Here is a 57,340-nt window from a genome sequence, read left to right as displayed (position 1 = left end):
GCGAGATGCTGCGTGACCAGGAAGCCACCCGGCTGCGCCGCGCGCAATTCCTGCATCATCCGCTCCACCGACCAGCGCAACACGCCGTCGTCTTCCTGTCGGCGGATGTGAACGACCGGCGGCAGCATGCTCAGCAATATGTGGGCATGGTCTCCGGCAAGTCCGAAGCGGCTGCTGACGAGCAGAAAGTCGCCGCCACCGTTCACCGTGACCACGCCCCCACGGCGCGCCGGCGAGAAGACCTCCGTCGCCGGGACCGCCGGAACACTCATGTCGCTTGCCATGAGGAATGGCCGGCCGCCGGCCAGCAGAAATGAATCCCCATCCTCGAGCAACACCGGTTCCTCGTCTTCGACGGCCAGCCAGCAACGACCACGGATCACGGAGCCGCATTTGATCGACCTCCGCGGATCGGGAAACTGTATCGCCCAATCCCCCTTCACATCGAAACCGGCCGACATGTGGTTCTTCGGCTTCAACAGGGACAGGACATCAGACAGCGGATCCATCATCATCTCCGGACGATCACAAGAAAAATACGAATTTTAGAACATGGATCGTACCACTGCAATCTCCTATCACCAAACGGAGACATCCCATCCCCCAGGTATCGAAGGAGATTTTCAATGCGGGTCTTTGTTACGGGCGCTTCCGGTTTTGTCGGATCTGCGGTTGTCGGAGAATTGATTGCAGCAGGTCATAAGGTTGCGGGCCTTGCCCGCTCCGAGAAAGCCGCCAAGGCCATCTCGGCCATGGGAGCGGAGGTCATCCGTGGCGATCTGACCGATCTCGCCAGCTTGAAGCACGGCGCGCAGAATGCTGACGGCATCATCCACACCGGTTTTGTCCACGACTTCTCCCGATTCAAGGAGTGCTGCGAAATCGACGTGCGGGCCATCGAGACGATGGGCTCGGTGCTTGCCGGCTCCGAGCGCCTCATGCTGGTGACTTCAGCAACGGGCATCCTGCCGTCAGGAGCGCAGGCGACGGAGAAGACGGTTGCATCTAGCGCAATCCCGCGCATGTCGGAGCAGACAGCCTTTGCGTTGCAGGAATCGGGCGTACGGGCTTCTGCAGTCCGGCTTGCACCATCGGTGCACGGCGTCGGCGATCACGGCTTCGTACCGCTGCTCATCAACCTCGCCCGCGACAAGGGTGCCGCCGCCTACGTTGGCGCAGGCGACAATGTCTGGCCGGGCGTCCATCGACTGGATGCCGCACGCCTTTACCGTCTGGCGCTCGAAAACGGCACGTCCGGCGTCGCCTATCATGCCACAGCCGAACCCGGCGTTCCGTTCCGGAAGATAACCGAGGTCATCGGCCGCCGGCTCGGCCTGCCGGTCGTCTCGAAGTCCGGGCAGGACGCCGTCGATCATTTCGGCTGGTTTGCTCATTTTGCCGAACTCGACAATCCATCCTCGAGCGAATGGACACGCCAGACGCTCGGCTGGCAACCGACCGGACCGGATCTTCTCGCGGACTTGGACCAGCCGGCTTACTTCGAAGGCTAGCGAACGATCGTCAGCGTCTCGGCGGCGCGGGTGACGGCGGTATAAAGCCATCGCTCGCGCGTGTCGCGGAAGGCAAAGCTCTCGTCGAAGAGCACGACATTGTTCCACTGCGAACCCTGCGCCTTGTGAACCGTCAGCGCATAGCCGTAGTCGAACTCGTCATAGCGCTTGCGCGTCGACCAGGGAATTTCCGTCTCGACATCCTCGAAGGCTGCCTTCAGGAGCTTGATCTTCGCCGCGCCGCGATCCATGTCGTCGTCTTCAGGCTTGATCAGCAGGTTGATGCCGGGCTTCACCGTTTCGCGCGATGATGTCATCACCTGCCAGAGCGAGCCGTTGAGCAGGCCCTTGACCTGATCGTTGCGAAGGCAGACGAGCTTGTCGCCGGCCTGCGGATAGGATGCGGTAAAGCCTTTGAGTTCGCGCAGGCGCATGTTGTAGCGGCGCCGCGTGCGGTTCGTGCCGACCAGCACCTGGTCTGCCTCCAGCACCAGATCCTGCGTCACCTCGTTCTTGGAGATCACCTGCGCGGTGCCGTAGTCGCCATACATGATCTCCTTGCCTTCGCGCACCTGCATGGCAAGATGGATGATCGGATTGTCCCGCGCCTGCCGGTGGATATCGGTCAGCAGGTAGTCCGGCTCCTGGTTGGTGAAGAAGCCACCGCCCGAGACCGGCGGCAACTGCCCCGGATCGCCGAGCACCAGGATCGGCGTACCGAAGCTCATCAGGTCCTGGCCGAGCTGCTCGTCGACCATCGAGCATTCGTCAATGATGATCAGCGCCGCCTTGGCAAGCGGGCTCTGGCGGTTGATGGAAAACATCGGCGAGACCGAGGTCTTGCCGGTCTCCTCGTCCTCCACCGTCTCCTCGCCGCGCGGGCGGTAGATCAGCGAATGAATGGTCTTGGCGTTCGAAGCCCCGCGCGAGCGCAGGACCTGAGCCGCCTTGCCGGTGAAGGCGGCAAACAGCACGTCGCCATCGACATGTTCGGCGAAATGCCGGGCTAGCGTCGTCTTGCCGGTGCCGGCATAGCCGAACAGCCGGAACACCGGCTGCCGGCCTTCCTTCAACCAGCGCGATACGGCCTTCAGCGCCTCATCCTGTTGCGGAGCAAATTGCATGGCGCGACTTGGCAGGATTCGGTGGAACAAAGCAAGTCCGGAAGAGCCCACATGCGACCTGCTGCGCACGCCGTCTCCACGAGGTCCCAAGTATCATCAATACTCAGACGATGGCATAGATCTGATAATGACCGTCACCGCGGCCTTAGGCAGACTTCGCGGCCTTGACCATCCATCGAGCCACTGCTGGCCTAAGTCGCTTCGGCGTCAGGCGGATGACAGTACCAAGAAAAGGATTGCCATCATTGCTTTTGGCAAATGCAACAGCTTTTGCTTGACCTGCGAGAGTGCTGCTTTGGCCCCGTACGCTATGGCTGATGCCGCAATACTGATTGCATTGACGCATCTTGCTGCGGATATCATCGCTTCCATACCAGAAGGCCGCGAGATCACCGCGCTTCTTCAACGATTCGCCTCTGAACCCGGAGGAAAAGCATAGCCGCGCGATGCCATAGTGGTTGACCATGATGTTTCGCTCGTAGGTATTGCAGATATGGCTCTCTGTTGCGCCCTGTGATTTCCAGCCCCGGGAGAGGTCCCCAATCCTGGCAAGCGATCGAAAATACATGCTGACTTGCTCCCTCCAAACGGGATTGAGCCCAAGGGAAAAGCGGCTGTCGGCGCGATCAATCTCTTCCAACAGACGAAGCGGATCGATGTCGGACTGCTCGGCAAAAAAAGGATCAACGTCGCCCGTCTGTCCAAAGCTCGGCTGGAGAAAGTTGAGCTTCAAGCTGTCAGCCTTGAGATCGTTCAGCACGAAATCGTAGAAAGCCTCCACTTCCTTGTGATTGGCGCCAAATATCAGGCCCATAACAATGATGCGTGATCTCGCCTGCGGCAAGCGGTCACGCGCGGCGACGAGCAGGCGCACGGCGTTGACAGCCTTATCATGCGCGCCAGAGACGCCCCGCGTTTCGTCATGAAGATCCTTGCGGTGGGAATTCAGGGAGACTGAGATTTCATGGGGGCCCTCAAGAACGAGCCGCTCGGCCATCTGAGCCGATCGCACGCGCGTGCCGTTGATCACCGAAAGGACGGTAAGGCCGCTCTCGCGTCCGTCCCGGCATATGGCGAAATACTCTTCGAGATCGAGCATAGACTCGCCGCCGCAGATCACAATCGTGCCTTTAGGACTTATCTCGGCGAACTCCGACACCAGCTCATGTCTGCGCTCTCGCGACATATACGATGCTCTGTCGTCGTCATCCCGCGTCCAATATTCGCAGTGTGTGCACTTCAAGTTGCACCGCTTGTTCATCTCTATGAACAGAAATCTGGGTGGCTTGACCCTCATGCGCCTTCCCCTCTCTCGTTCTTGTAAGACACCTCTGTCCAAATGTGGCGATAATACAAGGCATCGCGCAGATAGATGAAAGTTGACACGAGTTGCTGACCGATGCGGCGCGTTTCCCGCCAAAGCTTAGCGGTGAATCGGCGATTCGCAACACTTACGGCGATACCGTCGAGGCCGAATTTGTTGTGCCATTCCAGTTCTATTCTTCTGCTACGTTCCAGCTCTATGTCGCTGCGTGACACACCCTCCAGATCGTGCCTCCCCGCAAGATCAGCTGGAATGCAAAGAGCCGGAACACATTGGCGACAATCGACCTCATGGAACAGCGGATACCTCGGGTCCAGAAAAAGATCGTCGACCGGCTGGTCGAAGAAGCGAGGATCATCGAGCAGACGGTGCGCTGCCGACGCGCTGAGTATATATGCGCCAAGCCCCCACTGAAGCGTGTACGGGCGGCGTAAATTCACGCCGCACTCAAAGCGCGTCGTCACCGGCCCCAAACGAACCCGCTGAAAGCGCGTCTCCAAGCGGATAAAATCGCATTCAGGCGGCGACGTCGCGAGTTCGTCGAGAAAGGCCGGTAGGCGCTCCGAAAGAACCACATCGTCTTCAAGGAAAACTCCATGCGTGAGGCCAAGCTGCAGCATTCGCCTCCACGCCTTCCGATGGCTGAGAGCGCATGCGACTTCCGGTTGGGTCAAAGGCGATCTTTCGGCCCACGCCAACTCCAAATCGTCGCCAGCACTAGCAACCTGATCGGACGAGATCGCATTTATGCGCTCGGCAACGAGCCCGACACGCGATAGTTCGGCCTCAATGAAGGCACGACGATCGGGGCGACTGTCCAAGTTTACGAAGAAGATCTTCATTCAGGGAGTTCCCGTTCCAGCTTTCAAAAGACGCCATCGCACGCAGAACCAAGAACTCCCTAGGCGCAACACGACCACCTTAAACAAATCAGTTTGACGCAGTATTCTGCCCACCAGCCAATCTTACGCTCCGCAGCAAACGCAGCAGAGGGCTTATATGGCCATTTACGGGGGAAAATTCTCATTTATCACAGTAAACGCAAGTTTGACGCAAAAACCTAACCCAATAGCGGCGCATAGCATACCGTTAGCAGATATCCCCCAGCAAGATCCGTCGCTAAGCTTGCCAGACGATCGAAATCCATCCCGATGCCTAGATGATCGTAGTGAACACCGCAAGCTCAATGAGAAGCCTTCAGAAATGATTGGCATTCGATGTGGCGAGCTAAAAAGGTCTAAGACGCAGGCGCGTTACGACAGTCCGCCATCCCAGAACGGGATTTTCGTCGAGACAAACGGGCGCCTTAGGAAGTCACGGGCAGCAGCGCCCAATGAGACCACCTGCCTTGCGACCCGCAGCACTTCCCTGAAAGCCTTTGTGCCCCACCCCTGGACGGTAGCAAGCCTCTGGTCTGCGAGCATTCTCTCCTGCCGGGAGCGGCGGTCGGTCTGGATATCGCTGCGCCAGAGACCTTCCTTCTCACGGGTTGAGCCTCCCGGAGCGCATAGCCCGGGAACGACCTGCAGCGTGTCCACCTCATGAAAGATCGGGCTCAGCGGATCGAAGAACGTGTGGTCAATCGGTACATTGAAGAGCCGCCTGTCCTGCAGGAAACGCCTGGCGCATTCGGCTGTCATGATATAGCCGCCCAACCCCAGCTGAAGTGTGAAAAAGCGCCGGAGGTCGACCCCGCAGGATAGTGTGGTGGAGTGACGGCTAAGGCGAACACGCTCGCATCGGGTCTCAACCCGAACAATGTCGAATGCGGTCGTTGAAGCGTCGACCTCCCTCAGGAAGGCAGGCAGCAGCGGCGACAACCGCATGTCGTCCTCGAGAAAAAGGGCCTGTTTCAAGCCTTGGTCCAGCATGGCCTGCCAGGCCTTCTGATGGCTGAGTATGCAACCGATTTCGGCCGGTGCGAGAAGGTCGAAGTTGAATGCTGAGCGATCAAGCCCTCCGCCGGAAGACATGACCAAGCCTGCGGATACGGCGGATATCCGCTCTCCCGTCAATCCGCACTTCGCGAGTTCGCTTTCCACAAAGACCATTCGGTCGGGACGGCTATCAAGATTGATGTAAAAGATATTCATTTCGAAGCGACCTGCACGCAAAACCAAGAAGTGCGTCGCCACTACGTAATGTAAACTCAATCTTATCCATACGCCCATTTTTAACAATCTGAGGTATGCAGGTTTTCCCGGCCGCACCGTCCTGGAGCTTCTATTGCGATGAAAGAACTTGGCGCAGATGAGCTGCAGATGGCACACCCTGTCCTGAAACGGATCGGCTTTTTTAACCAATTCTCCTTACTCTGGAGTCTTCACAAGTTCATTTCAGAAGAAGCCATTTGCATCGGGTGGAGACATGAAGCGACTGAAATTCCGGCGTCCAGGTATACGTGCCACATTGATCGGCACCATTGGCGGTCTGGCGGCCCTGTCGGCCGTCATTTCCTGGGCATCGACCCAGTCCATGGAAACGATCAACACCAACAGCAGCGCGATCACCCAGACCTGGCTGCCGAGCGTCTCGGTTTCCAAGGATCTCGTGATTGCCGCCGGCAAGCTGCGCGAGACGTACGCGGCTCATGTGCTCGCCGCCGACAAGAACGCCAAGGCGGCAGCCGAAAAGAAGGTCGCCGCCGCCAATGCGGAACTGGACGGGCTTCTCAACGCCTACGCGACAAAAGCCAATGACGACAAGACCGCCAAGTCGATCGACCAACTGAAGAACCAGATCGCCTCCTACAACAAGATGGGCAAGACGGTTCTCTACTATTCCGGCGCCGGCCGCGACAAGGAAGCCAAGATGTATCTTGGCACCATGAGCAATATCGGCAACACGATCGAGAAGATCGTCGGCCAGCTGGTCACTGACAGCGAAAACGGCGCCGCAGCCACCGCGACGAAGAACCAGGAGCTGATGCGCAAGGCGGCGGAACTCAACTACATCCTGGCGGCCATTGCCCTTGTCGGCGCACTTCTGGCCGTCATTTTCGTGGTCAAGAGCATTGCGGCTCCGATCCGCCGCATCACCCGCTCCATGCGTGATCTCGCCAATGGCGACACGGCAAGCGAAATTCCCTTCTCCGGACGCTCCGACGAGATCGGTGCCATGGCCGGCGCCGTCGGCGTCTTCCGAGAGGCAGCGATTGCCAACCGGCGTCTTGAGCAGGAAGCGGCGGAAAACCGCGCCAAGGCGGAGGCCGAACGCATCGAAGCCGAGCAGCACGCGGAGGCAGCCGCCGCCGAGCGTCTGAGGATCGCCACGTCCGGCCTTGCCGAGGCGTTGAAACGGCTGGCCGCCGGCGACCTCGCCTTCCAGATCACCGAACCCTTCGCGCCCGAATTCGAGCCGCTGCGCCGTGATTTCAACCAGTCGGTCCAGCAGCTTGGTCGCACGCTTACAGACATCACCCTGTCGATCTCGTCGCTGGAAAACGGCACGCATGAGATCGCCTCGGGCATAGACGACCTCTCGAAGCGCACAGAGCATCAGGCTGCCTCGCTGGAGGAGACCTCCGCCGCGCTCGACGAAATCACCGCAAACGTCAACAACTCCGCCCAGCGGACGGAAGAAGCCCGCGGCATTGCCGCAGAGGCCAACCGGTCGGCGGTCCAGTCGGCGGAAGTCGTCTCCCATGCGGAAGACGCCATGCGCCGCATCGAGGAAGGCTCGCAGCAGATATCCAATATCATCGGCGTCATCGACCAGATCGCCTTCCAGACCAACCTGCTGGCGCTGAATGCCGGTGTTGAAGCCGCGCGCGCCGGCGATGCCGGCAAGGGTTTTGCCGTGGTTGCCCAGGAAGTCCGCGAACTGGCGCAGCGCTCGGCCCAGGCCGCCAAGGAGATCAAGGACCTGATCGGCCGTTCGGCCGGCGACGTCCAGGGCGGGGTCAAGCTCGTCCGCGATGCCGGTCAGGCGCTGACCACGATCGGCGGCTTCATCATCGAGATCAACAGCCATGTCGAGGCGATCGCCGTATCCGCAAAGGAACAGGCGACCGGCATTGTCGAAGTCAACGCCGCAATCAACGCCATGGATCAGGCAACCCAGCAGAACGCAGCGATGGTCGAACAGTCCAACGCCGCCTCGGCATCACTGGCCGGTGACGCCCAGCGCCTGCGCTCTCTCGTCCAGCAGTTCCGGCTGGAGGACGGCGCATCCGCCCAGGCCGGCGCACTCCGCCAAACCGCGGCAAACATGGCCACCCGCAGCGCGCCTCCCGCTCCGGCCAGGGCGCCGGCGCCGCGACCCGTCGCTGCCGCCAGAGGCAATGGGGCAGTGGCGACCGACAGTTGGGAAGAGTTCTAGGAGTTCCGCATAAAACGGCAGAAAGAGCCAAGGGCCGCGCGGAATGCTGCGCGGCCTTTGCCGTTTTTGGCCCAGTCCTATTCCAGCATCGGCCAGAGGCTGATGACCAGCAGCACCGCCATGGTGATGTTGAACCATTTCAACCGTACCGGATCGGCAAGCCACTCCTTGAGAAGCGTGCCGAAGCCCGCCCAGGTCGAGGCGGTGAAGACGCCGACCGCGATGAAGGCAGCACCGACGATGAATACGGGAACGATCGCTGACGCCCCGCCTTCGGCGACGGCATAGGTCGACATCGCGCCCACGGCCATGACCCAGGCCTTGGGGTTGACCCACTGAAAGGCAGCTGCCTGCAGGAAGGTCATAGGCGTGCCGGATACCCTGCCCTCGGCAAGCCGCCGCGTCGTCGCGATCTTCCAGGCGATGAAGAGCAGGTAGGCAGCCCCGGCCGCCTTGAGGATCCAGTAGAGCACCGGCACGGCTTGCAGCAGGGCGCCGAGGCCGAGACCGACAGCGACCAGAAGAGCGAAGAAGCCTGCCTCGATGCCGACAAGATGCGGCAGAGTTCGCCGGAAGCCGAAATTGAGCCCCGAGGCAAACAGCATCATGTTGTTGGGCCCCGGCGTGATGGATGTGGTGAGGGCAAAAAGAAACAGGGCAAGCAAAGTGTCGACGGCCATGGACCTCTCCAGAAACGCCCGGTCGAGGTAATGGAAGTGCGACGCACCTTCCATGCAAACCTTGTCACCGCAACAAGTTTACCCAGATTTGGAAAAGACAGCGAAAAGTACCGGACAGCCCTTGTGTCCGAATGAAACAGTCACGATTTCATGGTAAGCTCCTGTTGAAGTTGGCGCCTTTGAACTGTGACGCGTGAAAGAGGTCCAGATGTCTCGCAAGTATCCGTTGGTGACATTCCCGAACGGCAGATCGGTCCCGGCGCTTGGCCAGGGCACATGGCAGATGGCCGAGGGCAAGGCGCCCAAACCCCAGGAGATCGACAGCCTACGGCATGGGCTCGATTGCGGACTGACGCTGATCGACACGGCGGAAATGTACGCCGACGGCGGTTCCGAGCGGCTGGTCGCCGAAGCGATAGCCGGTCGTCGCAGCCATGCCTTCCTGGTGTCCAAGGTGTATCCGTGGAACGCGAGCGCCCACGGCATTCCGGAAGCCTGCGAGCGCAGCCTCAAGCGCCTGCAGGTCGATTTCATCGATCTCTACCTGCTCCACTGGCGCGGCAGCCATCCGCTCGCCGAAACGGTCGAAGCCTTCGAACTGCTGAAGTCACAGGGCAAGATCGGCGCCTGGGGCGTTTCCAACTTCGACGTCTCCGACATGGAGGAACTGCTGTCGGTACCGGCCGGCGATCAGATCGCCGCCAATCAGGTGCTCTACAATCTCAACAATCGCGGCATCGAATACGACCTCCTGCCCTTCTGCCGCGAGCGGTCGATCCCGGTCATGGCCTATTCGCCGCTCGGTCAGGGCGAATTCCTCGAAGATCCCGACCTGATCCACATGGCGAAAGCCTACCAGGCGACGCCGGCGCAAATCGCCCTCGCCTTCGTCCTGCGCCAGGATGGCGTCATCGCCATTCCCAAGACCGGCCATGCGGCCCGCGTCGACGAGAACATAGAGGCCCTGTCGCTGGAATTGACCGACGCCGACCTGAAGAGCCTGGACTCCGCTTTCCCGCCACCGTGGAAAAAGCAGCCGCTGGCGATGATCTGAGAAAGCCAACGCTCCCCGACATTGACACTGTCAATATACGTTTATATCAACATATATGTTCAAGATGACCACGCAGGGAGGAAACTGCCATGACCTATGTCGACGGATTCGTATTGCCGGTGCCGCGCGCGCGCATGGAGGAATATCGAAAGCTGTCGGAAGAGGCTTCGGTACTCTTCAAGGAATTCGGCGCCATTCGCCATGTCGAATGCTGGGAAGAGGACGTTCCGGACGGCAAGGTGACGGACTTTCGCCGATCCGTCGACCTGCAGCCTGACGAAATCCTCGTCTTCAGCTGGATCGAATACCCGTCGAAAGAAATACGCGACTCCGCCAACCAGAAAATCATGAACGACCCGCGTATGTCGGAGATGTTCGACGAGATGCCCTTCGACGGCCGCCGCATGATCTATGGCGGCTTCGTCCCCTTCCTCGATCGCTGACCGGCGGCCCTCGCCGCTCAATGATATTTCAGACGCTCGCGTCCGAGGATAGCCGGGGCATCCAGCCCCGCGATCCGCTGGCCGAGATCGGTGGAAATATCGCCCGAGAGCTGCAGGTCGAGGTAGCGCGCGCAGCAGACCCGCAGAAACGATGTGAAGTTGCCGAGGTCGTGTCCGGCATCGATCGATTCATGATGCAGCTTGGTGATCAGTTGCACCACGTTCATGCCGTCCCGCCGGCCGATCTCCTCGAGCTTCGACCAGAAGAAATTCTCCAGCCGCACGCTGGTGACCATGCCGTCGATCCTCAGCGACCGCGTGGTGCTTTCCCAGAGAGCCGCATCGGCCTTGATGAAAAGTTCGCACATCTCCTGCCTCCCATGGCCTCCAGCGATTTTAGCACAGACCCGCCTCGCCGTCACAGGCAGAAAGCGGGCGCCGGCTGAGCCCCTCCGCCGAAACGGAGGAGCCCTGTCATGCCTTGCAAAAGTGTCAGGCCGCGTCGGAGAGCGCCCCCGCATCCAGCACGGTCATGAACTGGCGCAGCCATGCCGGATGCGCCGGCCATGCGGGCGCCGTCACCAGCTTGCCGTCGGCCACCGCATCGTCGATGGCAATGTCGGCATAGGTTCCGCCGGCAAGCTCCACCTCGGGCCGGCAGGCCGGATAGGCCGAGCAGGTCCTGCCCTTCAGAACGCCGGCAGCGGCCAGCAACTGTGCGCCATGGCAGATGGCGGCAACCGGCTTGTCCGACTTGAAGAAGTGCTGCACCATCTTGATCACATCGGCATTGAGCCGCAGATATTCCGGCGCGCGGCCGCCCGGTATCACCAGCGCATCGTAGTCCTCGGCGCGGATGCTGGAAAACGTCGCATTGAGCGTGAAGTTGTGACCGCGCTTTTCCGAATAGGTCTGGTCACCCTCGAAGTCATGGATGGAGGTCGCCACCGTCTGGCCGGCATTCTTGCCGGGGCAGACCGCATGCACCTCGTAGCCGCAGGCCAGCAGTGTCTGGAACGGCACCATGGTCTCGTAGTCTTCGGTGAAGTCGCCGGTAATCATCAGAATTTTCGCCTGGGCCATCGTTTTCCTCCCTTGGTCACAACGATGAAGGGAGTGTAGCAAAACGCTGCCCGGCACGGGTATTACGCGGTTACTACATCGCATAAGGCCGCCCGGTCATGGATCCGCAAACGACAAGGAGGGCGGCCTCACTTGCAAGGCCGCCCTCCCAGATCCATTTGACGAATGGCCGAGGCTCAGAATTCCTGCCAGTCGTCGGTCTTCAGCGCCGTGTTGCCTGCGGTTGCGGCCGGACGCGGGCGGCTGACCGCCGGCCGTGCCGGTGCGCTTGCGGCGGGCGTACGCGGCGCCATCGCCTCGTTGCCGCGGCCGGAGGCGTCCGACAGGCGGAAGCGGTTGATCATCTGGCGCAGCATTTCCGCCTCCTGGGCCAGCGTCGCGCTGGCCGCCGTCGATTCCTCGACCATGGAGGCGTTCTGCTGCGTCATCTGGTCCATCTGGTTGACGGCCGAGTTGACCTCGGACAGGCCGGTCGACTGCTCGCGAGCGGAGCTTGCGATCGCCTGCATATGCTCGTTGATCGCGACGATCCGGTCCTGGATGGTCTTCAGCGCCTCGCCGGTTTCACGCACCAGCTTGACGCCGGTCGTCACCTCGTTCGACGAGTTGCGGATGAGGTCCTTGATTTCCTTGGCCGCCTGCGCGGAGCGCTGCGCCAGTTCGCGAACTTCCTGGGCAACGACGGCAAAGCCCTTGCCGGCTTCGCCTGCACGGGCGGCTTCGACGCCGGCATTGAGCGCAAGCAGGTTGGTCTGGAAGGCGATGTCGTCGATCACGCCGATGATGTTGGAGATCTGCCCGGACGACTGCTCGATCCGGTCCATGGCGCCCACCGCATCGGCGACGATCTTGCCGGAATGCGAGGCGCTCTTGTCAGCCTCCTGCGTTGCCGTCCGCGCATCTTCGGCCCGCTGCGAGGCGCTCTTGACGTTGACGGTGATTTCGTCGAGCGCCGCCGCCGTTTCCTCGAGCGAAGCCGCCTGCTGTTCGGTGCGCTTGGAAAGGTCGCTGGCGCTGTGGCTAATCTCGCGCGAACCGCTGTCGATCATTTCCGCAGACCGGGCGACGGAGGACAACGTGTTGTTGAGCTGGTTGACCGCCTCGTTGAAGTTCTTGCGCAGCGGTTCGAAATCGGCTGCAAACGCCTTGTCGATCGACACAGTCAGGTCACCGCCGGCAACCCGGTTCAGAGCCTCGCCGATCGTGTCGACGGCATAGACGCGCTCGGTGACGTCCATGGCATATTTGACCACCTTCACCACACGGCCCTTTTCATCGAAGATCGGGTTGTAGGAAGCGTTGATGACGGCGCGCTTGCCGTTCTTGCCATACCGAACAAATTCCGCGGCCTGGAACTTGCCGGCCCGGAGATTTTCCCAGAAGTGCTTGTAGTCTTCCGAAGCGACATAGGCCTTGTCGACGAACATGCTGTGATGGCGGCCCTTGATCTCGTCGAGCCGGTAGCCGAGCACGTCACAGAAATTCTGGTTGGCGGTGATCACCTCGCCTTCCGGCGTGAAGGCGATGATCGCCTGGACACGGCTGATCGCCTCCATCTGGTTCTGGTAGTCGAGATTGAGCAGGCGCTCCTTGGCGTTTGCCCATTCGACCACGAAACCCTTGACCGTTTCGCCGTCCTTGATTGGTGTCACCAGCAGATCGAAGGCGCGGTTCCCCACATAGATCGTCGCCCTGTGCTGGGACCGGAGCGCAGCCAGCATACCGCGCTGATGGGCCGGGTTCTTGTGAAAGATGTCGATGTTGGCGCCGATCAGCGTCGCCATGTCGAAACGCGGCAGCTCCTTCTTGAGATCGCTTTCGGCCTCTTGCAGCAGGCTACGCACGGCATCATTCATATAGGTAATGTTGAGCTTGGCGTCGGCGATCATCACATTCGCGCTGATCGTGTTGAGCGCGGTCAACTTCGCCTTGTCGGCACTGGCCATTCCAAACATGCGTATCGTCTCCTTGTCTGTGACAATTCCTATGCCGCTGCTCGACACAGATGGGGACAGGCGCTCCGGCCCGAATTGATCGGGACACTTGCGCCTTTCTGAGAAAGACAGCTTGAGTGCAAGAAATATAGGGAAAGCATTTAAGAAAAATTAATTATAAGCGACGCCGAGCAAAACATAATCAAGACCCAAGAAAGAAAGCTCTGTGCGTCAAATATATACTTCAGATTTACAGGACATGGATAGAATTGACAGATGTTAAGTTGCGGAGATGGCACCATGAAGCGATCACGACGACCCGGGGAAGCCCGCATCCTGCCATGATCAGAGACAAGAAGGCCGGCGGCAATCGCTTGCCGCCGGCCTTCACATCACTGTCCGCGATCCGGGCGGTGCCCGATATCACATGCCCTTCGGACCACGGTTCATGGCGGCAACGCCGGTGCGGCAGATCTCGATCAGGCCGAGCGGCTTCATGATCGCGATGAACTGGTCAATCTTGGAGACCTTGCCGGTCAGCTCGAAGATGAAGTGTTCGGTCGTGGCGTCGATCACCTTGGCGTGGAAGGCGTCGGCAAGGCGCAAGGCCTCCAGGCGATCCTCACCCTGCCCCGACACCTTGATCAGCGCCAGTTCACGCTCGATCGGCCGGTCATGGCCAAGTTCACGGGCGCGGACGGAGAGGTCGACGACGCGATGCACCGGCACGATGCGCTCCAGCTGCGCCTTGATCTGTTCCAGGACATGCGGGGTACCGCGCGTGACGATGGTGATGCGCGACAGATGGGCTTCGTGCTCGGTCTCCGACACGGTGAGGCTCTCGATGTTGTAGCCCCGGCCGGAGAAAAGGCCGATGACCCGGGCAAGAACACCCGGTTCGTTGGCGACGAGGACGGAGAGCGTATGGCTCTCGGCGACCTCGGTTTCCTTGGCGATGAAATAGGCCGAACCCGTCGGTTGAAGATGTGCGTTCATGTCTATTGTTCCTTCCTCAGACGAGCTGACGGCCCTTGGCGTCGATTGCATTGGCGACGGCCTCGTCGGTGGCTTCGTCCGGCAGCAGCATTTCGTTGTGCGCCTTGCCCGAGGGGATCATCGGGAAGCAATTGGCTAGATTGGCAACGCGGCAGTCGAAGATCACCGGCTTGTCGCAGTCGATCATCTTCTGGATGGCCGCATCGAGCTCCTTCGGATCGTCGCAGGCAATGCCGACGCCGCCGTAGGCTTCGGCGAGCTTGACGAAGTCGGGCATCGCTTCCGTGTAGGAGTTTGACAGCCGGTTGCCGTGCAGGAGCTGCTGCCACTGGCGCACCATGCCCATGTACTGGTTGTTCAAGATGAAGATCTTGATCGGCGCGTTGTGCTGGATCGCCGCCGACATTTCCTGGATGCACATCTGAACCGATGCGTCACCAGCAATGTCGATGACGAGCGCTTCCGGATGGGCGATCTGGACTCCAAGCGCCGCCGGCAGGCCGTAGCCCATGGTGCCGAGGCCACCGGACGTCATCCAGCGGTTCGGCTGCTCGAAGCCGAAGAACTGCGCCGCCCACATCTGGTGCTGGCCGACTTCGGTCGTGATGTAGACATCGCGATCCTTGGTCATCTCATAGAGCCGCTCGATGGCATATTGCGGCATGATGACGTCGTTGCTCGGCGCATAGGCGAAGGAATTGCGGGCCCGCCAGCGCTGGATCGACGTCCACCAGTCTGCCGTCTGGGCCTTCTCCGGCTTCTTGTCCAACGCCCGCCACAGACGGACCATGTCTTCCAGAACGGTGCCGACATCGCCGAGGATCGGAATGTCGACGCGGACGTTCTTGTTGATCGAGGACGGATCGATATCGATGTGGATCTTCTTCGAGTTCGGCGAGAAGGCATCCAGGCGGCCGGTGATGCGGTCGTCGAAGCGGGCGCCGATGCAGACCATGACGTCGCAATCATGCATCGCCATGTTGGCCTCGTAGGAACCGTGCATACCGAGCATGCCGAGCCAGTTGTCGCCCGATGCCGGATAGCAGCCGAGGCCCATCAGGGTCGAGGTGATCGGGAAATTGGTGAGCGATACCAGCTCGCGCAGCAGCGTCGAGGCTTCCGGCCCGGAATTGACGACACCGCCGCCGGAATAGATGACCGGACGACGGGCCTTCGCCATCAGTTCGATCGCCGCCTCGATCGCCTTGATGTCGCCCTGCTTCTTCGGCTTGTAGCTCGGCTCGGCGACATGCGCCGACGGGGCGACATAGGTGCCGGTCGCGAACTGGACGTCCTTCGGGATGTCGACGACGACCGGACCCGGGCGGCCCGTCTGGGCGATCCGGAAGGCCTCGTGGATCGTCTCGGCGAGCTTGTTGACGTCCTTGACCAGCCAGTTGTGCTTGGTGCAGGGCCGCGTGATGCCGACCGTGTCGCATTCCTGGAAGGCGTCCGAGCCGATCAGCGTCGTCGGCACCTGACCCGTCAGACAGACAAGCGGGATGGAATCCATCAGCGCATCCTGCAGCGGCGTGACCGCATTGGTCGCACCCGGCCCGGATGTGACCAGCATGACGCCGACCTTGCCGGTCGAGCGGGCATAGCCTTCCGCCGCATGGCCGGCACCCTGCTCGTGGCGCACGAGAATGTGCTGAATGTCGTCCTGCTGGAAAATCTCGTCATAGATCGGCAGCACCGCACCGCCGGGATAACCGAAGATGTGCTCGACGCCGTTATCCTTCAAAGCCTGCAGAACGATTTCCGCTCCCGTCATCCTGTTCTCTGTACCCGTCATCAGTTCCGTTCCGTTCGTCTTCTTGCTCGCCGGTAATTCCCGGCCCTGTTAGCCTGTTTGCGGACATAAAAAAAGGCTCCTCTGGGAGCCTGGTTTACCGCGCATGGGTGGCTATCGCCGGATGGTTACACCATCCTGCCCATGCGCCGTCCCACCACGAGAATAACTGCCGAATTTTTCATGGGACGGATTGATAGACACAAACCGCATGGCCGTCAACGCGCCCTGACCAAAAAAACGGCGATGCGCCTGAAAACGGTGCATCCGCCCATCTGTGCCGTAAGTCCCGTCATGTTTCGACACACTTGCCCGCCACCCATGTGCCGGTAATTTACACCCCATGTTAATCCCCCCTTGTTATTGAACAGGTTGGGATTCCTTCGGGAGAGACGTATTGCGTAACGAAGACTTTCAGCCTGCGGCCGAAGACAACGCGCAGGAACGGCGGGATACAATGCATCCCGGCAACCGCTTTCTCGGCCGCGTCGTGGCCTGCAACGGCGCACGCGCGACGATCGCCGCCATCGCCCAGTCCGGCGAAACCGACCTGACAGAACTCTGGTCCGTCGGCCGCCTCATCTCCATTTCCGTCGGTGAAAACCGCGTGGTCGCGCTCGCCTATGCCATGAACACCGAAAGCGGCGCCTGGGCCGAAGGGATCGACAACACCTTCCTGATCGAGGTCGAACTGCTGGGTCAGGTCTACCGGAACCCGGAAGGCAAGGAAGTCTTCACCACCGGCATCTCCCGCTATCCCTATCTCGGCGCGATCGCACACCGCATCCGCGCCGCCGACCTCGTGCGCATCTATGACAGCGGTCACAAGGACGTGTGCACCATCGGACGGCTGACCCAGGACGAAAGCCTCGACGCTGCGATCCACATCCCCTCCATGCTGTCGAAGCATTTCGCCGTCGTCGGCTCGACCGGCGTCGGCAAGTCGACCGCCGTATCCCTCCTCCTCCACAAGGCGATCCAGTCGGACGAGAAGCTGCGCGTGCTGATCCTCGACCCGCACAACGAATTCGCCGCCGCCTTCCCGAAGCACGCGGTGGTCATCGACACCGAAACGCTCGACCTGCCCTTCTGGCTCTTCCGCCTCGAGGAATTCGCCGAGGTCGTCTTCCGCGGCCGTCCGCCGATCCCCGAGGAGATGGACATCCTGCGTGACCTGATGCCCGAGGCCCGCAAGGCCTTCCGCGGCACCGACAACACACTGATGCGCAAGCATACGGAAAAGAACTCGATCACCGCCGACACGCCCGTACCCTACCGCATGGCCGACCTGCTGGCCCTGATCGACGAACGCATCGGCAAGCTGGAAGGCCGCGAGGAAAAGCCGTTCCTGCGCTCGCTCAAGATGCGCATCCTCGGCGCCATCAACGATCCGCGCTACCATTTCATGTTCTCCAACAACACGATCAACGACACGATCCTGGAGACGATCTCACGCATCTTCCGCATTCCAGGCGACGACCGTCCGATCTCGACCTTCCAGCTGGCCGGCATTCCCTCCGAAGTCGTCAATTCGGTCGCCTCAGTGCTCTGCCGCATGGCGTTTGAGCTGGCGCTCTGGTCGAACGGCGCGATCCACATGCTGGTCGTCTGCGAAGAGGCCCACCGCTACGTGCCGTCGGACCCGAGCCTCGGCTTTTTCCCGACCCGCCAGGCGATCTCCCGCATCGCCAAGGAAGGCCGCAAGTACGGCGTGTCGCTCGGCGTCGTCACCCAGCGCCCCGGCGAACTCGACCAGACGATCCTCTCGCAGTGCTCGACGCTGTTTGCCATGCGGCTTTCCAACGACCGCGACCAGGAGATCATCCGCTCGGCCATTCCCAATTCGTCGATCTCGACGACCAACTTCATCTCCTCGATCGGCAACGGCGAAGCCATCGCCTTCGGCGAGGCGATCGCGGTGCCGATGCGCATGCGCTTCGAACGCGTCTCCGACGACCTGCTGCCAAAGGCAAACGGCATCGACGTCAAGAACTCCGAGAGCTCGCCGGACACGATCGACCTGCGCCAGATCGTCAACAAGCTGCGCAACATCACCGGCCCCGATCTCGCCTCCTTCCCGGAAGGTTTCATGCCGCAGCCAGGCGATCGCCCGCAGAGCGACGCCTATTCCGACCGCGACGGCGACGAGCCGGAATCCTATCATCCGGGCATGCTGCCGGGCGACGAGCCGCCGTTTGCCGCCGAACCCGCACCCATCCGCCAGCCGGCACCGCGTCCGTCCTTCGAGCGCCCCGCCTACGAGCGGCCATCCTATGAACGCCCGCTTGCCGAAAGGCAGAACCTGGAACGCACGCCCGCCCTCAATGGTGCCGGCGCCAATGGTCTTGCTCCCCGCGATCCCGCCCTCGCCCGTCCGCAGACCAGCGACCAATCCAGCCTTCGCCGCGAACCCGGCACCACATCGCTCCGCGACAGCATCCTGAAGAAGCCGCTCAGCAGTCTGTACAAGAAGGATTGAGGCGGGCGGATTGCCCGATAGAAGGAACACAGTTGACGGCTGGGCCTTCCGGTCTTATTTGGTTGCATGATGCAACTATATCCTGGATTTCGTCGTGCCCCGGCAGCAAACCATTGATGCCATCCGAACCTCGTCACGCCAGCTCGTCCGCGAGTTGGGCTTTACCGGCAGCACATTTGCCGGCACCGATCTGTCTCCTTCGGCCGTCCACGCCCTCATCGAGATCGAGAAAGGCGGGGTGACCGCCCGCGAGCTTGGAACGCTGTTGCATCTGGAAAAATCAAGCGTCAGCCGGATGCTTCGCAAGCTCATTCAATCGGGCGATGTGGTGGAAGAGACCCGCGAGGACGATGGCCGCGTGAAGCTCTTGTCACTGACCGCGGCCGGGAAGCACCGGGTAGCCGACATTCATGACTTCGCCCGCAAGCAGGTGACGGCAGCGCTTGGAAAGTTGACCGCCGAGCAATCCCGGACCGTCTCGGACGGGCTGCGCCTCTATAGCGCGGCGCTCAACGGAACGCCGGCGGCTCCTGACGTCGTTGTCAAGGCTGGCTACCGGCCGGGCATCATCGCCCGCATCACCGAAGTGCACGCGTCCTACTACGCCAGAACATCGGGCTTCGGACTGGTATTTGAGTCCGTTGTCGCCGGTGGACTTGCGGAGTTCGCATGTCGGCTCGGCAACCCACGAAACGAGATATGGGCAGCAATGCACGGCGATGATGTCGTCGGCTCCATCGCCATCGACGGAGAGGATATCGGTCCCGGCATGGCTCATCTCAGATGGTTCATCGTCGATGATGCGGTGCGCGGCAGCGGCGCTGGCAGGAAGCTTCTGGATACGGCCCTGGCCTTCGTCGACCGGCTGGGCTTTGCAGAAACGCATCTCTGGACCTTCTCCGGCCTGCATGCGGCCCGGCATCTCTACGAAATGCGAGGCTTCAGGCTCGCTGAAGAACGCCCCGGCTCACAATGGGGAAGCGAAGTGCTCGAACAGCGTTTCGTGAGAACCTTGCCCCAGGGCATTTGAGCCAGGTGCCGAAGCCGGCCCGACCGGGACGCTTGCCAAGTGTTAACCACGCTCGCGCAACGGAAGTTCAATGGCAAAGCAACACACCAATTTTTAAGTTCGCCGTGCGAGCGTCCACAGACTGTCCTAGTCCCGTTTGAGGACATGTTCTGTCGAAAATGGGTTTCGGCAGCAAAAAGGGTTCGACTGTTGAAGACGATATTGCGAAAAGTCAGGACATTGATGTCGGTCCCCGCCGGCAATCCGGAGCTTCTGAAGGCGCAATACCAGTCGTTCTCCCGGCAATTGCCGGTGATGTACCTGATCCTGATGACCAGCACCTGGGCGCTGGCCGCGACCCACATGAATATCGCGCCCTACTGGCTGACGATCATCGTTCCGATCATCTTCACCATCGGCACCGCCCTGCGCATAATCCACTGGTGGAAGTCGATCGGCCGCAAACCAACGCCCGAACTGGCGCTCCAGGCGCTGACCCGCACCAACAGGCTTGCCTTCCTGATTGCCGCAGCTTTCGCCGGCTGGTCCTACATGCTGTTGCCCTATGGCGACGCCTACACCCGCTCGCATGTCGCATTCTACATGGCGATCACCGTTATCAGCTGCATCTTCTGTCTGACCCACCTGCGCTCAGCGGCCATCACCGTCACGGTCATCGTCAACGGTTCGTTCGTGGCCTATTTCGCCATGAGCGGCGAGTCGACCTTTGTCGCCATCGCCATCAACATCGCGCTCGTCAGCATCTGCATGCTGTTCATCCTGTTCGTCAATTACGCCAACTTCAACCAGATGGTGCTGTCGCGCCAGAAGAGCGAGGCGCTGAGCAGCGAGAACATGCGCCTCGCCAATATCGACAGCCTCACCAGCCTGCCGAACCGTCGCGCCTTCTTCGCAAGTCTGCAAAACGAATTCGCAGCCGCTTCGGAAGCCGGCACGCGGCTTGGGGTCGGCATCGTCGATCTCGACGGCTTCAAGCCGGTCAACGACGTCTACGGCCATTCGACCGGCGACCGGCTGCTCTTCGAGGTCGGCGCGCGACTGACGGACCTGCAGTCGAATGGCGGCGCCACCTTTTTTCGCATCGGCGGCGACGAGTTCGCCTTCCTCATTCCGTCGGCGGGAGATGACGCCGCGTTGATGGCCTTCGGCGAGCAAATCTGCGCCGGCCTCCAGCGACCCTTCATCCTGCCGGAAGGACGCGTCATGATTTCCGGCTCCGCCGGCATTGCCGTCTATCCGGAAAATGCCGGTACGCGCGACGACCTTTTCACCCGCGCCGACTATGCGCTCTACAACGGAAAGCGCAGCCGGCGCGGCCGCGTCTCGCTGTTTACAGAGGCGCTGGATGCGCAGATCGTGCGCGAAACCCGCATCGAGCAGGCATTGAAGCAGGCCGATCTCGCGGCGGAAATGTCCGTTCTTTTCCAGCCAATCATCGACATCCGCTCGAACCGCACCGCCGCTTTCGAAGCGCTCGCGCGCTGGCAGAGCCCCGTGCTCGGATCGGTTCCACCGATGGAGTTCATCGCCATCGCCGAGCGCACCGGTCTGATCGCACCGCTCACCCGCATCCTGCTGAAGAAGGCGCTGGCGGCAGCCGTCGAATGGCCAGCCGACGTGCGCCTCTCCTTCAATCTCTCACCTCACGATCTCAACACTCGCGAAAGCGCGCTCACCATCCTCGCCATCATCGAGAATTCGAAGATCGATGCTTCGCGCCTCGACCTGGAGATCACCGAGACCGCCTTCACCCATGATTTCGACCAGGTGCTCGATTCCGTCGAAATGCTGCGCGGCATCGGCTGCGGCATCTCGCTCGACGATGTCGGCATCGGCTATTCGAGCTTCACGCGCCTGCACGCGCTGCCGCTGACCAAGATGAAGATCGACCGCAGCTTCGTCACCGACCTTGACCGCAATCCGTCGAGCTACAAGATCGTCAAGTCGCTGCTGGCGCTGAGCCGCGACATGCAGCTCGACTGTGTCATCGAAGGCGTGGAGACCGAAGAGGAGCGGTCGGCGCTGATCCAACTCGGCGCAACGCTCATCCAGGGCTATCTCTATTCCCGTCCGCTGCCGGAAGCCGACGCGGAAACCTTCCTTGCCCGTCCGGTCGCAGAGACGGCCCGCATCGTCTGACAGCCCCCCGGCGGCCGGACCTCAGGTCGTGCCGCGCCGCTCCCAGCTATCATCCATCTGGTTGCGAAACCACGTCATCTGCCGTTTGGCATATTGCCTCGTGGCGGCACTCGCCTGTTCCGCGGCCTGCGCGCGGGTGAGGTCACCGGCCAGCATGGCAGCAAGCTCGCGCACGCCGATCGCCTTCATCACCGGCATCTGCGGCGAAAGATTGAGTGCCATGAGCGCCCTCACCTCGTCGGCTGCGCCCTGCTCCAGCATCGCTTCGAAACGCCTGTTGATGCGCTCATGCAGCACCTTGCGGTCAGGGTCGATGACGATCTTCAGCGCCCGCGCCGGATCGATGATCACGGGACCGGTTCGCCCCTGAAATTCACGGATCGGCCGGCCGGCCGCCTCCAGCACCTCCAGGGCGCGCACGATCCGCTGGCCGTCCTGCGGATTGAGCGTCGCGGCTCCTTCCGCGTCCCGCAGCTGCAGCTCGGCATGAAGGGCCTCCGGCCCCTCAGTTGTAAGCCTGCCACGCCATTGCGCGCGCACCGCTTCCGGGATGTCGGGCATATCGGAGAGCCCGCCGGTCAGCGCCTTGAAATAAAGCCCGGTACCGCCGGCGAAGACCGGCAGTCGCCCCTCCGCCTTCAGCCGCGACAGCAGCGCCTCCGCCTCGCGCAGCCATGCTCCGGTCGAATAGGCAGCACCCGCCGGCACATGGCCGTAAAGACAGTGCTCAACACCCTCCATGTCCGCCGTCGACGGGCGCGCTGTCAGTACCGACAGCGTGTCATAGACCTGCATGCTGTCGGCATTGATCACCACACCGCCGGCTTCGCGCGCCAGCTTCACCGCCAATGCGGACTTGCCGCTGGCGGTCGGCCCGGCTATCAGGATCGCGTCGAATTCACCAATAGGACTCTTGCTCATGGCTCTCGTTGCCACGCTTATCGCCAATCCGTCAAATCCGGTTCTGACGCCAGCCCTCGCCGAGGCGATCGAAAAGGCCGTGCCGGCCGCCGGCCTCTACTGGCTTGCCGACGGAATAGCCTGCGATCTGCCGCTGCGTGACGGTGTCGACGCCGTTGAAGCGGAAGCAGCCCTGCGTGCGGCCATCGGCTCCGAAACGATCGACGTCGCTGTGCAGGACACCGAAACCCGCCGCAAGCGCCTGCTGATTGCCGACATGGATTCGACCATGATCGGCCAGGAATGCATCGACGAACTGGCGGCCGAGGTCGGATTGAAGGAAAAGGTGGCGGCCATCACCGCGCGGGCCATGAACGGCGAGATCGAGTTTGAGCCGGCACTGCGCGAACGCGTGGCGCTGCTGAAAGGGCTTGCGGCAACCGTCGTCGACGAGGTCATCGCCAAGCGCATTACGCTGACCCCCGGCGGCAAGGAACTGGTTGGCACCATGAAGGCCAAGGGCGGCTACACGGCGCTCGTCTCGGGCGGCTTCACCGTCTTCACCAGCCGCATTGCGGCGATGATCGGCTTTGACGAGAACCGCGCCAACCTGCTGATCGAGGAAGGCGGACTGCTGATCGGTGAGGTCGCCGAACCGATCCTCGGCAAGCAGGCGAAGGTCGATGCCCTCGTCGACATCACTGCAAGGCTCGGCATCTCTCCGCAAGACGCAATTGCCGTCGGCGACGGGGCCAATGACCTTGGCATGATCGAGCTTGCCGGCACGGGCGTCGCCCTGCACGCCAAGCCGTCGGTCGCCGCCCAGGCGAAAATCCGCATCGACCACGGCGACCTGACCTCGCTTCTCTATCTGCAGGGTTACCGACGCCACGAATTCATCACCGCCTGACGATCCTTGATCCGGTTATCGGCCGACCAGTCCCAGGAGAACGCCATGCCGCTCGTCATATTGGAAACGCCGCGCCTGATCGTGCGCAACTGGCAAGAGGCTGACCGCGACCTTTTCCACGAGATCAATTCCGACGAGCGCGTCATGGAATTCTTCGCCTGGCGCCGCAGCCGCGCGCAATCGGACGAGATGATGGACTTCATCGCCGCCCGCACCCGGGAGACCGGCTACGGTTTCTACGCACTGGAAGAAAAGGCATCCGGCGCGGTCATCGGCTTTTGCGGCCTCTGGCAGCCGGACCTTCTGCCGATCCTGCCGGCCGGAACCGTGGAAATCGGCTGGCGGCTGGCCGAGCGCTATTGGGGCAAGGGCTACGTCACCGAGGCCGCCGAAGCGCTCCTGCGCCACGCGTTTCTCGACAGGGATCTGCCGGAAGTCGTCTCCTTCGCCGTCGCCGACAATCACCGCTCGACGGCGGTGATGAAGCGCATCGGCATGACCCACCACCCGAAGCGCGATTTCGACCATCCGAAAATTCCGGACAGCCACCCGCACCTCAGGCGTCACGTCCTCTACGCAATCACGCGCGAGGCCTTCCTCAAGCGCTAGGCTCCGCGCCCTATTCGAGCGGCACGGCCACCAGACGCAGGTCGCCGTTCGGCGACGCAATCATCATGTAGGCGTTGCGACGGCCCTCGTCGATCAGCTCCTGCAGCTTGTCGGCAACCGCCTGCGGGTTGGAAACGAAGTCCTGGGCAATCTCGACGATGACGTCGCCGGTCTTCAGGCCCTTCTCCGCCGCGGCCGACGCCGGATCGACATCGCTGATCACCACGCCCTCGACGCTCGGCGCGATCTTGTAGACTTCGCGGGCATCGTCATCGAGCTCGGCCAGCGAAATGCCAAGAATGCCGGTTGCGTCCTCCTCGTCGCCCGAACCGTCGTTCTGGGCCTTGTCGCCACCCTTGTCGCCGCCCTTGTCCTCCCCAGTCTCGGCACCCTCATCCGTCTGCTCCTGCGCGTCATCGGCATTGGCGGCGGCTTCCTGGGCGGCGGTCAGCTGGCCGAGCTTGACCTTGACGGTCTGCTTCTTGCCTTCGCGGACGATCTCGACGTCCACTTCCTTGCCGACCGGGCTTTCGGCAACGATGCGCGGCAGATCCCGCATCTCGTGGATCGGCTTGCCGTCGAAATTCAGGATGATGTCGCCGGCCTTGATGGTGCCGTCGTCGACCGGGCCGCCCTTGATCACGCCGGCGATCATCGCGCCCTGCGGTTCCGCCAGACCGTTGGTCTCGGCGATATCGGCGGTCACCGGCAGGATGCGAACGCCGAGCCAGCCGCGATGCACGTCGCCGAACTCGCGGATCTGCTGGATGACGTTCTCCGCGATTTCCGACGGAACGGCGAAACCGATGCCGATCGAACCGCCGCTCGGCGAAATGATCGCCGTGTTGATGCCGATCACCTCGCCGTTCATGTTGAACAGCGGGCCCCCGGAATTGCCCTTGTTGATCGCCGCATCCGTCTGGATGAAGTTGTCATAGGGCCCGGCATTGATGTTGCGGCCGCGCGCCGAGATGATGCCGAGCGTCACCGTGCCGCCGAGGCCGAAGGGATTGCCGATCGCCATCACCCAGTCGCCGATGCGCATGACGCGGGAATCGCCGAAGTGAACCGCCACCAGCTTCTTCTTCGGCTCGACCTTCAGCAGCGACAGGTCGGTCTTCGTGTCCGTGCCGATCAGCTTGGCCTTCAGCGTCGTGCCGTCGGCGAAGTTCACCTCAATGTCGTCGGCGCCCTCGATGACGTGGTTGTTGGTGACGATGTAGCCGTCCGGGTCGATCACGAAGCCGGAGCCGAGCGAGTTGACCGTACGGTTACCCTGATTGTCCTTGTTCTTGAAGAAGTCGTTGAAGAACTCCTCGAACGGCGCGCCGTCCGGCACGTTCGGCAACGGCCCCTCGCCTTCCGACTTCACGTTCTGCGAGATCGAGATGTTGACCACGGCACCAAGCAGGCCTTCGGCAAGGTTCGAAACCGAAGCCGGCCCGGCCGGCGGTGGAGCGGCCTGAAGACCCGAGACGCTCGCCGACCACGTCACCGCCGCGATCGACAGCACGGCAAGGCTCTTGGCAAAGGGTGAAGGCGAAATCCGCACCATGGGGCTTCCTCTTAAATGGACGTTCCGATCATTCAATCCCGAGCATAGGGCGGAATCACGACAGGAAAAAACAATCTTTCGCGAGCAACCGGAGAAGCCGCTCAGCCGCGAATGAACCAGACAAGGGCGACACCGGCGCCGACGGCGCCAAGGCCGAAATATCGCAGCTGCTGTTCGGGAATTGACGGCAAAACCTTTGCCATTTCAACAAGAAATCGAGGGGCCAGTGCGTACACCAGCCCCTCGATGATCAGAAAGAATGCCAGACCGGTTAGAAAGTCGGACATTGCCGGCAATCAGTTCCCGCTGCCGGTCGCAGGCGCAGGTGCCGCAGCTTCCGGAGCGCCAGCCGGCGGGATCGCAGGCGGAACGCGGTCGGAAGGCGTGGAGCCATCGGCCTGGTTGAAGTAGCGGAAGAATTCCGAATTCGGCGACAGCACAAGCGTGGTCGAGTCGGAACCCAGCGACTTCGAATAGGCATCCATCGACCGGTAGAAGTCGAAGAAGGCCGGATCGCGCTTGAAGGCTTCGGCAAAGGCCTTGATTCGGGCCGCGTCGCCTTCACCCCGGATGATTTCGGCATCCCTCTGCGCTTCTGCCTGGATTTCGACGACCTTACGGTCGGCGACGGCACGACGGCGCTGGCCTTCTTCCGAACCGCGGGCGCGGATCAGCTCGGCCTCAGCGAGACGTTCCGCCTTCATGCGGGCGTATGTCTGCTGCGAGACTTCCTGGGTCAGGTCGGTGCGGCGGATGCGGACATCCTCGATGCTGATGCCGAGCGACTCGGAGTCGGGACGCAGGTCGTCACGGACCTCCTGCATCATCGACGCACGGGCGTCGGAAAGGGCCGATTCGAAGCCGCGCAGACCGTAGACCCGACGCAGCGAGGCATCGAGACGGGTGCGCATGCGCGATTCCGCCGAGATGCGGTCGCCGGACACCGTTTCGCGGAAGCGGGCCGCATCGGTGATCTTGTAGACCACGAACGCGTCGACTTCGTAGAACTTGCCGCCGGAAACCTGGACGCGGATGTCGTCGAGGTCGAAGCGAAGCTCCTGCTTCGGGACATACTGGACCCGGTCGGCATTTGCGAAGGCGAAGGGAAGCTTGAAGTAGATGCCCGGGTCGGTCTTGACCGTCCGAATTTCACCAAAGCGGATGACGACGGCCTGCTGGCGGGCATTCACGACAAAGATCGAGGAATAGCCGAGGAACAGGATGACGCCGATGGCGACGAGGATTGCGGGAAGACGATTGGAGTTCATCACTTGCCTCCCTGTTGCTTGGTCGAACCAAGTTCATTGAGCGGCAGATAAGGCAGGACGCCCTGCTTCTCGTCGATAATGACCTTCTTGGAGTTTTCCAGAACCTTCTCCATGGTTTCGAGATAGAGGCGCTTGCGGGTCACGTCCGGCGCTTCCTTGTACTCGTCATAGATGGAGATGAAGCGCAGGGCCTCACCTTCGGCTTCCTTGACGATACGATCCTTGTAGGCGGCTGCCTCTTCACGGATCTGGGCGGCCTGACCGCGGGCACCACCGAGTACCTTGTTGGCATACTGGTTGGCTTCCTCGACGAGACGGTCCTCGTCCTGTTCGGCGCGCTGCACTTCGTCGAAGGCATCGGCAACCTCGCGCGGCGGAGCCGCATCCTCGATCGCCACGGCATTGATGGAAATGCCGGCGCCGTAGCTGTCCATCGTCGACTGGATGATCGACTTCACGTCGGCGGCGATCCCCTGGCGGGCATCACGGAAGATATCCTGCGCCGGACGGCGGCCGACCACTTCGCGCATGGCGCTTTCGGCAACCTGCTGCAGCGTCTGCGGCGGCGCTTCAAGATTGAAGAGGAAGGCGCTCGGATCGGTGACCGTGAAGAGCACCGAGAACTGGACGTTGACGATGTTCTGATCGCCCGAGAGCATCAGGCCGACGGCCGAAGTGGACGAGCTGCCAGCGCCGATATTGAGCTGCTGCTCGGTGACCTTGACGATCTCGACGGTCTCGATCGGCCACATATGGAAATGCAGGCCGGGCATCGAAATTTCTTTTTTCGGCTGGCCGAAGCGCAGTTCAACGCCGCGCTCGTCCGGTTGGACGGTATAGACCGACTGGAAAATCCAGAAGACCGCCAGGATTGCGACGACGATGAGGACGACGCCACCGTTCGCGCCACCGGGCACGATGGTCTTGAGCCGGTCCTGCCCGCGACGGATCAGATCTTCCAGATCCGGCGGAGCGCCGTTATTGCCGCCATTGTTGCGCGGACGGTTCGGACCTTGACCCCAGGGGCCTTGATTATTGCCGCCGCCGCCCCAAGGACCGCCGCCGCCGCCATTCTGATTGCTCCAGGGCATTCATACCTCTTGTCTAGAAACAACTCCCCATGCCCACGCCGATCAGCGATCGCCCTGGCACAGCCACTGCCCGTTTATAGGTATGCGGGAAGGCGCTTTCAATGTAACGCGTCAAGGAAGACCGGTTTTATTGGAAAAATAGTTTCCGCCTTGCGTCAAAGACGCCTGTAGACGGCGTAGCGGGTCGGAAAATTGTCCTTTTCCCCTGCGGGGAAGTCCGCCTCGCTCTCCTTGGCCCACACTGCCGGATCAAGCGGCGGGAACCGCGTGTCGCCGTCGAGTTCGGCGTCCACATGCGTCAGATGGACAACCGTCGCCAGACCGGTCTCGAGCGCCTGCCGGTAGATCTCGCCGCCGCCGATGATGCAGATCTCATAGAGACCCTTTTGCCGCGCCTCCGCCTCGCCAAGCATGACAGCCTCCTCAAGCGAGGTTGCCGTCACGCAGCCCTCGACCTTGAAGGCTGCGTCTCGCGTGACGATGATGTTGAGGCGCCCCGGCAAGGGCTTGCCGATCGACTGGAAGGTCTTGCGCCCCATGATCACCGGCTTTCCGAGCGTCAGGGCCTTGAACCGTTTCAGATCGGTCGAAAGTCTCCAGGGCATGTCTCCGTCGCGGCCGATGACGCCATTGGAGGAAACCGCCACGACCAGGGAAATGTCCATCTATTCGAATACCTTGGCTGAAAGACCGGATTCAGACTGCGATCGGCGCCTTGATGCTTGAATCAGCCTCGTAGTTTTCGAGCGTAAAGTCTTCAAACTTGAAGGCAAACAGATCCTTCACGTCCGAATTGATACGCATCGTCGGCAGCGGCTTCGGCGAGCGCTGCAGTTGCAGTCGGGCCTGTTCGAAGTGGTTGTGATAGATATGCGCGTCGCCGAGCGTGTGCACGAAGTCGCCGGGCTTTAGTCCGGTCACCTGCGCGACCATCATGGTCAGCAGCGCATAGGAGGCGATGTTGAAGGGCACACCCAGGAAGATATCCGCCGAGCGCTGGTAGAGCTGGCAGGAGAGCTTGCCGTCGGAGACGTAGAACTGGAATAGGCAATGGCAGGGCGGCAGCGCCATTTCATCAACCAGAGCCGGGTTCCAGGCCGAAACGATATGCCGGCGCGAATTCGGGTTCTTTCGGATGCTCTCGACGACCGCCGCAATCTGGTCGACATGCCCGCCCTCGTAGTCTGGCCAGGACCGCCATTGCGCACCATAGACCGGCCCGAGATTGCCGTCCTTGTCGGCCCACTCGTCCCATATGCTCACACCATGATCGTGCAGATAGCGTATGTTGGTGTCGCCCTTCAGGAACCACAGCAGTTCGTGGATGATCGAACGCAGATGCAGCTTCTTCGTCGTCAGGACCGGAAAGCCCTCCGCGAGGTCGAACCGCATCTGGTGGCCAAACACCGAACGCGTGCCCGTGCCGGTGCGGTCGCCACGGTCGGTACCCGTCGAAAGGACGTGATCGAGGAGATCGAGATATTGCTTCATGGACGCTGCCTGTAGATTCGTTCGGCTCGCATTGTAAGTCACGGCCGCGGCCCGGCCAACAGACAAGCGGGATTGTCCAGCGGTTTTGATGACGGTGTATGGAAAGGCCGCCCGCAGAGCGGCCCCTCGTCACATGACGCTGCTTCAGGACGGATCAGAGATCGCCGAGCTTCCCGAGCTCCTTGGCGACGAGATAGTAGAAGGTGACGCGCGACTTGGTGCGGTCGGCGGACATGGCGGCGCAGACGGCTTCCAGAGCCTTGTCGGCATCAGCGCCCTCCACGCCGAGCTTCTTGCCGCACCAGCTTGCCTTGACGCGATCGAGCTCCTTCGGATCGGAACAGGAAACGAGCGAGGAGTCACGATTGCGAAGAGCGATGCCGAGGTGACGCTCGATCTTCTTGACAATATCGGCATCCGCGCCGCTGTCGTACTTCTTCACATCTGCAAGGTAATCAGTCATGTCCTGCTCCTTCCCAAGAAATAATCTTTGCAGAGGATCGATTAAACTGCACCGGCAGAATGGTCCGCACACATGACTTCGTCAAGCTGGCCGGGGATTTTGTCGCAGCTTGTCGACCGCCCCCCTTTTCACGGGCGCCGGAAACACCTATATCAGGTCTGCCGGCTTGCCCGGCTATGGTGATAAACAGCGATGTAATAAACCTATTGGACCCGGGGGCGGTACCCGGCGCCTCCACCACAAACCGGCGGAACGGCTGACGAGATGGCCGGTTTGTGATGGGGGCGAAATAGGATCGACAAGGGCGTAAAGATCGACTTTTTACCCGGCATGATACCACCGTTATCGGGTCATTAGAGTAGTTGCAAACGACAACAACGCTCAGGGTTACGCTCTCGCTGCCTAATGGCGGTGCGGGAAACCCAACCTAAGTCCTTAGGGGTAGCACTTTAAGGCGGGGTCCGAAGGCACCTGGCAACAGAAGCCTTCACCTACTCCCCCGTGACCTACTCCCATTCTCGCTCTATATGGTGTAAGAGGATTCGAAGAACCGGCTGAGGTAAGATTCCTCGCTGAATGCAATGCTCTAGCCGGCAACTGCGCGCCTTGGTACGGTCGCGCTCGTGATGATGAAGGAATGAATGCACGATGGGCCATGACCATATCCGTTACGATATTCTGACACAGGACGCGCTGCGTGGAGTGATCCGCAAGGTCTTGTCCGAAGTCGCCGCAACGGGCCGCCTGCCGGGTGAACACCACTTTTTCATCACCTTCCTGACCGGAGCTCCGGGCGTGCGCATCTCGCAGCACCTCAAGGCCAAATATGCCGAGCAGATGACCATCGTCATCCAGCACCAGTTCTGGGACCTCAAGGTGACCGACACCCAGTTCGAGATCGGCCTGTCCTTCTCCGACACGCCTGAGAAGCTGGTCGTCCCCTTCGCGGCCATCCGCGGCTTCTACGATCCGTCCGTCAATTTCGAGGTCGAGTTCGACGTACCGGTGGTCGAGGAAGAAGCTGGCGGCGAGGTAACGGCCTACCCTGCCCCCGCAGCACCGAAGGCAGAGAACGAATCCGAGACGCCCGGCGAAGATCCGAGCCCGGACGACGATGGCGGCGGCAAGCCGTCGGGCTCCGTCGTCTCGCTCGACGCGTTCCGCAAGAAGCAGTAGGAAACCAGGGGAGCGCGGCTCCCCTTTTTCATGGGCCGCACATGGCCGCCCAAGGCAGGAGATCGATCGGACATGGCCGCGGAAATCGTCAATCTGCGCATGGCGCGCAAGCAGAAGGCGCGACAGGAAAAGGAAAAGACGGCCGAGCAGAACCGCATTTCCTTCGGCCGGACCAAGGCCGAGAAAGAGCTGACCACGGCCCGCAACACGCTGGAACGCAAACGCCTCGACGAAGGTCGCCGCGAAAAGGACGATCATTCCGACGACTGACGGTCAGCGCGACCCGAAAGGGCATCGCCGTCAAGAACTTGCAGCTGAGACTTGAATCACTTTCCCAATCCGCCGCCCACCCGGCCAGCATCCATTCGGCAGACGGCAGCAGGCACACCGATGATCCGCAAACATTCCGCCACCCTTCACGGCCACCGCACCAGCTTCACGCTGGAGGACGCTTTCTGGGAAGAGCTCAAGGCGATCGCGGCCAGGCGGACTATGTCGCTGGCGGCGCTGATCGCCGAAGTCGACGACCACCGCCCGGAGGATGCGAACCTGTCCTCGGCGCTACGCGTCCATGTTCTGGAATGGTACCGGCGCGGCGGCGAACCGCCTGCCCCTCAATAGCTTGTGCAGCTGCGCAGCAGCGCTTCGTTCGGATTGTGCCCGTGCGCGCCGAACTCCTGCTCGCAGGCCGAAACCCAACGCATCAGATAGCTCTGCGGATCGGATGATTGTCGCGCGGCAGCACTTGATACGACAACCGGCAGCGTTGGCGAGGATCCGCCCGTTGGAAATTTCTGACTCGTTTGAAGAAATCCGGCGGTCGCCAGGAATATAAAACCTGCGCCCACTATACGCATTACACCACGCCACGACATCACAAGCCCCCTGGATGCGACAAACTCAGTACGATGCGCAAACCCGCCTGGCGTCCGGACCTTGAAACCCGGCACCAATATTCCCCGATTTATGTATTTTAGCGGGCCGCCCCACGACCTTATTTCATCATGACATGAATTAGCGCAAATTCAACCAGGAATCGAACTTAAGGTTACCTGCGTCACCGGCCGGTTCTTCTTTCTGAGCGGGCGCCTCAGTCTTGGGCGCAGGCTGTGCCGGTGCCTGGGTTGCGGCCGGCGGCACAATGATCGGCTCGGCCCGCTGCAGGGGCACGACATCGAACACCGGCACGTTGTCCTGCGGGTTCTGCGCCGCAGCTTCCGCAGCCCTTTTGGCGGCCTCCAGCTCGGCATTTCGCTTCTCCAGCGCCTTCCTCTCCTGGTCGGCAAGCTCCTTCAGGTGCTGCTCCACCTCAAGCCGGATCGCGTCCATCTTCTTCGCCTCTTCGGCCCGGCGCTGGTCCATCGCCAGGTAGAGCGACGCCTCGCGCCGCAGCCGCTGCTTCTCCAGCACATTGGCCTGTAGATGCTCGACCCGCCGGCGTTCCCGGTCGAACGCCCTCAGCGACAGGTAGTTGGTCATCCCGGTGACATCGGCCTTCATCTGCGGCTGATCGAGTTGGCCGGAATACTGCAGAGTCAGGTTGGCATTGGCGCCGGCGACGTCTTCCTTGCCCGTGGCGAAGGCGATCTGCAGGGACCCGGACATGTCGCGGTCCTGAACGTCGAAATCGGCCGCCCCGGACAGTTGCGCCGAAGCCGTCGTCGCCGACAGATTATTGGCCCGCCAGCGGCCATTGGTAATGCTGAACGGGATTTTGAGATCGCCAACGGCGCTGCTGCCATTGAGCAACAGCGGCAGAACCTCGCCCGCCACGCTCTCGTTGGAAATGTCATCGCCGGTAGATTGTTCGTTGGCGGCAAGCAGGGTCGGCAGGATGGAGAGATCAAGCCCGTTGATCGTCGCGCCGGCGACGTCGATTTCGCCGGAACCGCCGAGCGTTCTCGCCAGAGCCGAGAGGGTTGCCCCGCTGGTTTCCACCGTCACATTGCCTGAGAGCCCGCCCTCGACGACCGGCTTGCCGCCACGGCTCCAGAACAACCGCTTGGCATCGCCGCCGGCCAGTTCAAGCCCCGCCTGCAACGATCCCGTACCGCCGCTGTTGGCCAGCCGCACATGCCCGCTTAGCTTGCCGCCGAACAATTCGCCCGTCATGTCCTCGAAATTGAGTGCACCGTTGCGACTGGTCAGCGTTCCGGTGACGCCACGAACCGGTTCGCCAAGCCCGACCGGCACTTCGCCGGCCTTCAGCGACACGTCGATATCGGCACCGGAGTTCATCGGCGGCTCGAACGGAGCATTGGTGAAATCGCCTGTCGAGACATCGTAGAGCGGCCCATAGACCGTTTCGGCCAGCCAATAGGGATCGAGGCTGTCGAATGCGAGATTGCCGCCAACGGTCAGGACCGGCTGCCCACGCTGCACCCGGAGCATGCCGCTGAAGGCATCGCCGCCGATATTGCCTGCAAGCTGGTCGAAGGTGACGGCGTCATTGGCAACGGAAACCTTCGACGTCATGTCGAGCGGCAGGCCATCGCCGATGCCCGGCAGTGCGACGCCGTTCAGAATGAGATAGGGCTCGACGTCGCCGCTCTTCAGGGTGAGCGCCAGATCGCCGGCAAGGAAATCATCGGCCGCCAGGCTGACATTGCCGTCGGCGGACAGATGCGTGCTGCCGGCATCGAAGGAAAGCTGCGTGCGGCCCCTGTCGCCGTCATCGCCATTGAAGACGAGACGCACGCGCCCGTCCTCAAGACCGCCGACCGGCAGCGGCATGAAGCCGAGCTGGCCGAACAGGATCGAGGACCGGGGATTGGTGAGCGTCAGGTCGAGGGAGAGCCCCTTGTGATCGGCAAGCGACGCCATGCTCTTCAGGCCAATCCGGGCGGTCACGTTGCTGCCGTTCGAACTACCGCGAATATCGGCGGAAATCCCGCCCCTGTCGCCGCCGCCCACCGACAGCGCCACATCGAGGGCGGTGTCGTCGAACCAGGAACTGTTCTCCGCCAGACGGCCGAGCACCGGATGCGCGGGCATGCTCTTCTGCAGGAGTTGCAGGAACCGGCCGGCATCGGCCACATCGAAATGCACGTCGCCGCTCCCCGACACGCCGGCAACCGACCCTTCGGCTTCGCCCGAGGTGCTGACCTTGGCGCCGCCGATGTCGCCGATATCGAGCGTCTTGACCGACAGCGCGCCATTCGACAGCGAGAAGGCGGCGTCGACCTGCTGGGCCTCCACGCCGAACGCCGTCAGCCGGTCGGCGGCCAGATGCGCGTCGATATCATGTCCGAGCAGCCCGCTGCCCGTATCCTCGCCCATCATCAGGCTGGTCAACGCCCGCAGCACATCGAGATCGATGCGATCGCCGGCAAGGTCGACCGTCAGGGCCGGCACCTGGCCGCTCAGCGAGACGCGGCCGATCCGGCCCTTCATCGCAGCCCCGCCGGTGACGACCTCCAGATTGTCGAAATTCTGCACTTCCGGCGACAGGCTGACATCGGCGGAGAAGCCAGCGGTGCGCAGGTTGCGGATCTCCGGCGCAACGCTGCCGGTCAGCCAGTCGGCGACGCCGGAAGGCTGGCGGGAGGCCACGGTCAGACGGCCATCGAAGACGGCGCTGCCAACGAGGGTCAGCTTGCCGGAGCCTTCGATCTTCGTGCGGCCCGGCAGCGTCGCCTCGGCATTGTCGATCGTCCAGCCCTTGCCGTTCGGCTCGACCTTTAGGAGCACGTCGCGGATCGTCGTGTCGCCGGCAACGATTGCCGGCAGCTTGACCTCCGCCCGCCCCGGCACGCCCGGCACCGGAATGCGCCGCGCCAACCCGATCAGCGTGTCCAGCCGTTCGGCGGCGCTCAGGCGCTGCGTGCCGGGCCGCGCGGTTTTCTTGGCCGGGCCGGTATCGAGCCGCGCCACATCGATCTGCTGGCCATCGGCCTTCAGGAAGAAGTCGCCCTTGGTCCCCGTGTCATAGGTCGCCTCCCCCGTCACCACATAGGGATCCCTCAGAGACCCCACTTCCAGGCGGTATTCGGGAATGCGGATGCGCTCATTGGTGAGTTCGAACTTGCCCTTGACGCGTGGCGGCAGACTGCGGGATTTCTCGCCGTCCTCCGTCTTGTCCTCGGCTTCCGCCATCATCATGGCGGAGAACTGTCCGTCATAGCGCGGCCGGGCGTCGACGATCGCCAGATCGCCGTCGGTCTCCACCGTCACCGGCACCGCTTCCGGCTTGATCGTCGTATGGACCCGGATCGTGCCGTTCTTCTCGTCGGGCGCGCTGGAGGAGAAGGAAAAATGCGATGGATGGCCGTCGAACACCGCGTCGCCTTCGGCGCGCCACGGACCGGCCAGCGAGCGCGCTGACATCTCCGTATTGATGTCCGAGATGACGCGGTCGCGGCCGGTCTGCTCGTCCACGAAGGCGACTTCGCCATCGGTGATGAAGACCTTCTCCAAGACGACCGTCTTGGCCGGAATGGAGGAATGGCTGCCGCGCATCCAGTCGAGCGTGCCGTCCTTCAAAAGCTCGATGCGGGCACGCGGCTGGTCGATGCGCATCTCGACGATGCGCGCTTCACCGGACAGGAACGGCGCCAGTTCCATGTCCATGGAGAAGTCGGCGACCTGCACCAGCGGATTGCCGTCCTCGTCGCGGCCGACCTGGACATCGTGAAGCGTGACGGTCGGGAACGGCAGGATGCGCACCTCAACGTCGCCGTTGACCACCACCTTCTTGCCGAGAATACGGCTCGCCTGATCCTCGAACTCGGTCCGGAAATCATTCCAGGTGATGAACATCGGTGCGATCAGCGCCGTAAACAGTACGACGACGAGAAGTCCCGCAAAAAACAGGATAATCCGTCCGAGCAAACTGCCTTACTCCCTTGTCCGCCTCTTCGGCCCGGAAATCCGGAGCCCTCTCAGCATGAAATTTTCCGGCGCCGCGATCAAGCCGGATCGAAGATCTTCCCGGGGTTGAAGATAGTGTCGGGATCGAGCGCCTGCTTGATCTGCCGCATCAAATCCACGGCGCCGCCGAGCTCCTCGGCGAGGAAACCCTTCTTGCCCTGCCCGATGCCGTGCTCGCCGGTGCAGGTCCCGTCCATTGACAGAGCCCTCTGTGCCAGCCGCGCGACAAACGCCTCGACCTTGGCGACGTCGGCCTCATCCTTGTCGTCAAACACGACGGAGGTATGAAAGTTGCCGTCTCCGGCATGGCCAACGATCGGCGCATACAATCCGTGCTCGAGAATATCCCGATGCGTTTCGGTGACGCAATCGGCGTAGCGCGAGATCGGCACGCAGACATCGGTCGCAAGAATTGCCTTGTCGGGCGCCGTCGCCTTGACCGACCAGTAGACGTCGTGGCGTGCCTTCCAGAGCTTCGCGCGCTCCTCGGCGTTCACCGTCCAGCGAAACTCGCCGCCACCGAACTCGGCGGCGATCTCGGCGAACTGTTCCGACTGGATCGCGACCGTCTGCTCGTTGCCGTGGAATTCGAGGAACAGCGTCGGCTTCTCCTCGTTGCCAAGACCGGAATAGGCATTGCAGGCCCTCACCTGCAGTGCATCCAGAAGCTCGATGCGAGCAACCGGAATGCCGAGCTGGATGGTCATGATGACCGCATTGCAGGCCGATTCGATATCGGGGAACGCGCAGACGCCGCCGGCGATCTTCTCCGGAATGCCCTGCAGGCGCAGCGTGACCGAGGTCAGCACGCCGAGCGTTCCTTCTGCTCCGACGAACAGACGCGTCAGGTCATAGCCGGTCGAGGACTTGCGGGCCCGCTGCGCGGTCCGGATCTCCTCGCCGTTCGCAGTCACCGCGGTCACCGAAAGGACATTGTCCTTCATCGTGCCGTAACGCACCGCGTTGGTGCCGGAAGCACGTGTCGAGGCCATGCCGCCGATCGAGGCGTTCGCGCCAGGGTCGATCGGGAAGAAGAGCCCGGTGTCGCGCAGATAGGTGTTCAGGTCCTCGCGGGTAATGCCCGGCTCCACCGTGCAGTCGAGATCCTCGGCATTGACCGACAGCACCTTGTTCATGCGCGAGAAATCGATGGAAATGCCGCCGCTCGGCGCATTCACCTGCCCCTCCAGCGATGTGCCGGCGCCGAAGGGAATGACCGGCACCTTGTGCTCGGCGCAGGCCCGCACGATCACCTTCACATCGTCGGAGCTTTCGACGAAGGCGACACCGTCGGGCAATTGCGCAGGCAGATAGGTGGTGGTGTGGGTATGCTGGGCGCGGAATGCTTCACCGGTCTGGAAGCGCTCGCCAAAGCTCTGCTTCAAAATGCCGAGAACCGCAGCGATACCTTCCTCGTTGCGAATGCCCGGTCTTGCATGTTCACGCGCCAATGGGTCTTCCTCCATTTCCATTTTGGAGTGCAGGTATGGGACAGCCGGCGCGGCTTGTCCAGCGGGCAAAACGCCCGCCGGACAGTTCGTCATGATATGCGCGCTCAGCCTTCGCGCAGCGGCGAAATCTGCACTTCGACGCGGCGGTTCTGGGCACGGCCCTCAGGCGTCGCATTGGTCGCGACCGGCTGGTTCGGGCCGAAGCCCATGGCCGACATGCGGCGGGCGTCGACGCCCTGACCGGTCAGGTAATTGGCGACCGAAGACGCACGCTGCTGCGACAGTTCCATGTTGTGCTGCAGCGAGCCGGTCGAATCGGTGTGACCGTTGATGTCGACCAGCGTCTTGTTGAACTTGTTCAGCACGATCGCGACAGAATTCAACGTCGGATAGAAAGCCGGCATGACCGCATACTGGTCGGTCGGGAAGGTGATGTTCGAGGGCATGTTGAGAATGATGTTGTCGCCATTGCGGGTGACCGAGATGCCGGTGCCCTGCAGCTGGGCGCGAAGCTCGGCTTCCTGGCGGTCCATGTAGTTGCCGATCGCGCCGCCGGCGAGTGCGCCGATGCCGGCACCGATCAATGCCCCGTTGCGGCGGCTTGTCGGGCCGTTGCCGAGCAGAAGGCCGCCGACGGCGCCAGCTGCAGCACCGATCGCCGCGCCGCCCGCCGTGTTGGAAACCTTCTGTTGACCGGTATACGGGTCGGTGGTGGTGCAGGCGCTGAGAAAGGTGCCTGCCAGGGCAAGTACGGCAATACGCTTGAGCATGGAAGTGAAGTCTCCGAGATCCTTATGCTGTCATCTGCCTCTTACCATGAAATACGGCAATTGGTTGACCACGATTGGCGCTTTGCGGCAAAGCAACCGCTTTATTCCCCAGCCTGCAATTCTTGCGCGGCGCTCATTTCGCGATGCAGGCGCTTTTCCTCGTCCGCATGCGGTTTGGCGAATCGCGCCAGAAGCAGGTAGGCGACCGGCGTGACGAACAGTGTGATCACCGTCGCCATGCCCAGTCCGCCGACCATGACCCAGCCGAGCGCGATGCGCGCTTCCGCCCCTGCCCCGTGCGCCAGCACCAGCGGCACGCCGCCAAGCACGGTGGAGATCATCGTCATCATCACCGGCCTCAGGCGGAGGTTGGCGGCCTCCTCGATCGCCCGGCGCACGTCGTGGCCCCGGTCGCGCAGCTGGTTGGCGAATTCGACGACGAGAATGCCGTTCTTGGCCATGACGCCGACGAGCAAGACCAGTCCGATCTGGCTGTAGACGTTCAGCGACGAGCCGGTCATCAGCATGGCGAAGACCGCGCAGGCAAGTCCGAGCGGCACGGTGGCCATGATGATGACCGCCGACAGCACGCTTTCGAACTGGGCGGCGAGCACCAGGAAGATGATGATAATCGCGAAGCCGAAGGTCACCGCCATGCCGCTCGAGTTCTCGCCGAGGCTGGCCGCCTCGGCGAGCGGCAGGATGCGCGCGCCCGGCGGCAGGATGGGGGCCGCGATCCGGTTGAGCTCGATGAGCGCCGCGCCCAGCGAAACGCCATCGGCGAGATTGGACTGCAGGCCGACCGATGCGAGCTGGTTTTCGCGCGACAGGCTCGGCGCGACCGACCGCTCTTCCAGCGTCGCGATCGTCGACATCGGCACGTACTTGCCGTCTCCAGTCTTCAGGAAGACGTTCTCGAGATCGGTCGGATCATCGATCGGATGCGTATCGGAGGTCAGCATCACGTCGTAGGAGTGGCCGTCGACATAGACGTCGCCGACAGAGCGGCCGTCGAGCAGCGACTGAAGCGCCGCCGAAAGGCCGGCAATGTTGATGCCCAGATCCGAGGCCCGTTCGCGGTCAAGGACGACGGAAAGTTGCCCCTGACGCGCGTCATTCGACAGGCGCGGATTTGAGAAGAATGCCCTGTCGTCCTGCATCGCATCGACAAGCCTGATGGACGCCTCCGACAGGGTCTCATGCGTGGCACCGACGATCGCGAAGGAAAGACCGTTGCCGGCGCCACGGATGTGCAGGCTGTTGGGCTGCATCGCGAAGGCATTGACGGCGGGGATTGATGCCGTCGCCTTGTTGACGTCGGAGGCGATCTCGTCCTGCGTGCGTGTACGCTCGCTCCATGGCGCGAGCTGCATGACCATGAAACCGGAGTTCGTATTGGACCCGAAGCCGGAAATCGAGAAGATGTTCCGGATCTCGCCGTTGTCGGTCAACGGCTTCAGCCGTTCCTCCACCTGTTGCATCTGGTCACGGGTGTAATCGAGGCTGACGCCCTGCGGCGCGGAAACCCGCATCAACAGGAGCGAACGGTCTTCCCTCGGCGTCAGCTCGCTCGTCAGGAGACCGAACGTGCCGAGCGCGGCAAGTGCGAACAGCGCGCCGGCGATCAGGATCACCATCGGCGCGTCGAGCGCCGCTTTCAAAAGCAGACGATAGAGCCCGCCGAGCCTGTTACCAAAGTCGGCGAGCATGCCGCCATGGCTGACGGAATGCGAGGTCAGGATGCGCGAGGCAAGCATCGGACAGAGGGTGAGCGCCACGACCGAGGAGATGAGAACCGAGAAGGCCAGCACGAAGCCGAACTCGCGGAAAAGCCCGCCGATCTGGCCCGGCAGGAAGGAGAGCGGCACGAACACGGCGGCGAGCGTCGCGGTGGTGGCGACCACGGCGAAGAACACCTCCCGCGTGCCAAGGACGGCGGCGGCACGCGGCCCCATGCCCTCGCCACGCCGGCGCACGATGTTTTCAAGCACGACGATGGCGTCGTCCACCACCATCCCGGTCGCCAGCACGATCGCCAGCAGAGTCAGGATATTAACGGAGAAGCCGACGAGGTAGATCGCCGCCAGCGTGCCGATCAGCGCCACCGGCATGGTGACGGCGGGAATGATGGTCGCCCGCCAGTCGCGCAGGAAGAGATAGATGATCGCAACCACGATAACGGCTGCCAGGATCAGCGAGCGGATGACCTCCTCGATCGACCCCTGGATGAAGACCGCGTCGTCGCTGCTGATGCGGATGGACGTGCCCTCCGGCAGCGTCTTCTGGATGTCCTCGACCGCCTTGTGAACGCCTGCCGAAATCGACAGCGTGTTCGACTGCGCCTGGCGGATGATACCCATGCCGACGCCGGGCTTGCCATTGGCCCGCAGCGTCGTCGATCCCGTATCCGGCCCAAAGGTGACCGTCGCCACGTCGCCGAGGCGAACCCGGTCGTTGATCAGGATATTGGCGAAATCCTCCGGCTTCGTCAGTGACGCGGTGGCGCGCACGACGATATCCTGCTTCAGGCTGGTCAGCGATCCCGCCGGCACGTCGAGCGCCATCGAGGCGAGCGCCGTGCTGATGTCGGCGATCGTCAGCCCGCGGCTCGCAAGTTCGGACTGGCTGACATCGACCTTGAACACCTTGTCCTGGTCGCCGTAGACCTCGACATCCGCAACTCCCTCGACGGAGGCGAGCCGGTCGGCGATCTGGTCGTTGACGAGTAGTGTCAGATCCTCGATCGACAGCGTGTCGGAGGTCAGCGCCAGCCGCATGATCGGCTGCGAATCGGCGTCCGCCTTGACGATGCGGGGATCGTCGACGTCATCCGGCAACTCGTTGGTGACCCGGCTGATCGCATCGCGCACATCCATCGAGGCGACGTTGAGATCGGTTGCGTCGGTGAATTCCAGCGTCACACGGCTCGAGCCGAAGGACGAAGTCGAGGACATCGACTTCAACCCCGAAACGCGCGCGACCGCGCCTTCGATGACCTGCGTGATCTCGCGGTCAACCGTTTCCGGCGACGCTCCGGTGAAGCTGGTGCGCACGGTGATGACCGGCTGATCGACATCCGGCAGTTCGCGCACTTCGACGCCGAAATAGGCGGCAAGACCCGCAACGACGATCAGCGCGTTGAAGACCAGCGCCAGGATCGGCCGGCGCACGAAGAGCGCGGTAGAACCATGTTCGGTTGTAGGAGTTTCCTCTGCCGCCATTTACGCACCCCGCTCGCTGCCGGATGCCTTCACCTCGGCCTCGGGCACAGCCTTGCCACTCTCGTCTTTTGGCTTCTCGACATCCGCAGCACCGGCAACCTCCACCTCGGCGCCTTCGCGCAGCCGCTGCAGGCCGGCGGTAACGATGCTGTCACCCTTGGCGATATCGCCCTTGACCAGCACCACGTCCGGATTGCGCTGGATGATGGCGACGCGAACCTTCTCGACCTTGCCGTCCGTCACCCGCCAGACATAAGACCCGTCCGAATCCCACTGCACGGCGAGCGGATCGACGGACGGATAATTGTCGCCGCCGAATTTCATCAACACTGTGAATGCCATGCCGGCGCGCAGCTTGTCGTCCGTGTTGGGAATGCGGGCCCGAACCTTGAAGGTGCGGCTCGCCTCATCGATACGGTTGTCGACGGCTTCAATCTCGCCGGAAAACACCTCGCCGGGCCGCGCCACCGCCGTCGCCTGAACCGGCTGTCCGGCTTCCATCCCGGCGGCAAACCGCTCGGGCGCCCAGAAGTCGACAAGCAGCTCGGACCGGTTGTCGACGGTTACGATCGCGGTCGAGGTCGTCACGTAGTCGCCGACGCTGACCGGAATGATGCCGGCGACGCCATCGATCGGCGAGACGATATCCCGCCGCTTCAGCGTCAGCTCAGCATTGTCGAGGGCGAGCTTCGCCGACTTGGCGTCGATCTCGGATTCCACCAGGCTGACGCGCGAAACGGTCGACTTCGCATTCTTGTAGATCGACAGCTTCTCTTCCGCGCTTTCCAGCGCCACCTGCGCCTGGTCGCGGGCGATCACCTGTTCCTCGCGGTCAAGGCTGGCGATCACCTCGCCCTTCTTCACCCGGTCGCCCGAGCGGATATTGACCGCGGCGATATTGCCGGAGGCCTGCGGCGCGATGACGACGGACTCGATCGCCTCGCCATTGCCGATGGCCGTCAGCTGATCGTTGACGACCCCCTCTCCGGCCGGCGCGGTGACGACGACGGTAGGACCGCTGCGAAATCCGCCGCGGCCACGACCTTCGCCCGCTCCGGGCGCGCTTTCACTCTTCGGGGCGATGGCGGCAACCACCTCCTGCGACAGGCCCATCTTCTGCAACAGGGCACCGGCTCCGGGTACAAACGTCACCCACACATAAAGACCGGCACACAGAACGATCAGGCTCAAAACCAGCTGTTTCCACAGACGCATCAATTTCTCCGGGGGGTGGCAGAGTTCTGCATGCGACCTTTGGTTCCGCCCCTGGTCGCCCGCTCTGCTCACGGTTCGTCAGGCTGCATTATGATTTAATCCTAAAATGCGACAAGCGAAACAAGATTACAATTTGGTCATGTTCGATCACAGTTGCGTTTGATTTAGCGGCAAACCCCATCAATTCATGGGGTAAGTGCGCCTTTTGTTCTCTTTCTTTTGCCTTTTGGAACCGAATCACTACATTGAGCCGCATGATCGGTGGTTATGACGACATTCCCTTTTTCGACGAGGAACCCGAACCTAGGACGCCCGCCGCCCCCGCGCCGTCGGCCGGAGGCATCGCCGCCCGCGCCATGGCCGCACGTGGCCAGAAGCGCGCCCCGGATTATCTCTCGGGCCTGAACCCGGAACAGCGCGAAGCGGTGGAGACGACGGAGGGCCCGGTGCTGGTGCTGGCCGGCGCCGGCACGGGCAAGACCCGCGTCCTGACCACCCGCATCGCCCATATTCTCTCGACCGGCCACGCCTTCCCCTCGCAGATCCTCGCCGTCACCTTCACCAACAAGGCCGCGCGCGAGATGAAGGAGCGCATCGGCCTGTTGCTCGGCGATGCCGTCGAAGGCATGCCATGGCTCGGCACCTTCCACTCGATCGGCGTCAAGCTGTTGCGCCGCCATGCCGAGGTCGTCGGGCTGAGGTCCGACTTCACCATACTCGACACCGACGACGTCATCCGGCTGATCAAGCAGATCATCCAGGCCGAAGAGCTGGACGACAAGCGCTGGCCGGCCAAGCAGTTCGCCGGCATGATCGACAACTGGAAGAACAAGGGGCTGACGCCGGAGCAGATACCGGAAGGCGACGCCCGCGCCTTTGCGAACGGCAAGGGCCGCGAACTCTACAGGGCCTATCAGGCTCGGCTGAAGACGCTAAACGCCTGCGATTTCGGCGACCTCCTCCTGCATCCGATCCATATCTTCCGCAGCGAGCCCGGCATCCTCAAGGATTACCACCGCCGCTTCAAATACATCCTCGTCGACGAGTATCAGGACACCAACACCGCCCAGTACATGTGGCTGCGGCTCCTGGCCCAGCGGCCGAAGGGCGAGCCGATCAATGTCTGCTGCGTCGGCGACGACGACCAGTCGATCTATGGCTGGCGCGGCGCGGAGGTCGACAACATCCTGCGCTTCGAGAAGGATTTTCCGGGCGCCAAGGTCATCCGGCTGGAGCGCAATTACCGCTCGACCGAGCACATCCTCGGCGCCGCCGGCCACCTGATCGCCCACAATGAGGGCCGCCTCGGCAAGACGCTGTTTACCGACCGCACCGACCCGGACGACGACAAGGTACAGGTCCACAATGCCTGGGATTCGGAGGAAGAGGCCCGCGCCATCGGCGAGGAAATCGAGCAGCTCCAGCGCGAGAAACACAATCTCAACGACATGGCGATCCTGGTGCGCGCCTCCTTCCAGATGCGCGAATTCGAAGACCGCTTCGTCACGCTGGGCCTCAACTACCGCGTCATCGGCGGCCCGCGCTTCTACGAGCGCCTCGAGATCCGCGACGCCATGGCCTATTTCCGCCTCGTCTGCCAGCCGGCCGACGACCTCGCCTTCGAGCGCATCATCAACACGCCGAAGCGCGGCCTTGGCGACGCGAGCGTCCGCCAGTTGCACGATTACGCCCGCGCCCGCGACATTCCCATGCTCGCCGCCGCGGCGGAAGTGATCGAGACCGACGAGTTCAAGCCGAAGCCGCGCAAGGCGCTGTTCGACGTCGTGACCGATTTCCGCCGCTGGCAGTCGCTGCTGGAAAACACGCCGCACACCGAGCTCGCCGAACAGATCCTCGACGAAAGCGGCTATACCGCCATGTGGCAGGCCGACAAATCGGCAGAAGCGCCGGGGCGACTGGAAAACCTGAAGGAACTGATCCGCTCGATGGAGGGGTTCGAGTCGCTGCGCGGCTTCCTCGAACACGTCTCGCTGGTCATGGATGTCGAGCAGAACGAAAACCTAGACGCCGTCTCGATTATGACGCTGCATTCCGCCAAGGGACTGGAATTCGAGACCGTCTTCCTGCCCGGCTGGGAGGAAGGCCTGTTCCCGCACCAGCGCTCGCTCGACGAAAGCGGCCGCGCCGGACTGGAGGAAGAACGCCGCCTCGCCTATGTCGGCATCACTAGGGCAAAGCGCCGCTGCCATATATGGTTCGTCAACAACCGCCGCATTCACGGCCTCTGGCAGTCGACCATCCCGTCACGCTTCCTCGACGAACTGCCGACCACCCATGTCGAGGTCGCCGAGGTGGAAACCTCCTATGGCGGCTATGGACGCGGCAGCTACGGCCAGTCGCGCTTCGACACGGCCGATCCGTTCAACAATTCCTATTCGACACCCGGCTGGAAGCGTGCCCAGGCCAACCGCACCGAGGCGACCCGCTCGAACTGGGGCAACCGCTCCGGCCACGCCGTCGAACGCATCGGCTACGGCGAATCCGGCCCGCGCGGCCGCACCATCGACGGCGAACTGGTCGCCAAGTCGACCAGCGACACCCCCTCCGCCTTCACCGTCGGCGACCGCGTCTTCCACCAGAAATTCGGCAACGGCAACGTCTCCGCCATCGAGGGCAACAAACTCACGGTCGATTTCGACAAAGCGGGGCAGAAGCGCGTGCTGGATGGGTTCGTGGCGCGGGTGTGATCAAACAAGCGTGCCCAAGAATGCATCTCTGACAGCCTTTATTGTCGCGGAAAAACCAGCAGAGACGCCTGCATCTTTTTCAATATGTTGACAAAAAATCTCAGAAAAATCTCTTTTGCGTTCAATTTTCACGTCGTACAAATGAGGATATAAATCAACTGGCGCACCGGTATACAGTGCCTTCAACCCTTCATCCAAAAATATTCGCCTATGCTCGCCGACAGCAGATGCTAGCACTACATCCCGAGATTTTTCTTGGAGCCATTTATTATCGAATGCCACCTTCCAGCAGTCTGCCGGAGCAAATGATTCAACAGTCATCTTTGGCTTAAAGCCGGCTGCAATCGTCCGCTTCGCAATCGCGGAAGTCACCTGATAGCTCATAATCCGAGCATTCTTCGACTTTTCTGCTCGCATCTTTTCATTGAAAATCTCTTTGGCCTTTTCGCCAGCGGCATCATCGTCAACAAGGCCAACTCCGATTGTCCGGCGATTTAATTCACGGCTTTTTTGTACATGATGCCACGCGATTAAATTATCTGCTACAGCATTTGCTGAAGAATACCCATCGGCAATACTACAGATGAATCTCACATCCTGAAGGACGTTCAATTTGTCGCAAACCGCCTTCAGGATGAGCACGTCACTATCACCCTCCAAAAAAACAACCTTTTGCGAAGGGTCTAACACGTCGTTTGCCAGACGATTGGTCAAATTGGCTACCTTAACCCTCAGTTCGTCTACGTATGCTCGACTCTTTTCGACATAAGGTGACACGACACGTAGAACACCCATTTCGTCTGATACATCTCCCTCAACGCTTGACAGTCGCGTCTCCGAGTTGGCCTTCGTAAAGAACATAGTTTTGGCCACGTCAGCTTCTTCCAACTTGAAGAAAACCGGAGAATGAGTTGACATCAAAATCTGAAAATCTTTTCGCCTGGAAATGTCCAATATCTGGTCTCTCAAAGCGAAAGCTGAAATAAAATCCACGCTATTCTCAGGCTCTTCAAAACCCCAAATATGACCTGATTGAAAGTGGCCTGCGCGTTTAGACTTTAGATCGCAAAGAAACGTCATCAAACTTGGAACATGACGCACTCGAATACCGTCGCCTCGCCTATCAAGATCAATTCCCTCACTTTCGAACTGAATAAGCCTAAATATCGACCCCAAATTATCCGGAAGCTTCGGTAAGCTCGCATTCTGGAGGACTCCCTCAAGTTCTTTTGCCACATCTTCCAATGTAACTTCCACCTGCTTTTGCAGTGGTTGCGATGCCAACAGAAGATCATCCTCAGCAACGTCGGACAATACGTCATATATGTCCGCTAACAGCTCCGAAAAGTACTCCCTACCCTTCAATGCGGGAATGTAGTGATAGTCAATATTATTCAGATATGAACGAATTTTTGAGCGGCGGGATATCGAGATCTTCTTGTTTGATCCCACGATGAAAACTGGCTCTTCCTCTATGTCTTCGTTAGATCTCCACCGGCATGTCCATTCGATTGCACGAGCTCCATCCGGCACTTGATAATTTTTTGGTATGTTGAATTGAACATCGATTCTAACTTCGGGTGCTTTGCCTTGGCCCGTTTTTGCGTGTTTCGCAAAATCTCTCTTGAAATCAAATTCCTTCCGAAAGTCAGTTTCTCCATTGAAAAACAGATTTAACGCCCGCAAAATGTTGCTTTTCCCGGTATCATTTTTCCCAATCAATATATTGAGATCATCGAGATCGAGCGTCAGATCGGAGATTGATCGGAAGTTTCGTATTCTAATTTTCTTCAGCACGTCATTTGCACTCATAAGCGAAACACTGAAGTGACATTCAACCTAGAATGCGAAGAATGTCAAAATTTATTGCTTTTGCGTCTGTCGCTGCCAGTGTTCATTGGCGAACGTTATTCTGAGTTCCTTGTCGGATAAAAATTTCCCGTAGTGTTTCACCCGCCTGCCTTCACCGCCCCCTCGTCATCCTCCGGCACATCCGCCAGCCGCACGAACCGATACCCCTTCGCCCGGAGCGTCTCGATGCCCTTGACCACGCCCTCGCCGGCGGCATGCGTCGGCTGGTTGATGTGGGCGATGACGATGTCGCCGTCCTTGGCGGAGCCTATGCGGCGGGCCGAGGCCGAGGCACCGAGCAGCGAGCCACCGTCGCCGTTGACGGAAAAGCCGGCGACGCGGTAGCCGAGCGCCTTGATCTCGGCGATCGCCGACGGGCTGTAGACGGCGGTAGCATCGCGGTACCATTTCGGCTGCGGCGCACCTGCGGCGGTGATGGCAGAAGCCCCGCCCTCCACCTCGTGGCCGATCGCCTCGGCCGAGCCTGCGGCCTTGATGCCGTAGATCGAGATCGGCCGGTCGACCGCCGGAATGTGGTTCTCGCCATGGTCCTCGATCTCGAACAGGTCCGGATGGGCGCGCAGGACGTCAAAGGACGCCCGATTGTATTTCAGCCAGCGGGCGGTGACGAAGATCGTCGCCGGGATCTTCTTCTCGACAAGCTCGCCGAGGATGCGCGGATCGGTGCGGCCCATGCAGGCGTCGAAGGTGAGCGCCACGGTCGGCGTCTGGTGCGGGCCGGCAAGATGCAGCACCGGTTCGACAAGACCCTCGCGGGTATAGCTGTCGGCAACAGCAGGTGCGGCGGCGACGGAGAGGAAGGCGAGAGCGAGAAGGAGGCGCATGGGAGATCCGGATTGGCGTGAGGCGGTCACTCCATCGCTTCCATCGCGGCCAAATTGCGGCATGCCGATGCGGCATTTTTGGCCGTTGCGCACCTTGATCCCTGCCCCGACCCTTGGCATCGTGCGGCCCTGTCAAAGAGAAGGACGCGCCCCGTGACCAAGGCCCTGCTGCTGATCGACATCCAGAACGGTTTCTGCCCCGGCGGCAATCTGCCCGTCCCAGACGGCGACAAGGTGGTGCCGGTCGCCAATGCCCTGATCGAGAGCGGCCGCTATGATCTGATCGTCGCCTCGCAGGACTGGCATCCGGCCGGCCACGGCTCGTTCGCCTCCGCCCATCCGGGCAAGGCGCCGTTCGAAATGGGCGAACTCTCCGGCAAGCCGCAGATGATGTGGCCGGACCATTGCGTCCAGGGCACCGCGGACGCCGAACTGCATCCCGACCTTCATGCCGACCGGATCGACTTCATCCAGCAGAAGGGCCAGAACCCCGACGTCGACAGCTACTCCAGCTTCCGCGACAACGACCAGGCGGCGCTGACCGGCCTTGCCGACTACATGAAGGCGATGGCGGTGACCGAGATCGATCTCCTGGGGCTGGCCACCGATTACTGCGTCAAGTTTTCCGCTCTCGATGCCGTCGACATGCTGCCGGGCGTCACCATCCGCTTCGTCGAGGATGGCTCGCGCGGCATCGATCCGGAAGGCGTCCGCCAGGCGATCGAGGAGATGCGGACAAAAGGCGTCGAAATCGTCTCCAGCCGCTCCCTGTTGGCCGAATAGCTCGGCGTACCCATATCAGCCTTGATGCAATTGCCTTTTTGCAGCGCACAGGTTAGGGAATCGCCGCATCTTTTTTGTGCATCCGTCGGCATGGGAGGACGGACGTGAAGACACTCAAGACCATCGCGGATCTGAGGCAAAGCCTGGCGCCGCACCGCGCCGCCGGCCGCAGGATCGGCTTCGTGCCGACCATGGGCTACCTGCATGTCGGCCACATGGAGCTCGTGCGCCGGGCGCGCGCCGAGAACGACATCGTCGTCGCCTCTATCTTCGTCAATCCGCTGCAGTTCGGCGCCAACGAGGATCTGGCGAAATACCCGCGCGACCTCGCCCGAGACAGCGCCATGCTGACGGAGGCCAACGTCGATTTCCTGTTCGCGCCGGGCGTGGAGGACATGTATCCGCGTCCGATGGAGACCGTCGTCGATGTACCGAAGCTCGGAAGCGAGCTGGAGGGCGAGGCCCGCCCCGGCCATTTCGCCGGCGTCGCCACCGTCGTCTCCAAGCTCTTCAACATCGTCCAGCCGGACAGCGCCTATTTCGGCGAGAAGGACTACCAGCAGGTCACCATCATCCGCCGCATGGTGGACGATCTGGCGATCCCCGTCCGCATCGTGCCCGTGCCGACTGTCCGGGAAGCCGACGGCCTCGCCTGCTCCTCGCGCAACGTCTACCTGTCGACAGAAGAGCGCCGTGCCGCCGTCATCGTGCCGAAGGCGCTTGCCGAGGCCGAACGGCTGGTCGCCTCGGGCCTTGAGGACGTCGCAGCGCTTGAAGGTGCCATCCGCGACTTCATCCGGGCCGAGCCGCTGGCCAATCCGGAAGTCGTCGCGATCCGCGACGCCGACACGCTTCAACAGCCGGACAATCTCAAGGACAGGCCGGTCCTGCTCCTGCTTTACGTGCGTATCGGCACGACCAAGCTCCTCGACAACCGCGTGCTCGGCCTGAACGCCGGCGCCAAAGCTGCCTGACAGCAAGCGAGTATATGCCATGAGTGTCACCGTCCGCGAAAAGCGGCTCACGCCCGCCGCCATCACCGCCCTCAAGGGCGAGCGTCCGATCGTCTCGCTGACGGCCTACACGACCCCGATCGCAAAGCTCCTCGATCCGCACTGCGACTTCCTGCTGGTCGGCGATTCGCTCGGCATGGTGCTCTACGGCCTGCCGACCACGGTCGGCGTGACGATGGAAATGATGATCGCCCACGGCCAGGCGGTGATGCGCGGCGTCAGCCATGCCTGCGTCATCGTCGACATGCCGTTCGGCTCCTACCAGGAATCGAAGGAGCAGGCCTTCCGCAACGCCGCCCGCATCATGAAGGAAACCGGCTGCGACGGCATCAAGCTGGAGGGCGGCGAGGAAATGGCCGAAACCATCCACTTCCTGACGACGCGCGGCATTCCGGTGCTCGGCCATATCGGCCTGATGCCGCAGCTCGTCAATGCGACCGGCGGCTACCGCTCGCTCGGCCGCACCGAGGCAGAGGCAGACAAGATCCGCCGCGATGCGCGCGCCGTCTCGCTGGCCGGCGCCTTCGCCATGGTCGTCGAGGGTACGATCGAGCCGGTCGCCCGCGAACTCTCCGACGGCAATGCCACGCCAACGATCGGCATCGGCGCGTCACCGGCCTGCGATGGCCAGATCCTCGTCGTTGACGACATGCTCGGCGTCTTCAACGATTTCAAGCCGCGCTTCGTCAAGCACTTCGCCGAGCTGGCACCGCAGATTTCCAAGGCGGTGGAAGACTATGCCGACGAAGTGAAGGCCCGAACCTTCCCTGGTCCGGAGCATACCTTCCAGATGAAGAAGCAGAAGATCTAGGACGCCGTCAGGCCTCCCGCTCCAGAAGATAGATCGCCTCGACCACGTCTTCCATCTTCGCGGTCACGACCGCCTGCGCGTCCCTCAGGCCGCGATTGTAGAAATGAACGCCGATCTCCTTGGCGATGAAGTCCAGCATGAATTCCGCTCCCAGCTGGCCGATTTCGACATCAACCTCCTCCTGCAGGTAATCCTGCAGGCGTCTGGCGAGCGCCAGCTTCTCCTCTTTCGGAAATTCGATCGGTTTCATGGCCGCCTTCACATTTATTGGGCGCAACCCGCGCGGGAACCGGCAGGGCCGGATGATGGTTCAATTGTTTGAAAGCAATCATAAGAGAACTGAATTGCTTTGGAAGCCTTAGCGCCCTAAGGCTTGGCCAAAGGGGACAAAAATGAACTCAAGAGAGTTTATACTGGGGATGCGCGGCGGCCTGCCGGTGCTGGCCTCGGCACCGTTCGGCATCCTGTTCGGGGCGCTGGCAACCGCCAACGGCGTAACCTTCGGCGAGGCATCGCTGATGAGCGCGACGATCTATGCCGGCGCCAGCCAGATTGTCGGTATCGAACTCTTCGGCCAGCACGTTCCCGCCTGGCTGGTGGTTCTCTCGGTCTTCGCCGTCAACTTCCGCCACATCCTATATTCCGCCGCCCTTGCCCCCTTCGTCCGCGACTTCGGTTTGCTCCAGCGCGCCCTCACCTTCTTCCTGCTCACCGATCCGCAATTCGCCGAATCGCTGCGCCACTACGAGAAGACGAAGTCGCTGAACTTCACTTGGTATCTCGGCTGCGGCACGCTGATCTACGGCCAATGGCTGATCATGACGATGATCGGCGCCTATTTCGGCCAGTTGATCGGCGATCCGCACGCCCTTGGTCTCGACGTGCTGCTGCCGGTCTATTTTCTGTGCCTGGTCATCGGCTTTCGAAAGCGCAGCCGCTTCCTGCCGATCGTCGGCACCAGCGCGATCGCTTCCACACTCGCTTTCAAGCTGGTGGGCTCACCCTGGCATGTGAGCATCGGAGCTATTGCGGGCGTCGCAGTCGCCGCCTTGCTGCCCATCAAAGCCACGCCAAATCAACATGACGGCCAACCGAAGGCGGTGATCGAATGAGCGATCAGTTTCACCTCGACATGGTTCTCGTCATCCTGGCATCCGCTGCCGTGACCTACCTCACCCGCATTGGCGGCTATGTCCTGATCACCCGGCTGAAGACCATGCCGCCGCGCTTGGAGGCGGCGCTGAACGCCGTGCCTGCAGCGGTTCTGACGACGCTCTGGGCGCCGGCATTTGTCTACGGCGGCTATGATGTGAAGGTCACCATAGCCGCCGCAGTTGTCATTGGTTTGCGCTACTCGCAGATCGTGACGATCATCGCCGCTTTGGCGATCATCCTCCTTCTGCGGCACGGCTTCGGCCTTTGATCGCCGCGCCTTAAGCGTCGGCGACGAAGGTCTGCTTCTGGCTGCCGAGGCCATCGATGCCAAGCTCTACCACTTCGCCCGGCTTCAGGTAACGCGGCGGCTTCATGCCCATGCCGACGCCGGGAGGCGTGCCGGTGGAGATGATGTCGCCCGGCTGCAGGCTCATGAACTGGCTGAGATAGGACACCAGGAACTTCACGCCATAGACCATGGTCGCCGACGAACCGTTCTGCATCGTCTGGCCATTGACCTTCAGCCACATGTTCAGCGCCTGCGGATCGGCGATCTCGTCCTTGGTCACCAGCCAGGGACCGACCGGACCGAAGGTGTCGCAGGACTTGCCCTTGGTCCACTGTCCGGCCCGCTCCGCCTGGAAGGCGCGTTCGGATACGTCGTGGCTGACGCAGTAGCCGGCCACGTAATCGAGCGCGTCGGCTTCGCTGACATATTTCGCGGTCTTGCCGATGACGACGCCGAGTTCGACTTCCCAGTCGGTCTTTTCCGAGCCGCGCGGGATCAGCACGTTGTCATACGGACCGCAGATCGCCGACGTCGCCTTCATGAAGATGACGGGCTCCGGCGGAACGGCCATGCCGGATTCGGCGGCGTGGTCGGAGAAGTTGAGGCCGATGCAGATGAACTTGCCGGTGCCGGCGACGCAGGGACCGACGCGCCCGTCGATGACCGGCAGGCTCGAGAGATCGATCTTGGCAATCTTGGCCAGTCCTTCCGGCGAAATCGCATCGCCGCCGATATCGGCCACATGGCCGGACAGGTCACGGATCTTGCCTTCGCTATCCAGAATAGCGGGCTTCTCGGCGCCCGGCGCGCCAACACGCATCAGTTTCATCTTGTCTCCTCCTTCGATGGGTTCTGAAATTCACTTGTGCGATCTCTACCGCTTGCCTGCATGATGACAAGGCCGGAATCGGGCAAAATTGTCCGATCAGGCGCGAAAACACCTTTTCAGGAATGAACGGAAAACGGCGTCGTCGCAGCGTCCAGCCAGGCCTTCACGGCCAGCTCTTCAATGAACGGCATCAGTTTCTCGCGCACCTCGGCGTGATAGCCGTCGATCCACTGCAACTCCTCGCGGGTCAGCAGATCGGTGACGATCAGCCGCTTGTCGATCGGGCAGAAGGTGATCGTCTCAAAGCCGAGCATCGGCTTGTCGCCGCCGGCAATCTCCGTCTCTTCCTGCACCACGATCAGATTTTCGATGCGGATGCCGAAGGCGCCCGGGCGGTAGTATCCCGGCTCGTTGGAAAGGATCATGCCGGGCAGCAGCTCCTGCGTCGAAAGTCGCGAAATGCGTTGCGGCCCTTCGTGCACCGACAAGTAGGCGCCGACACCGTGACCGGTGCCGTGGCCGTAATCCGCCCCCGCCTTCCACAGCGCGATACGCGCCAGCGGATCAAGGTCGCAGCCGCGCGTCCCCTTGGGAAAGCGGGCGAGCGAAATGGCGATCATGCCCTTCAGCACCAGCGTGAAGAAGGTCTTTTGCTCCTCCGGCACATCGCCGATCGCCACCGTGCGGGTGATGTCCGTCGTGCCGTTGACATATTGCGCGCCGGAATCGACGAGATACATCTCGCCGGCCTTCAGCGGCCGGTCGGTCGCCGTCGTCACCCGGTAATGGATGATCGCCGCATCCGGACCGGCGCCGGAAATCGTCTCGAATGAGACGTCCTTCAGCGCGTTCTGCATGCGCTCGCCGACCTTTGCGCGCGCCGCCTCCAGCGCCTTCGCCGCCGAAATCTCCGTCACGCTGCCCGGTTCGGACGTATCGAGCCAGTGGAGAAAGGCGCACATGGCCGCTCCGTCCTGCAGATGCGCGGCGCGAGAGCCGTTGAGCTCGGCGGCATTCTTGCAGGCGCGCGGCAGCTGCGCCGGATCGGTGCCCTCGACCGCCTCGCCGCCGGCATCGCGGATCGCCTGCGTCAGGAAATAGGAGGCCGAGCCGCTGTCGACCAGAATACGGCCGCCGTCGACGGCAATCGCAGCCAGCCGCTTCGAAAGCGTATCTGGCGGGAAAAGGGTGGCGAGTGCCGAAAGATGCTCCATCGCCGCGCCCTTGATCTTGCCGGCATCGCAGAAAAGCTCGACCCGCCCGTCGGCATGAATGATGGCACGCGCCAGCGGATGCGGCGTATGCGGCACGTCGTTGCCACGGATGTTGAAAGTCCATGCGACAGAGGACGGATCGGACAGCAGCACCGCCGAGCAGTTTTCTTCGGCCAAGCCCTCGGCGATTGTGGCGATCTTCGCAGCCGCCTGTTTGCCGGCAATGTGTTCCGGCTGCACCGCGATCGGCTCGCAAGGCTCGGCCGGCCGATCGTCCCAGATCGCATCGACCGGGTTCTCCTCGAGAATGACAAGTGATCCGCCGCACTTCTCCAGCGCCTTTTCCAGCCGGCGGACGTCTGCGCCCGTATGGAGCTTGGGATCGATGCCAAGCCTCAAGCCCGGCGCCGCATGCGTCTTCAGCCAGACATGCGGCGGCGCATTGACGAGATCGCCTCCGGAAAAGACGTCGCCATCCACCTGGCTCGCAAGCTGCGTCGTATAACGGCCGTCGACGAAGACCACGGCCTCGTGGCGGCCGATAAGTGCAATGCCGGCAGAACCGGTAAATCCCGTCAGCCAGGAAAGCCGCTCGGCCGACGCCGGCACATATTCCCCCTGATACTCGTCCGCCCGCGGCACCAGAAATGCGTCGATGCCGAGCCCGTCGAAACGGGCGCGCAAGGCCTCGACCCGGGCGCGGCCGAATTGCGGTGTGGAGGTGACGTCAAAGGATTGAAACATGGGCGGGACTTTCGGCGGCAGTGAGATGTCTGTGCGGACTATCTACCTAGCACATCCGTCCGCAGGGAAAAGAGCGAGAGCGGGTTGGCTGGTGGCGGCACCCCTGCAGAATCGCCGGCTCCGCCACCGAATGCTGCGCTGCACTATGCGTTTGCTGCATAGCACCCATGACCTAAACCCCCTGCCTAAAGCCGAAACGATTCACTATCTTCCAATCATCGAACGGGGCAACAAACACCCGGTATGAAAGGAATTCAAAATGAGCAACTCCTTCTTCCGTGCAGCTTACAACAATCTGGTTTCGGCACGCGAACGTCAGGTCCGCCGCTATGTCAACGGCGCGCTTCTCAACCTTGACGACGAGTCGCTGAAGGCAATGGGCACGTCCCGCGAAGAACTCCGCCGCAAAGGCGCAACGACCTACGTATTCTGATTAACGCCGTCTCGGCTCTCCTCCTCCTCCCAAACCGGGACGGTTAAAGGAATACGCTAGAGCCCGCTCGAGCATCCTCCTCCTCCCAGCTCGCGGGCAACAACAGGAAAGGCGGCACCTCCTCCCGGTGCCGCCTTTTCCTTTTGGTCTTTCCAATCAGCGAAAACTCAGATCCCGTCAGCACCGATCCAGATGGATCGTCACCCAGCCATTGCGCCAGATGGTGCGCACGTGGCGGAGGCCCGCGCCATTATAGGCGGAGAGCACCTTCCAGCGCTGGCTGGCCAGAATGCCGGAGAGAATGACCGAGCCGCCGGGCGCCAGATAACCCGTGAGCTGCGGCGCCATCTTCATCAGCGGGCGCGCCAGGATGTTGGCGATGATCAGGTCGAACGGCCCGTGATCGGCAAAGGCGCGCGAATGAAAGCCCGGAGCCGTCACCAGATCGATGCCCGAGCGGATCCCGTTCAGCCGGCAATTCTCCTTCGCGACGGCAACGGCAACCGGATCGATGTCGGTCGCCAGAACCGGAACGCGTTTCAAACGCCTGACGGCAATGGCGAGCACGCCGCTGCCAGTGCCGAGATCGAGCGCATTGTTCACCCGTCGCGCCCGGATGACCGAATCGATCATTTCAAGGCAGCCGGCGGTCGTGCCGTGATGTCCCGTGCCGAACGCCTGGCCGGCGTCGATCTCGATCGGCAGGTCGCCGGGCAAGACCTTGTCGCGGTCATGTGAGCCATGGACGATGAAGCGCCCTGCCCTGACCGGCTTCAACCCCTCCAGCGACTTGGCGATCCAGTCGATTTCCGGAAGCACCTCCGACTCGACGACAAGCTTGGCAAAGCCCGGCTTGAGCAAGTCCTCGAACTCCGCGCGGATTTCGGCCTCTTCCTCCTCCTGCAGATAGACACTCGCCTCCCAGATATCGCGCTTCTCGTCGATCTCCATCGTCGCAATCGCGTAGCCGCGATCCTCGAAGACATCGGTCATCAGTCCGAGGATGACATCGGCATTGCGCTCGGTGGTGGTCACGTAGAGGCGGATCTGGCTCACTGTCGAAGGTCTTTCCCGGATTTAGCCGGCAATCAGGTTCTGGAGTTTCTTGATGGCGACATCGGTATCCTCGCCATAGGCTATCGTACCCGAAAACCGGCCGCTGCCGTCAAGCAGGAAGACGGAAGCCGTGTGATCCATCGTGTAGTCGCCGTCGGGCGCATTCGGATCGATCGGCACCTTCTTGGCATAGATGTGAAAGCCGCGGACCATGTCGGCGACCTTGTCGGTCGGTCCGGAAATGCCGGTGATCCGCTTGGAGACGTTGGAAACGTACTGGTTCATGATCGCCGGCGTATCGCGCTCCGGGTCGACGGAGACGAAGTAGGCCTGCAGCTTGTCGCCATCCGGATCGACCTGCTTCAGCCAGCCATCGAGTTCGAACAGCGTCGTCGGGCAGACATCCGGGCAATGTGTGTAGCCAAAGAACAGTGCCGTCGGCTTGCCGTCGCGCAGCGCTGCCTCGGTGATCTTCGAGCCATCCTGGGTGACGAGATCGAACGGACCGCCATATGGGCCTTCGGCAAGCTTGTTGTTGGACCGGGTGTACTCCATGGCAAACCAGCCGGCGAGCCCTGCAAGGACGACAGCGAACGCGATGACCGCAACAAGTCTTGGTTTCATGACATGCCTTCCATATTCCGGGAGCCCAGCCCTACGGTTTTCGCCGTCATACTTGGACACGGCAACCGAGGCAACAGCCGCGAGCGC

Annotated in this window: 50 protein-coding genes and 1 other RNA gene (1 of these 51 only partly in view); 20 read left to right on the top strand and 31 right to left on the bottom strand. The window is 61.7% G+C overall.

The window, feature by feature from the left end; all coding sequences use genetic code 11:
• Positions 1 to 509 carry the 5' portion of an AraC family transcriptional regulator gene (locus tag ACU5AZ_RS18565; RefSeq protein WP_446823796.1) on the bottom strand. It extends 472 nt beyond the left edge of the window, so the window shows 509 of its 981 coding nt (coding positions 1-509); it begins with the start codon at positions 507 to 509; the stop codon falls past the left edge of the window.
• Positions 510 to 626: 117 nt separating this feature from the next.
• Here ACU5AZ_RS18565 and ACU5AZ_RS18560 point away from each other — a divergent pair, with 117 nt between their 5' ends.
• On the top strand, positions 627 to 1,511 hold the full coding sequence (locus ACU5AZ_RS18560) for an SDR family oxidoreductase (protein WP_446823795.1): 885 nt from the start codon (positions 627 to 629) through the stop codon (positions 1,509 to 1,511).
• Here ACU5AZ_RS18560 and ACU5AZ_RS18555 read toward each other — a convergent pair.
• From ACU5AZ_RS18555 to ACU5AZ_RS18540, 4 genes are all read right to left on the bottom strand, one after another.
• A complete protein-coding gene (locus tag ACU5AZ_RS18555; RefSeq protein ID WP_446823794.1) occupies positions 1,508 to 2,635 on the bottom strand; it encodes an ATP-dependent DNA helicase in 1,128 nt (375 codons plus the stop codon). The two genes, ACU5AZ_RS18560 and ACU5AZ_RS18555, sit on opposite strands and share 4 nt — an antisense overlap.
• Before the next feature lie 145 nt (positions 2,636 to 2,780).
• Positions 2,781 to 3,932, bottom strand: coding sequence for a radical SAM protein (locus ACU5AZ_RS18550; RefSeq protein ID WP_446823793.1), 1,152 nt, complete (start codon positions 3,930 to 3,932; stop codon positions 2,781 to 2,783).
• Entirely contained in the window at positions 3,929 to 4,801 is an 873-nt protein-coding gene (locus ACU5AZ_RS18545; protein WP_446823792.1) for a glycosyltransferase family 25 protein, read from the bottom strand. Before ACU5AZ_RS18545 ends, ACU5AZ_RS18550 begins: the two co-directional genes overlap by 4 nt.
• 411 nt (positions 4,802 to 5,212) lie before the next feature.
• Complete coding sequence (locus ACU5AZ_RS18540) at positions 5,213 to 6,262, bottom strand: glycosyltransferase family 25 protein (protein WP_446823791.1); 1,050 nt, start codon at positions 6,260 to 6,262, stop codon at positions 5,213 to 5,215.
• A gap of 64 nt (positions 6,263 to 6,326) precedes the next feature.
• Between ACU5AZ_RS18540 and ACU5AZ_RS18535 the strand changes: the two genes are divergently transcribed.
• Entirely contained in the window at positions 6,327 to 8,279 is a 1,953-nt protein-coding gene (locus tag ACU5AZ_RS18535; protein ID WP_446823790.1) for a methyl-accepting chemotaxis protein, read from the top strand.
• 77 nt (positions 8,280 to 8,356) lie between these two features.
• Here the strand turns inward: ACU5AZ_RS18535 and ACU5AZ_RS18530 are convergent, their stop codons facing one another.
• The gene (locus ACU5AZ_RS18530) at positions 8,357 to 8,959 is read right to left on the bottom strand and encodes a LysE family translocator (protein WP_446826053.1); all 603 of its coding nucleotides are present in this window, start codon (positions 8,957 to 8,959) and stop codon (positions 8,357 to 8,359) included.
• Between the two features lie 208 nt (positions 8,960 to 9,167).
• Here ACU5AZ_RS18530 and ACU5AZ_RS18525 point away from each other — a divergent pair, with 208 nt between their 5' ends.
• Complete coding sequence (locus ACU5AZ_RS18525; protein WP_446823789.1) at positions 9,168 to 10,013, top strand: aldo/keto reductase; 846 nt, start codon at positions 9,168 to 9,170, stop codon at positions 10,011 to 10,013.
• An 89-nt stretch (positions 10,014 to 10,102) separates the two neighbouring features.
• Complete coding sequence (locus ACU5AZ_RS18520; protein WP_446823788.1) at positions 10,103 to 10,456, top strand: DUF1428 domain-containing protein; 354 nt, start codon at positions 10,103 to 10,105, stop codon at positions 10,454 to 10,456.
• A gap of 17 nt (positions 10,457 to 10,473) precedes the next feature.
• Here the strand turns inward: ACU5AZ_RS18520 and ACU5AZ_RS18515 are convergent, their stop codons facing one another.
• The 5 genes from ACU5AZ_RS18515 to ACU5AZ_RS18495 form a co-directional block, all read right to left on the bottom strand.
• Complete coding sequence (locus ACU5AZ_RS18515; protein ID WP_261929751.1) at positions 10,474 to 10,824, bottom strand: ribbon-helix-helix domain-containing protein; 351 nt, start codon at positions 10,822 to 10,824, stop codon at positions 10,474 to 10,476.
• A 124-nt stretch (positions 10,825 to 10,948) separates the two neighbouring features.
• The gene (locus ACU5AZ_RS18510) at positions 10,949 to 11,539 is read right to left on the bottom strand and encodes a DJ-1/PfpI family protein (RefSeq protein WP_446823787.1); all 591 of its coding nucleotides are present in this window, start codon (positions 11,537 to 11,539) and stop codon (positions 10,949 to 10,951) included.
• A gap of 176 nt (positions 11,540 to 11,715) precedes the next feature.
• Positions 11,716 to 13,494, bottom strand: coding sequence for a methyl-accepting chemotaxis protein (locus ACU5AZ_RS18505; protein ID WP_446823786.1), 1,779 nt, complete (start codon positions 13,492 to 13,494; stop codon positions 11,716 to 11,718).
• A 402-nt stretch (positions 13,495 to 13,896) separates the two neighbouring features.
• Entirely contained in the window at positions 13,897 to 14,469 is a 573-nt protein-coding gene (ilvN, locus tag ACU5AZ_RS18500; RefSeq protein ID WP_446823785.1) for an acetolactate synthase small subunit, read from the bottom strand.
• A gap of 16 nt (positions 14,470 to 14,485) precedes the next feature.
• Positions 14,486 to 16,264, bottom strand: coding sequence for an acetolactate synthase 3 large subunit (locus ACU5AZ_RS18495; RefSeq protein ID WP_446823784.1), 1,779 nt, complete (start codon positions 16,262 to 16,264; stop codon positions 14,486 to 14,488).
• 394 nt (positions 16,265 to 16,658) lie between these two features.
• On the opposite strand from ACU5AZ_RS18495, the gene ACU5AZ_RS18490 reads away from it, so the two are divergent.
• From ACU5AZ_RS18490 to ACU5AZ_RS18480, 3 genes are all read left to right on the top strand, one after another.
• The gene (locus tag ACU5AZ_RS18490) at positions 16,659 to 18,740 is read left to right on the top strand and encodes a helicase HerA domain-containing protein (protein ID WP_446823783.1); all 2,082 of its coding nucleotides are present in this window, start codon (positions 16,659 to 16,661) and stop codon (positions 18,738 to 18,740) included.
• A gap of 82 nt (positions 18,741 to 18,822) precedes the next feature.
• On the top strand, positions 18,823 to 19,770 hold the full coding sequence (locus ACU5AZ_RS18485; protein ID WP_446826052.1) for a bifunctional helix-turn-helix transcriptional regulator/GNAT family N-acetyltransferase: 948 nt from the start codon (positions 18,823 to 18,825) through the stop codon (positions 19,768 to 19,770).
• A gap of 222 nt (positions 19,771 to 19,992) precedes the next feature.
• The gene (locus tag ACU5AZ_RS18480; RefSeq protein WP_446823782.1) at positions 19,993 to 21,909 is read left to right on the top strand and encodes a putative bifunctional diguanylate cyclase/phosphodiesterase; all 1,917 of its coding nucleotides are present in this window, start codon (positions 19,993 to 19,995) and stop codon (positions 21,907 to 21,909) included.
• 21 nt (positions 21,910 to 21,930) lie between these two features.
• Here the strand turns inward: ACU5AZ_RS18480 and miaA are convergent, their stop codons facing one another.
• Positions 21,931 to 22,830, bottom strand: coding sequence for a tRNA (adenosine(37)-N6)-dimethylallyltransferase MiaA (miaA, locus tag ACU5AZ_RS18475; protein ID WP_446823781.1), 900 nt, complete (start codon positions 22,828 to 22,830; stop codon positions 21,931 to 21,933).
• Here miaA and serB point away from each other — a divergent pair.
• Both serB and ACU5AZ_RS18465 read left to right on the top strand, forming a co-directional pair.
• A complete protein-coding gene (gene serB / locus ACU5AZ_RS18470) occupies positions 22,829 to 23,719 on the top strand; it encodes a phosphoserine phosphatase SerB (RefSeq protein ID WP_446823780.1) in 891 nt (296 codons plus the stop codon). The genes miaA and serB overlap by 2 nt on opposite strands.
• 45 nt (positions 23,720 to 23,764) lie before the next feature.
• On the top strand, positions 23,765 to 24,328 hold the full coding sequence (locus ACU5AZ_RS18465) for a GNAT family N-acetyltransferase (protein WP_446823779.1): 564 nt from the start codon (positions 23,765 to 23,767) through the stop codon (positions 24,326 to 24,328).
• 10 nt (positions 24,329 to 24,338) lie between these two features.
• Here ACU5AZ_RS18465 and ACU5AZ_RS18460 read toward each other — a convergent pair whose 3' ends face one another.
• The 7 genes from ACU5AZ_RS18460 to ACU5AZ_RS18430 form a co-directional block, all read right to left on the bottom strand.
• Complete coding sequence (locus ACU5AZ_RS18460) at positions 24,339 to 25,883, bottom strand: Do family serine endopeptidase (RefSeq protein WP_446823778.1); 1,545 nt, start codon at positions 25,881 to 25,883, stop codon at positions 24,339 to 24,341.
• 101 nt (positions 25,884 to 25,984) lie between these two features.
• Positions 25,985 to 26,170 (bottom strand): DUF2065 domain-containing protein, encoded by a 186-nt coding sequence (locus ACU5AZ_RS18455; RefSeq protein WP_446823777.1) that lies wholly within the window; start codon positions 26,168 to 26,170, stop codon positions 25,985 to 25,987.
• Positions 26,171 to 26,179: 9 nt separating this feature from the next.
• Positions 26,180 to 27,151, bottom strand: a complete 972-nt coding sequence (hflC, locus tag ACU5AZ_RS18450) for a protease modulator HflC (protein ID WP_446823776.1) — start codon at positions 27,149 to 27,151, stop codon at positions 26,180 to 26,182.
• Positions 27,151 to 28,242, bottom strand: coding sequence for an FtsH protease activity modulator HflK (hflK, locus tag ACU5AZ_RS18445; RefSeq protein WP_446823775.1), 1,092 nt, complete (start codon positions 28,240 to 28,242; stop codon positions 27,151 to 27,153). Before hflK ends, hflC begins: the two co-directional genes overlap by 1 nt.
• A 155-nt stretch (positions 28,243 to 28,397) precedes the next feature.
• Positions 28,398 to 28,907, bottom strand: a complete 510-nt coding sequence (locus tag ACU5AZ_RS18440; protein ID WP_446823774.1) for a dihydrofolate reductase — start codon at positions 28,905 to 28,907, stop codon at positions 28,398 to 28,400.
• 31 nt (positions 28,908 to 28,938) lie between these two features.
• Positions 28,939 to 29,733, bottom strand: coding sequence for a thymidylate synthase (locus tag ACU5AZ_RS18435; protein WP_446823773.1), 795 nt, complete (start codon positions 29,731 to 29,733; stop codon positions 28,939 to 28,941).
• 154 nt (positions 29,734 to 29,887) lie between these two features.
• Complete coding sequence (locus tag ACU5AZ_RS18430; protein ID WP_446823772.1) at positions 29,888 to 30,196, bottom strand: DUF2853 family protein; 309 nt, start codon at positions 30,194 to 30,196, stop codon at positions 29,888 to 29,890.
• Between the two features lie 121 nt (positions 30,197 to 30,317).
• On the opposite strand from ACU5AZ_RS18430, the gene ssrA reads away from it, so the two are divergent.
• From ssrA to ACU5AZ_RS18410, 4 genes are all read left to right on the top strand, one after another.
• Positions 30,318 to 30,688, top strand: a transfer-messenger RNA (tmRNA) gene (gene ssrA / locus ACU5AZ_RS18425).
• Between the two features lie 156 nt (positions 30,689 to 30,844).
• Positions 30,845 to 31,372 (top strand): SspB family protein, encoded by a 528-nt coding sequence (locus ACU5AZ_RS18420; RefSeq protein ID WP_446823771.1) that lies wholly within the window; start codon positions 30,845 to 30,847, stop codon positions 31,370 to 31,372.
• Between the two features lie 72 nt (positions 31,373 to 31,444).
• Positions 31,445 to 31,642, top strand: a complete 198-nt coding sequence (locus ACU5AZ_RS18415) for a DUF4169 family protein (RefSeq protein WP_446823770.1) — start codon at positions 31,445 to 31,447, stop codon at positions 31,640 to 31,642.
• A gap of 120 nt (positions 31,643 to 31,762) precedes the next feature.
• Entirely contained in the window at positions 31,763 to 31,993 is a 231-nt protein-coding gene (locus ACU5AZ_RS18410) for a ribbon-helix-helix domain-containing protein (RefSeq protein WP_446823769.1), read from the top strand.
• A 393-nt stretch (positions 31,994 to 32,386) separates the two neighbouring features.
• Here the strand turns inward: ACU5AZ_RS18410 and ACU5AZ_RS18405 are convergent, their stop codons facing one another.
• The 5 genes from ACU5AZ_RS18405 to ACU5AZ_RS18385 all read right to left on the bottom strand — a co-directional run bounded on the left by ACU5AZ_RS18405 (position 32,387) and on the right by ACU5AZ_RS18385 (position 42,898).
• Positions 32,387 to 36,202: an AsmA family protein gene (locus tag ACU5AZ_RS18405; RefSeq protein ID WP_446823768.1), complete on the bottom strand. Its 3,816-nt coding sequence runs from the start codon at positions 36,200 to 36,202 to the stop codon at positions 32,387 to 32,389.
• Positions 36,203 to 36,279: 77 nt separating this feature from the next.
• Positions 36,280 to 37,707, bottom strand: a complete 1,428-nt coding sequence (locus tag ACU5AZ_RS18400) for an FAD-binding oxidoreductase (protein ID WP_446826051.1) — start codon at positions 37,705 to 37,707, stop codon at positions 36,280 to 36,282.
• A gap of 89 nt (positions 37,708 to 37,796) precedes the next feature.
• A complete protein-coding gene (locus tag ACU5AZ_RS18395) occupies positions 37,797 to 38,462 on the bottom strand; it encodes an OmpA family protein (protein WP_446823767.1) in 666 nt (221 codons plus the stop codon).
• A gap of 101 nt (positions 38,463 to 38,563) precedes the next feature.
• Positions 38,564 to 41,683, bottom strand: coding sequence for an efflux RND transporter permease subunit (locus ACU5AZ_RS18390; RefSeq protein ID WP_446823766.1), 3,120 nt, complete (start codon positions 41,681 to 41,683; stop codon positions 38,564 to 38,566).
• Complete coding sequence (locus ACU5AZ_RS18385; protein ID WP_446823765.1) at positions 41,684 to 42,898, bottom strand: efflux RND transporter periplasmic adaptor subunit; 1,215 nt, start codon at positions 42,896 to 42,898, stop codon at positions 41,684 to 41,686. It lies immediately after the preceding gene.
• A gap of 254 nt (positions 42,899 to 43,152) precedes the next feature.
• Here ACU5AZ_RS18385 and ACU5AZ_RS18380 point away from each other — a divergent pair, with 254 nt between their 5' ends.
• Positions 43,153 to 45,606 carry an ATP-dependent helicase gene (locus ACU5AZ_RS18380; protein WP_446826050.1) on the top strand — a complete coding sequence of 818 codons (2,454 nt, stop codon included), beginning with the start codon at positions 43,153 to 43,155 and terminating at the stop codon, positions 45,604 to 45,606.
• Here the strand turns inward: ACU5AZ_RS18380 and ACU5AZ_RS18375 are convergent, their stop codons facing one another.
• Both ACU5AZ_RS18375 and ACU5AZ_RS18370 read right to left on the bottom strand, forming a co-directional pair.
• Complete coding sequence (locus tag ACU5AZ_RS18375) at positions 45,607 to 47,403, bottom strand: ATP-dependent nuclease (RefSeq protein WP_446823764.1); 1,797 nt, start codon at positions 47,401 to 47,403, stop codon at positions 45,607 to 45,609.
• A gap of 152 nt (positions 47,404 to 47,555) precedes the next feature.
• Complete coding sequence (locus ACU5AZ_RS18370; protein WP_446823763.1) at positions 47,556 to 48,302, bottom strand: polysaccharide deacetylase family protein; 747 nt, start codon at positions 48,300 to 48,302, stop codon at positions 47,556 to 47,558.
• Between the two features lie 153 nt (positions 48,303 to 48,455).
• Between ACU5AZ_RS18370 and pncA the strand changes: the two genes are divergently transcribed.
• The 3 genes from pncA to panB all read left to right on the top strand — a co-directional run bounded on the left by pncA (position 48,456) and on the right by panB (position 50,909).
• Entirely contained in the window at positions 48,456 to 49,085 is a 630-nt protein-coding gene (gene pncA, locus ACU5AZ_RS18365; protein ID WP_446823762.1) for a bifunctional nicotinamidase/pyrazinamidase, read from the top strand.
• A 104-nt stretch (positions 49,086 to 49,189) separates the two neighbouring features.
• A complete protein-coding gene (panC, locus tag ACU5AZ_RS18360; protein WP_446823761.1) occupies positions 49,190 to 50,059 on the top strand; it encodes a pantoate--beta-alanine ligase in 870 nt (289 codons plus the stop codon).
• Between the two features lie 19 nt (positions 50,060 to 50,078).
• Positions 50,079 to 50,909, top strand: a complete 831-nt coding sequence (gene panB / locus ACU5AZ_RS18355; protein WP_446823760.1) for a 3-methyl-2-oxobutanoate hydroxymethyltransferase — start codon at positions 50,079 to 50,081, stop codon at positions 50,907 to 50,909.
• Positions 50,910 to 50,916: 7 nt separating this feature from the next.
• Here panB and ACU5AZ_RS18350 read toward each other — a convergent pair whose 3' ends face one another.
• Positions 50,917 to 51,159 carry a DUF2164 domain-containing protein gene (locus ACU5AZ_RS18350; protein WP_446823759.1) on the bottom strand — a complete coding sequence of 81 codons (243 nt, stop codon included), beginning with the start codon at positions 51,157 to 51,159 and terminating at the stop codon, positions 50,917 to 50,919.
• Between the two features lie 142 nt (positions 51,160 to 51,301).
• Between ACU5AZ_RS18350 and ACU5AZ_RS18345 the strand changes: the two genes are divergently transcribed.
• Both ACU5AZ_RS18345 and ACU5AZ_RS18340 read left to right on the top strand, forming a co-directional pair.
• A complete protein-coding gene (locus tag ACU5AZ_RS18345) occupies positions 51,302 to 52,021 on the top strand; it encodes an AzlC family ABC transporter permease (protein ID WP_446823758.1) in 720 nt (239 codons plus the stop codon).
• Positions 52,018 to 52,332 carry an AzlD family protein gene (locus ACU5AZ_RS18340; RefSeq protein WP_446823757.1) on the top strand — a complete coding sequence of 105 codons (315 nt, stop codon included), beginning with the start codon at positions 52,018 to 52,020 and terminating at the stop codon, positions 52,330 to 52,332. Before ACU5AZ_RS18345 ends, ACU5AZ_RS18340 begins: the two co-directional genes overlap by 4 nt.
• Before the next feature lie 10 nt (positions 52,333 to 52,342).
• On the opposite strand, the gene ACU5AZ_RS18335 is transcribed toward ACU5AZ_RS18340, so the two are convergent.
• Together ACU5AZ_RS18335 and ACU5AZ_RS18330 are read right to left on the bottom strand one after the other, a co-directional pair.
• Positions 52,343 to 53,182 (bottom strand): fumarylacetoacetate hydrolase family protein, encoded by an 840-nt coding sequence (locus ACU5AZ_RS18335; RefSeq protein WP_446823756.1) that lies wholly within the window; start codon positions 53,180 to 53,182, stop codon positions 52,343 to 52,345.
• Between the two features lie 116 nt (positions 53,183 to 53,298).
• Positions 53,299 to 55,140, bottom strand: a complete 1,842-nt coding sequence (locus ACU5AZ_RS18330; protein ID WP_446823755.1) for an aminopeptidase P family protein — start codon at positions 55,138 to 55,140, stop codon at positions 53,299 to 53,301.
• Positions 55,141 to 55,399: 259 nt separating this feature from the next.
• On the opposite strand from ACU5AZ_RS18330, the gene ACU5AZ_RS18325 reads away from it, so the two are divergent.
• The gene (locus ACU5AZ_RS18325) at positions 55,400 to 55,573 is read left to right on the top strand and encodes a hypothetical protein (RefSeq protein ID WP_446823754.1); all 174 of its coding nucleotides are present in this window, start codon (positions 55,400 to 55,402) and stop codon (positions 55,571 to 55,573) included.
• Between the two features lie 177 nt (positions 55,574 to 55,750).
• Here the strand turns inward: ACU5AZ_RS18325 and ACU5AZ_RS18320 are convergent, their stop codons facing one another.
• Together ACU5AZ_RS18320 and ACU5AZ_RS18315 are read right to left on the bottom strand one after the other, a co-directional pair.
• Positions 55,751 to 56,629 (bottom strand): 50S ribosomal protein L11 methyltransferase, encoded by an 879-nt coding sequence (locus ACU5AZ_RS18320; RefSeq protein ID WP_446823753.1) that lies wholly within the window; start codon positions 56,627 to 56,629, stop codon positions 55,751 to 55,753.
• A gap of 21 nt (positions 56,630 to 56,650) precedes the next feature.
• Positions 56,651 to 57,253: an SCO family protein gene (locus ACU5AZ_RS18315; RefSeq protein ID WP_446823752.1), complete on the bottom strand. Its 603-nt coding sequence runs from the start codon at positions 57,251 to 57,253 to the stop codon at positions 56,651 to 56,653.
• Positions 57,254 to 57,340: the final 87 nt, after the last annotated feature.

The sequence above is a fragment of the Rhizobium sp. PAMB 3182 genome (genome assembly GCF_052908355.1).
This window is presented reverse-complemented; position numbering and strand designations above follow the sequence as displayed.

Excerpts from the sequence above, each read along its gene's own strand:
- ACU5AZ_RS18560 (WP_446823795.1), top strand. The coding sequence starts at position 627 with ATGCGGGTCTTTGTTACGGGCGCTTCCGGTTTTGTCGGATCTGCGGTT.
- ACU5AZ_RS18555 (WP_446823794.1), bottom strand. The coding sequence starts at position 2,635 with ATGCAATTTGCTCCGCAACAGGATGAGGCGCTGAAGGCCGTATCGCGC.
- ACU5AZ_RS18550 (WP_446823793.1), bottom strand. The coding sequence starts at position 3,932 with ATGAGGGTCAAGCCACCCAGATTTCTGTTCATAGAGATGAACAAGCGG.
- ACU5AZ_RS18545 (WP_446823792.1), bottom strand. The coding sequence starts at position 4,801 with ATGAAGATCTTCTTCGTAAACTTGGACAGTCGCCCCGATCGTCGTGCC.
- ACU5AZ_RS18535 (WP_446823790.1), top strand. The coding sequence starts at position 6,327 with ATGAAGCGACTGAAATTCCGGCGTCCAGGTATACGTGCCACATTGATC.
- ACU5AZ_RS18530 (WP_446826053.1), bottom strand. The coding sequence starts at position 8,959 with ATGGCCGTCGACACTTTGCTTGCCCTGTTTCTTTTTGCCCTCACCACA.
- ACU5AZ_RS18525 (WP_446823789.1), top strand. The coding sequence starts at position 9,168 with ATGTCTCGCAAGTATCCGTTGGTGACATTCCCGAACGGCAGATCGGTC.
- ACU5AZ_RS18520 (WP_446823788.1), top strand. The coding sequence starts at position 10,103 with ATGACCTATGTCGACGGATTCGTATTGCCGGTGCCGCGCGCGCGCATG.
- ACU5AZ_RS18515 (WP_261929751.1), bottom strand. The coding sequence starts at position 10,824 with ATGTGCGAACTTTTCATCAAGGCCGATGCGGCTCTCTGGGAAAGCACC.
- ACU5AZ_RS18510 (WP_446823787.1), bottom strand. The coding sequence starts at position 11,539 with ATGGCCCAGGCGAAAATTCTGATGATTACCGGCGACTTCACCGAAGAC.
- ACU5AZ_RS18505 (WP_446823786.1), bottom strand. The coding sequence starts at position 13,494 with ATGTTTGGAATGGCCAGTGCCGACAAGGCGAAGTTGACCGCGCTCAAC.
- ilvN (WP_446823785.1), bottom strand. The coding sequence starts at position 14,469 with ATGAACGCACATCTTCAACCGACGGGTTCGGCCTATTTCATCGCCAAG.
- ACU5AZ_RS18495 (WP_446823784.1), bottom strand. The coding sequence starts at position 16,264 with ATGACGGGTACAGAGAACAGGATGACGGGAGCGGAAATCGTTCTGCAG.
- ACU5AZ_RS18480 (WP_446823782.1), top strand. The coding sequence starts at position 19,993 with ATGTCGGTCCCCGCCGGCAATCCGGAGCTTCTGAAGGCGCAATACCAG.
- serB (WP_446823780.1), top strand. The coding sequence starts at position 22,829 with ATGGCTCTCGTTGCCACGCTTATCGCCAATCCGTCAAATCCGGTTCTG.
- miaA (WP_446823781.1), bottom strand. The coding sequence starts at position 22,830 with ATGAGCAAGAGTCCTATTGGTGAATTCGACGCGATCCTGATAGCCGGG.
- ACU5AZ_RS18465 (WP_446823779.1), top strand. The coding sequence starts at position 23,765 with ATGCCGCTCGTCATATTGGAAACGCCGCGCCTGATCGTGCGCAACTGG.
- ACU5AZ_RS18460 (WP_446823778.1), bottom strand. The coding sequence starts at position 25,883 with ATGGTGCGGATTTCGCCTTCACCCTTTGCCAAGAGCCTTGCCGTGCTG.
- ACU5AZ_RS18455 (WP_446823777.1), bottom strand. The coding sequence starts at position 26,170 with ATGTCCGACTTTCTAACCGGTCTGGCATTCTTTCTGATCATCGAGGGG.
- hflC (WP_446823776.1), bottom strand. The coding sequence starts at position 27,151 with ATGAACTCCAATCGTCTTCCCGCAATCCTCGTCGCCATCGGCGTCATC.
- hflK (WP_446823775.1), bottom strand. The coding sequence starts at position 28,242 with ATGCCCTGGAGCAATCAGAATGGCGGCGGCGGCGGTCCTTGGGGCGGC.
- ACU5AZ_RS18440 (WP_446823774.1), bottom strand. The coding sequence starts at position 28,907 with ATGGACATTTCCCTGGTCGTGGCGGTTTCCTCCAATGGCGTCATCGGC.
- ACU5AZ_RS18435 (WP_446823773.1), bottom strand. The coding sequence starts at position 29,733 with ATGAAGCAATATCTCGATCTCCTCGATCACGTCCTTTCGACGGGTACC.
- ACU5AZ_RS18430 (WP_446823772.1), bottom strand. The coding sequence starts at position 30,196 with ATGACTGATTACCTTGCAGATGTGAAGAAGTACGACAGCGGCGCGGAT.
- ACU5AZ_RS18420 (WP_446823771.1), top strand. The coding sequence starts at position 30,845 with ATGGGCCATGACCATATCCGTTACGATATTCTGACACAGGACGCGCTG.
- ACU5AZ_RS18415 (WP_446823770.1), top strand. The coding sequence starts at position 31,445 with ATGGCCGCGGAAATCGTCAATCTGCGCATGGCGCGCAAGCAGAAGGCG.
- ACU5AZ_RS18410 (WP_446823769.1), top strand. The coding sequence starts at position 31,763 with ATGATCCGCAAACATTCCGCCACCCTTCACGGCCACCGCACCAGCTTC.
- ACU5AZ_RS18400 (WP_446826051.1), bottom strand. The coding sequence starts at position 37,707 with ATGGAGGAAGACCCATTGGCGCGTGAACATGCAAGACCGGGCATTCGC.
- ACU5AZ_RS18395 (WP_446823767.1), bottom strand. The coding sequence starts at position 38,462 with ATGCTCAAGCGTATTGCCGTACTTGCCCTGGCAGGCACCTTTCTCAGC.
- ACU5AZ_RS18390 (WP_446823766.1), bottom strand. The coding sequence starts at position 41,683 with ATGGCGGCAGAGGAAACTCCTACAACCGAACATGGTTCTACCGCGCTC.
- ACU5AZ_RS18385 (WP_446823765.1), bottom strand. The coding sequence starts at position 42,898 with ATGCGTCTGTGGAAACAGCTGGTTTTGAGCCTGATCGTTCTGTGTGCC.
- ACU5AZ_RS18380 (WP_446826050.1), top strand. The coding sequence starts at position 43,153 with ATGATCGGTGGTTATGACGACATTCCCTTTTTCGACGAGGAACCCGAA.
- ACU5AZ_RS18370 (WP_446823763.1), bottom strand. The coding sequence starts at position 48,302 with ATGCGCCTCCTTCTCGCTCTCGCCTTCCTCTCCGTCGCCGCCGCACCT.
- panB (WP_446823760.1), top strand. The coding sequence starts at position 50,079 with ATGAGTGTCACCGTCCGCGAAAAGCGGCTCACGCCCGCCGCCATCACC.
- ACU5AZ_RS18350 (WP_446823759.1), bottom strand. The coding sequence starts at position 51,159 with ATGAAACCGATCGAATTTCCGAAAGAGGAGAAGCTGGCGCTCGCCAGA.
- ACU5AZ_RS18345 (WP_446823758.1), top strand. The coding sequence starts at position 51,302 with ATGAACTCAAGAGAGTTTATACTGGGGATGCGCGGCGGCCTGCCGGTG.
- ACU5AZ_RS18340 (WP_446823757.1), top strand. The coding sequence starts at position 52,018 with ATGAGCGATCAGTTTCACCTCGACATGGTTCTCGTCATCCTGGCATCC.
- ACU5AZ_RS18335 (WP_446823756.1), bottom strand. The coding sequence starts at position 53,182 with ATGAAACTGATGCGTGTTGGCGCGCCGGGCGCCGAGAAGCCCGCTATT.
- ACU5AZ_RS18330 (WP_446823755.1), bottom strand. The coding sequence starts at position 55,140 with ATGTTTCAATCCTTTGACGTCACCTCCACACCGCAATTCGGCCGCGCC.
- ACU5AZ_RS18325 (WP_446823754.1), top strand. The coding sequence starts at position 55,400 with ATGAGCAACTCCTTCTTCCGTGCAGCTTACAACAATCTGGTTTCGGCA.
- ACU5AZ_RS18315 (WP_446823752.1), bottom strand. The coding sequence starts at position 57,253 with ATGAAACCAAGACTTGTTGCGGTCATCGCGTTCGCTGTCGTCCTTGCA.